At 70.2% G+C, this 55867-nt stretch carries 52 protein-coding genes and 1 riboswitch (1 of these 53 cut by a window edge); of the genes, 34 read left to right on the top strand and 18 right to left on the bottom strand.

Going from position 1 to position 55867, the window contains the following annotated elements; translation table 11 throughout:
- Positions 1-1298: the 5' portion of an MATE family efflux transporter gene (locus RAC69_RS04365; protein ID WP_375085379.1), read on the bottom strand. 22 nt of this gene lie to the left of the window's left edge; 1298 of the gene's 1320 nt are visible here — the first part of the coding sequence; its start codon is at positions 1296-1298; its stop codon lies beyond the left edge, outside the window.
- A 102-nt stretch (positions 1299-1400) separates the two neighbouring features.
- Here RAC69_RS04365 and RAC69_RS04360 point away from each other — a divergent pair, with 102 nt between their 5' ends.
- The 4 genes from RAC69_RS04360 to RAC69_RS04345 all read left to right on the top strand — a co-directional run bounded on the left by RAC69_RS04360 (position 1401) and on the right by RAC69_RS04345 (position 5542).
- Positions 1401-1970, top strand: coding sequence for a DUF1992 domain-containing protein (locus RAC69_RS04360; protein ID WP_375085378.1), 570 nt, complete (start codon positions 1401-1403; stop codon positions 1968-1970).
- A gap of 46 nt (positions 1971-2016) precedes the next feature.
- Entirely contained in the window at positions 2017-3981 is a 1965-nt protein-coding gene (locus RAC69_RS04355; protein ID WP_375085376.1) for a M13 family metallopeptidase, read from the top strand.
- Positions 3982-4169: 188 nt separating this feature from the next.
- Positions 4170-5093 (top strand): serine hydrolase, encoded by a 924-nt coding sequence (locus tag RAC69_RS04350; protein ID WP_341933192.1) that lies wholly within the window; start codon positions 4170-4172, stop codon positions 5091-5093.
- 53 nt (positions 5094-5146) lie between these two features.
- Positions 5147-5542 (top strand): hypothetical protein, encoded by a 396-nt coding sequence (locus RAC69_RS04345; protein WP_375085375.1) that lies wholly within the window; start codon positions 5147-5149, stop codon positions 5540-5542.
- A gap of 46 nt (positions 5543-5588) precedes the next feature.
- Here RAC69_RS04345 and RAC69_RS04340 read toward each other — a convergent pair whose 3' ends face one another.
- Entirely contained in the window at positions 5589-7031 is a 1443-nt protein-coding gene (locus tag RAC69_RS04340) for an MFS transporter (protein ID WP_375085374.1), read from the bottom strand.
- Between the two features lie 57 nt (positions 7032-7088).
- Entirely contained in the window at positions 7089-8552 is a 1464-nt protein-coding gene (locus RAC69_RS04335) for a peptide MFS transporter (protein ID WP_375085373.1), read from the bottom strand.
- A 93-nt stretch (positions 8553-8645) separates the two neighbouring features.
- On the opposite strand from RAC69_RS04335, the gene RAC69_RS04330 reads away from it, so the two are divergent.
- Together RAC69_RS04330 and RAC69_RS04325 are read left to right on the top strand one after the other, a co-directional pair.
- Entirely contained in the window at positions 8646-9338 is a 693-nt protein-coding gene (locus tag RAC69_RS04330) for a GNAT family N-acetyltransferase (RefSeq protein ID WP_375085372.1), read from the top strand.
- A gap of 77 nt (positions 9339-9415) precedes the next feature.
- Entirely contained in the window at positions 9416-10801 is a 1386-nt protein-coding gene (locus tag RAC69_RS04325) for a glycine--tRNA ligase (RefSeq protein WP_341933197.1), read from the top strand.
- 143 nt (positions 10802-10944) lie between these two features.
- Here RAC69_RS04325 and RAC69_RS04320 read toward each other — a convergent pair whose 3' ends face one another.
- Together RAC69_RS04320 and RAC69_RS04315 are read right to left on the bottom strand one after the other, a co-directional pair.
- Positions 10945-11520 (bottom strand): HhH-GPD-type base excision DNA repair protein, encoded by a 576-nt coding sequence (locus RAC69_RS04320; RefSeq protein ID WP_375085371.1) that lies wholly within the window; start codon positions 11518-11520, stop codon positions 10945-10947.
- 222 nt (positions 11521-11742) lie between these two features.
- Positions 11743-13050, bottom strand: a complete 1308-nt coding sequence (locus RAC69_RS04315) for a glutamyl-tRNA reductase (RefSeq protein ID WP_375085369.1) — start codon at positions 13048-13050, stop codon at positions 11743-11745.
- 62 nt (positions 13051-13112) lie between these two features.
- On the opposite strand from RAC69_RS04315, the gene hemE reads away from it, so the two are divergent.
- Positions 13113-14135, top strand: coding sequence for a uroporphyrinogen decarboxylase (gene hemE, locus RAC69_RS04310; protein ID WP_375085367.1), 1023 nt, complete (start codon positions 13113-13115; stop codon positions 14133-14135).
- 45 nt (positions 14136-14180) lie between these two features.
- Here the strand turns inward: hemE and RAC69_RS04305 are convergent, their stop codons facing one another.
- On the bottom strand, positions 14181-15089 hold the full coding sequence (locus RAC69_RS04305) for an NAD(P)H-binding protein (protein WP_375085365.1): 909 nt from the start codon (positions 15087-15089) through the stop codon (positions 14181-14183).
- 66 nt (positions 15090-15155) lie between these two features.
- Here RAC69_RS04305 and RAC69_RS04300 point away from each other — a divergent pair, with 66 nt between their 5' ends.
- From RAC69_RS04300 to hemL, 10 genes are all read left to right on the top strand, one after another.
- A complete protein-coding gene (locus tag RAC69_RS04300) occupies positions 15156-15494 on the top strand; it encodes a metalloregulator ArsR/SmtB family transcription factor (RefSeq protein ID WP_375085363.1) in 339 nt (112 codons plus the stop codon).
- A 53-nt stretch (positions 15495-15547) separates the two neighbouring features.
- Positions 15548-17062, top strand: a complete 1515-nt coding sequence (locus tag RAC69_RS04295) for a protoporphyrinogen/coproporphyrinogen oxidase (protein WP_375085362.1) — start codon at positions 15548-15550, stop codon at positions 17060-17062.
- Between the two features lie 178 nt (positions 17063-17240).
- Positions 17241-17651, top strand: a complete 411-nt coding sequence (locus tag RAC69_RS04290) for a hypothetical protein (protein WP_375085361.1) — start codon at positions 17241-17243, stop codon at positions 17649-17651.
- 1 nt (position 17652) lies between these two features.
- Positions 17653-18060, top strand: a complete 408-nt coding sequence (locus RAC69_RS04285) for a phage holin family protein (protein ID WP_341933207.1) — start codon at positions 17653-17655, stop codon at positions 18058-18060.
- Positions 18047-18352: a hypothetical protein gene (locus tag RAC69_RS04280; protein WP_375085359.1), complete on the top strand. Its 306-nt coding sequence runs from the start codon at positions 18047-18049 to the stop codon at positions 18350-18352. Before RAC69_RS04285 ends, RAC69_RS04280 begins: the two co-directional genes overlap by 14 nt.
- Before the next feature lie 100 nt (positions 18353-18452).
- Positions 18453-19130: a hydrogen peroxide-dependent heme synthase gene (gene hemQ, locus RAC69_RS04275; protein ID WP_341933209.1), complete on the top strand. Its 678-nt coding sequence runs from the start codon at positions 18453-18455 to the stop codon at positions 19128-19130.
- A 25-nt stretch (positions 19131-19155) separates the two neighbouring features.
- The gene (gene hemC, locus RAC69_RS04270; protein ID WP_375085800.1) at positions 19156-20151 is read left to right on the top strand and encodes a hydroxymethylbilane synthase; all 996 of its coding nucleotides are present in this window, start codon (positions 19156-19158) and stop codon (positions 20149-20151) included.
- On the top strand, positions 20148-20939 hold the full coding sequence (locus RAC69_RS04265; protein WP_341933211.1) for a uroporphyrinogen-III synthase: 792 nt from the start codon (positions 20148-20150) through the stop codon (positions 20937-20939). Before hemC ends, RAC69_RS04265 begins: the two co-directional genes overlap by 4 nt.
- A complete protein-coding gene (hemB, locus tag RAC69_RS04260) occupies positions 20936-21913 on the top strand; it encodes a porphobilinogen synthase (protein WP_375085357.1) in 978 nt (325 codons plus the stop codon). The genes RAC69_RS04265 and hemB overlap by 4 nt, the downstream gene beginning before the upstream one ends.
- A gap of 72 nt (positions 21914-21985) precedes the next feature.
- The gene (gene hemL / locus RAC69_RS04255; RefSeq protein ID WP_375085355.1) at positions 21986-23314 is read left to right on the top strand and encodes a glutamate-1-semialdehyde 2,1-aminomutase; all 1329 of its coding nucleotides are present in this window, start codon (positions 21986-21988) and stop codon (positions 23312-23314) included.
- A 17-nt stretch (positions 23315-23331) separates the two neighbouring features.
- Here hemL and RAC69_RS04250 read toward each other — a convergent pair whose 3' ends face one another.
- On the bottom strand, positions 23332-24729 hold the full coding sequence (locus RAC69_RS04250; protein WP_375085353.1) for a DUF222 domain-containing protein: 1398 nt from the start codon (positions 24727-24729) through the stop codon (positions 23332-23334).
- A 145-nt stretch (positions 24730-24874) separates the two neighbouring features.
- On the opposite strand from RAC69_RS04250, the gene RAC69_RS04245 reads away from it, so the two are divergent.
- Positions 24875-25324 (top strand): hypothetical protein, encoded by a 450-nt coding sequence (locus RAC69_RS04245; protein ID WP_341933215.1) that lies wholly within the window; start codon positions 24875-24877, stop codon positions 25322-25324.
- A 73-nt stretch (positions 25325-25397) separates the two neighbouring features.
- Here RAC69_RS04245 and RAC69_RS04240 read toward each other — a convergent pair whose 3' ends face one another.
- Positions 25398-27110, bottom strand: coding sequence for an ATP-binding cassette domain-containing protein (locus RAC69_RS04240; protein WP_375085351.1), 1713 nt, complete (start codon positions 27108-27110; stop codon positions 25398-25400).
- A gap of 121 nt (positions 27111-27231) precedes the next feature.
- Here RAC69_RS04240 and RAC69_RS04235 point away from each other — a divergent pair, with 121 nt between their 5' ends.
- From RAC69_RS04235 to RAC69_RS04225, 3 genes are all read left to right on the top strand, one after another.
- A complete protein-coding gene (locus RAC69_RS04235) occupies positions 27232-28293 on the top strand; it encodes an enoyl-CoA hydratase/isomerase family protein (RefSeq protein ID WP_375085349.1) in 1062 nt (353 codons plus the stop codon).
- Positions 28294-28492: 199 nt separating this feature from the next.
- Complete coding sequence (locus RAC69_RS04230; RefSeq protein ID WP_341933218.1) at positions 28493-30220, top strand: ABC transporter ATP-binding protein; 1728 nt, start codon at positions 28493-28495, stop codon at positions 30218-30220.
- Positions 30217-32448, top strand: a complete 2232-nt coding sequence (locus RAC69_RS04225) for an ABC transporter ATP-binding protein (RefSeq protein WP_375085346.1) — start codon at positions 30217-30219, stop codon at positions 32446-32448. The genes RAC69_RS04230 and RAC69_RS04225 overlap by 4 nt, the downstream gene beginning before the upstream one ends.
- Positions 32449-32631: 183 nt before the next feature.
- Here the strand turns inward: RAC69_RS04225 and RAC69_RS04220 are convergent, their stop codons facing one another.
- On the bottom strand, positions 32632-34152 hold the full coding sequence (locus RAC69_RS04220; RefSeq protein ID WP_375085344.1) for a D-alanyl-D-alanine carboxypeptidase family protein: 1521 nt from the start codon (positions 34150-34152) through the stop codon (positions 32632-32634).
- Between the two features lie 85 nt (positions 34153-34237).
- Positions 34238-34347, top strand: a riboswitch (TPP riboswitch).
- On the opposite strand from RAC69_RS04220, the gene RAC69_RS04215 reads away from it, so the two are divergent.
- The 5 genes from RAC69_RS04215 (at position 34341) to RAC69_RS04195 (ending at position 39907) form a co-directional block, all read left to right on the top strand.
- The gene (locus RAC69_RS04215; RefSeq protein WP_375085343.1) at positions 34341-34997 is read left to right on the top strand and encodes an ECF transporter S component; all 657 of its coding nucleotides are present in this window, start codon (positions 34341-34343) and stop codon (positions 34995-34997) included. (Overlaps the previous riboswitch by 7 nt.)
- Positions 34994-36454, top strand: a complete 1461-nt coding sequence (locus RAC69_RS04210) for an ABC transporter ATP-binding protein (protein ID WP_375085341.1) — start codon at positions 34994-34996, stop codon at positions 36452-36454. The genes RAC69_RS04215 and RAC69_RS04210 overlap by 4 nt, the downstream gene beginning before the upstream one ends.
- Positions 36451-37248 (top strand): energy-coupling factor transporter transmembrane component T family protein, encoded by a 798-nt coding sequence (locus tag RAC69_RS04205; protein WP_375085340.1) that lies wholly within the window; start codon positions 36451-36453, stop codon positions 37246-37248. The genes RAC69_RS04210 and RAC69_RS04205 overlap by 4 nt, the downstream gene beginning before the upstream one ends.
- A 210-nt stretch (positions 37249-37458) precedes the next feature.
- A complete protein-coding gene (locus RAC69_RS04200) occupies positions 37459-38499 on the top strand; it encodes a TerC family protein (protein WP_341933224.1) in 1041 nt (346 codons plus the stop codon).
- 94 nt (positions 38500-38593) lie between these two features.
- Entirely contained in the window at positions 38594-39907 is a 1314-nt protein-coding gene (locus RAC69_RS04195; protein WP_375085338.1) for a hemolysin family protein, read from the top strand.
- Between the two features lie 26 nt (positions 39908-39933).
- Here RAC69_RS04195 and RAC69_RS04190 read toward each other — a convergent pair whose 3' ends face one another.
- Positions 39934-40659, bottom strand: a complete 726-nt coding sequence (locus RAC69_RS04190; RefSeq protein ID WP_375085336.1) for a phosphotransferase — start codon at positions 40657-40659, stop codon at positions 39934-39936.
- 150 nt (positions 40660-40809) lie between these two features.
- On the opposite strand from RAC69_RS04190, the gene RAC69_RS04185 reads away from it, so the two are divergent.
- Both RAC69_RS04185 and RAC69_RS04180 read left to right on the top strand, forming a co-directional pair.
- Positions 40810-41571, top strand: a complete 762-nt coding sequence (locus RAC69_RS04185) for an SDR family NAD(P)-dependent oxidoreductase (protein WP_375085334.1) — start codon at positions 40810-40812, stop codon at positions 41569-41571.
- An 88-nt stretch (positions 41572-41659) separates the two neighbouring features.
- The gene (locus RAC69_RS04180) at positions 41660-42493 is read left to right on the top strand and encodes an SDR family oxidoreductase (protein ID WP_375085332.1); all 834 of its coding nucleotides are present in this window, start codon (positions 41660-41662) and stop codon (positions 42491-42493) included.
- Between the two features lie 33 nt (positions 42494-42526).
- Here RAC69_RS04180 and RAC69_RS04175 read toward each other — a convergent pair whose 3' ends face one another.
- Genes RAC69_RS04175 through RAC69_RS04165 form a run of 3 tightly spaced genes read right to left on the bottom strand, consistent with a single transcriptional unit; the run spans position 42527 to position 44491 of the window.
- Entirely contained in the window at positions 42527-43276 is a 750-nt protein-coding gene (locus tag RAC69_RS04175) for a sulfite exporter TauE/SafE family protein (protein WP_375085330.1), read from the bottom strand.
- Positions 43277-43301: 25 nt separating this feature from the next.
- Entirely contained in the window at positions 43302-43940 is a 639-nt protein-coding gene (locus RAC69_RS04170; RefSeq protein ID WP_375085328.1) for a bifunctional 4-hydroxy-2-oxoglutarate aldolase/2-dehydro-3-deoxy-phosphogluconate aldolase, read from the bottom strand.
- A gap of 53 nt (positions 43941-43993) precedes the next feature.
- Positions 43994-44491 (bottom strand): hypothetical protein, encoded by a 498-nt coding sequence (locus RAC69_RS04165; protein ID WP_375085327.1) that lies wholly within the window; start codon positions 44489-44491, stop codon positions 43994-43996.
- An 80-nt stretch (positions 44492-44571) separates the two neighbouring features.
- Here RAC69_RS04165 and rlmN point away from each other — a divergent pair, with 80 nt between their 5' ends.
- A complete protein-coding gene (gene rlmN / locus RAC69_RS04160) occupies positions 44572-45864 on the top strand; it encodes a 23S rRNA (adenine(2503)-C(2))-methyltransferase RlmN (protein ID WP_375085325.1) in 1293 nt (430 codons plus the stop codon).
- Here rlmN and RAC69_RS04155 read toward each other — a convergent pair.
- Positions 45813-46451 (bottom strand): NAD(P)H-dependent oxidoreductase, encoded by a 639-nt coding sequence (locus RAC69_RS04155; protein WP_375085324.1) that lies wholly within the window; start codon positions 46449-46451, stop codon positions 45813-45815. The genes rlmN and RAC69_RS04155 overlap by 52 nt on opposite strands.
- 55 nt (positions 46452-46506) lie before the next feature.
- Between RAC69_RS04155 and RAC69_RS04150 the strand changes: the two genes are divergently transcribed.
- The 4 genes from RAC69_RS04150 to RAC69_RS04135 all read left to right on the top strand — a co-directional run bounded on the left by RAC69_RS04150 (position 46507) and on the right by RAC69_RS04135 (position 50409).
- Positions 46507-47085, top strand: coding sequence for a TetR/AcrR family transcriptional regulator (locus RAC69_RS04150; RefSeq protein ID WP_375085323.1), 579 nt, complete (start codon positions 46507-46509; stop codon positions 47083-47085).
- 75 nt (positions 47086-47160) lie between these two features.
- The gene (locus RAC69_RS04145; RefSeq protein ID WP_375085321.1) at positions 47161-48768 is read left to right on the top strand and encodes a DUF4407 domain-containing protein; all 1608 of its coding nucleotides are present in this window, start codon (positions 47161-47163) and stop codon (positions 48766-48768) included.
- Positions 48769-48843: 75 nt separating this feature from the next.
- The gene (locus RAC69_RS04140) at positions 48844-49341 is read left to right on the top strand and encodes a hypothetical protein (RefSeq protein ID WP_375085319.1); all 498 of its coding nucleotides are present in this window, start codon (positions 48844-48846) and stop codon (positions 49339-49341) included.
- A gap of 54 nt (positions 49342-49395) precedes the next feature.
- Positions 49396-50409 (top strand): aldo/keto reductase family protein, encoded by a 1014-nt coding sequence (locus RAC69_RS04135; protein WP_341933235.1) that lies wholly within the window; start codon positions 49396-49398, stop codon positions 50407-50409.
- Positions 50410-50520: 111 nt separating this feature from the next.
- Here the strand turns inward: RAC69_RS04135 and RAC69_RS04130 are convergent, their stop codons facing one another.
- From RAC69_RS04130 to RAC69_RS04115, 4 genes are read right to left on the bottom strand one after another with little or no spacing between them, the layout of a single operon-like run.
- Positions 50521-51438, bottom strand: a complete 918-nt coding sequence (locus RAC69_RS04130) for a carbohydrate ABC transporter permease (RefSeq protein ID WP_375085318.1) — start codon at positions 51436-51438, stop codon at positions 50521-50523.
- Positions 51435-52382, bottom strand: coding sequence for a sugar ABC transporter permease (locus RAC69_RS04125; RefSeq protein WP_341933237.1), 948 nt, complete (start codon positions 52380-52382; stop codon positions 51435-51437). Before RAC69_RS04125 ends, RAC69_RS04130 begins: the two co-directional genes overlap by 4 nt.
- Positions 52383-52385: 3 nt before the next feature.
- A complete protein-coding gene (locus RAC69_RS04120) occupies positions 52386-53699 on the bottom strand; it encodes an ABC transporter substrate-binding protein (RefSeq protein ID WP_375085317.1) in 1314 nt (437 codons plus the stop codon).
- A gap of 55 nt (positions 53700-53754) precedes the next feature.
- Entirely contained in the window at positions 53755-54990 is a 1236-nt protein-coding gene (locus tag RAC69_RS04115; RefSeq protein ID WP_375085315.1) for an aminotransferase class V-fold PLP-dependent enzyme, read from the bottom strand.
- Positions 54991-55157: 167 nt separating this feature from the next.
- Between RAC69_RS04115 and RAC69_RS04110 the strand changes: the two genes are divergently transcribed.
- Positions 55158-55850 (top strand): FadR/GntR family transcriptional regulator, encoded by a 693-nt coding sequence (locus tag RAC69_RS04110; RefSeq protein WP_375085313.1) that lies wholly within the window; start codon positions 55158-55160, stop codon positions 55848-55850.
- Positions 55851-55867 lie beyond the last annotated feature (17 nt).

Raw genomic sequence — 55867 nt, 5'->3', positions numbered from 1 at the left:
CGGCCCGAGCGCACGCGCCATTCGAGAGTCGCGAGGCGGGCGAGCAGGTACACGCCGAAGAACGCGACGGCCAGCCAGATCAACCCGGCAGTGCCGTCGACGCCGGTCGCGGCGATGATCCAGAGGGCAGGGAGGAAGGGGACGAGATTGAGCCCGCCGGCCACCGCGAGGTACCGGGCGTCGTCCGCCCCCATCAGCACGCCGTCGAGAACGAACACCACGCCGGCGATCGGCTGCGCCACCGCGAGCACGAGGAGTGCGGGCTGCACGAGTGCCGCGATCTCCGCATCACCCGTGAACACGATGCCCAGAACGCCGGACAGGGCTGCGATGACACCGCCGACGATCACGCCGAACCACACACCCCATGCGACCGTGCGCTGCAGGACGCGGTGCACCTGCTGCTCATCGCCGGCGCCCAGCTCCTTGCCGATGAGCGCCTGTGCGGCGATGGCCAGGGCGTCGAGGGCGAACGCGGCTGCGGAGAAGATCGTGAACACGATCTGCCAGCCCGCGAGCTCTGACGTGCCGATCCCGGTCGCCACGGCGACCGTCGCGAGCAGCGCGACGCGCAGGCTCACGGTGCGCAGGAACAGCCAGCCGCCCGAGCGCGCCGTGCGTCCGAGACCCTCGCGCTGCACGCGCAGCGACGCCCGGTGCTTCGCGGCCAGTCGTCGGACGACCAGCACGTACGCGCCGACCATGCCCCACTGCGCCACGACGGTGCCGGCGGCCGACCCGGCGATGCCCCAGCCCAGACCGTAGATGAACACGATGTTGAGCAGGGCGTTGGCGCCGAAGCCGAGACCGGCGATCCACAGCGGCGTCACCGTGTCCTGCATCCCGCGCAGCAGACCGGTCGCGGCGAACACCATCAGCATCGCCGGGAGACCCCACATCGACACGACGAGGTAGGCGTTGGCCTGCTCAGACACGGCCTCGCTCGCGCCGAACAGCGACACGAGCCACGGCGAGGAGGCAGCTCCCGCCGCAGCGAGCACCGCGCCCAGGGCGAGCGCGAGCCACATGCCGTTCACACCGACCGACACGGCGTCGCCCGGGCGCCCTGCGCCGAAGTGACGGGCGACGGCAGGGGTCGTGGAGTAGGCGAGGAAGACCATGAGACCGACGATCGTCTGCAGCACGGCCCCGGCGATACCGAGGCCGGCGAGCGGTGTCGTGCCGAGGTGGCCGACGAGCGCGGCGTCGACGATGAGGAAGGCGGGCTCGGCGATCAGCGCCCCGAGCGCCGGAACCGCGAGCCGCAGGATCTCGCGGTTGAGGGTGCGCCCGGTCATCCTCCGAGCCTATGGGGTGCCACCGACGCCCGCCCCGTGCGCGTGCGCGTGCGCGTGCTTCGCGTTCTAGGGTGGAGAGGACCGGAGGCACGGAGGTGCGCCATGACGGATCCACGAGAGGCCGCAGCGAGGTACCGCGCGCAGAGGCAGGCCGACGAAAGGGACGAGGAGTCCCGCGTCGCCACGACTCCCGGCGCCGCCGCGGCTGTCGACCGGGCGGCCTTCATCGAGTCGGCGATCCAGGTCGCGATCCGCCGCGGCGACTTCGACGACCTGCCCGGTGCGGGCAAGCCGATCGAGGGGCTGGGAGCGCACCACGACCCGGACTGGTGGATCCGGCGCAAGATCGAGACCGAGAACCTCACGGGGCTCGGCCCGCCCGCGATCATGCTCCGCACCGAGGATCGCGAGCTCGACGCGCAGCTCGACCTGCTCGGGCGGGAAGACGACGTGCGCTCCGTCCTCGACGACTTCAACCGGCGCGTGATCGAGGCTCGACGCCAGCTGCAGGGCGGGCCGCCCGTCGTCACGGCGACGCGCGACGTCGATGCCGAGGTGCAGGCGTGGCGCGAGCGACGGGCCGCGCGCTCCGCCGCGGCATCCGCTCCGGCATCCGACGAGCCGCGTCGGCGGCGTTTCCGCCGTCGTCGCCGAGCCCAGCGGCCCGAGTGAGCGACGCGTCCGCCGCCGATGTCGGAGGCCCGCATAGGCTGGTCGCATGACCGACGTGCTCCCCTCTGGCCTTGAGACCTCCGAGTTCAGCTCCGACACCCGTCCGCAGGACGATCTGTACCGCCACGTCAACGGAGCGTGGCTCGCGCGCACCGAGATCCCCGGCGACAAGGCGCGGTGGGGCTCGTTCCACCTCCTCGCCGAGCAGGCCGAGAAAGACGTGCGCACCATCATCGAGGAGTCGCAGGATGCCGAGGACGGCACGCTCGCCCGCAAGATTGGCGATCTCTTCGCGAGCTTCATGGACACCGAGCGCATCGCCGCGGCCGGTGTCTCGCCGCTGGCCGACACTCTCGCCGAGATCGACGCGATCGATGACGTCGCGGCATTCCTCCGCACAGTCGGCGCGTACGACCGCGACGGTCGCGCCCACCTGATCGGCCTCTACATCGAGCCCGATCCGGGCAACCCCGAGCGGTACGTGCCGTTCCTCGTGCAGTCCGGTCTCTCGCTTCCCGACGAGAGCTACTACCGGCTCGACACCTTCGAGGGCACGCGTGCGGCCTACCGGGCCCACCTCGAGCGCCTGCTCGCCCTGGCCGGGGTCGCGGACGCCGCGACGCAGGCGGACCGCTCCATCGCCCTCGAGGGCGAGCTCGCCGCACACCACTGGGACAACGTCCGAAGCCGTGACGCGGTCGCGACCTACAACCTCAAGACCTGGGACGAGATCCAGGCGCTCGTCGGAGTGGACCTGACGCCCTGGCGCGAGGCCGTCGCCCCGAACAACGACGGCGCCTTCGCCGAGGCCGTCGTCTACCAGCCCAGCTTCCTCGAGGGGCTCGGCACCCTGCTCGCCGCCGACCGCCTCGACGACTGGAAGGCCTGGCTGCGCGCGCAGGTCGTGCACGCCGCCGCCCCCTACCTGACCGACGAGATCGTGCAGGAGAACTTCTCCTTCTACGGCACCGAGCTCACCGGCGTCCCCACGATCCGCGAGCGGTGGAAGCGCGGTGTCTCGGTCACCGAGGGAGCGCTGGGCGAGGCCATCGGCAAGGTCTACGTCGAACGGCACTACCCGCCGACGGCGAAGGCCGCGATGGACGAGCTCGTCGCGAACCTCATCGAGGCGTACCGGCAGAGCATCACCGACCTCGAGTGGATGACGGCCGAGACGCGCGAGCGCGCTCTCGCGAAGCTCGACGCCTTCACGCCGAAGATCGGTCACCCCGAGGTCTGGCGCGACTACTCGACGCTCACGATCGACCGCGACGACCTGTTCGGCAACGTCCGTCGCGCGGCGATCTTCGAGCACGACCGCAACGTCGACAAGGTCGGCAAGCCCATCGATCGGACGGAGTGGTACATGCCTCCGCAGATGGTCAACGCGTACTACAACCCGCTCATGAACGAGATCGTGTTCCCGGCGGCGATCCTGCAGTACCCGTTCTTCGACGCCTCGCGCGACGCTGCCGCGAACTACGGCGGGATCGGCGCCGTGATCGGACACGAGATCGGCCACGGCTTCGACGACCAGGGCAGCCGCTACGGCGGCGACGGCAAGCTCGAGGACTGGTGGACGGATGCCGATCGCGCGGCGTTCGAGGAGCGCACCGCGGCGCTGATCTCGCAGTACGACGAGCTGGTGCCCGAAGGGCTCGATGCGGAGCACCACGTGAACGGGGCCCTGACCATCGGCGAGAACATCGGCGACCTCGGCGGTCTCGGCATCGCGCTGAAGGCCTACGAGCTGTCGCTGGGCGGTGGAGAGGCGCCGGTCATCGACGGCCTCACCGGGGTGCAGCGACTGCTGCTCTCGTGGGCGCAGGTGTGGCAGCAGAAGAGCCGCGAGGCCGAGACGCTGCGCCTGCTCACGATCGACCCGCACTCGCCCAACGAGTTCCGCTGCAACCAGATCGTCCGGAACATCGACGCCTTCTACGAGGCGTTCGGCGTGACGGGGAGCGATGCGCTGTGGCTGCCCGAGGACTCTCGCGTCACCATCTGGTGATCGCCGGGTCGCGCCGCTCCGCGCGACCCGCACACCCGTCGGGGGTGCCCTGCCGTCCGGTATGTGACGTTCTGGTGACCGATCATCGTCGTCTGTAGGGCATCCTCACCCCCGGGGGTTACGATATCCGTGCCGTGGGCCGCGAGCCTCGGCATCCCGCCAATCCGACCCCCCTGTAAGGATCACGCGTGGGCGCTCCCGAGCCTCTCGATGGGCCTCCTCTGGCCTCGCTGCGCCGCTCCCAGCGAGCGGGACGCCGCCTGCCGCGGCGCGCTGCCGAGGGGCGTCGTTCGTTCACGTCGACGCTCCGAGCACTGGAGCAGCTCGCGGATGCGGGAGCGCAGGTCTCGGTGCACGTCGTCGATCTCGACAGCCACGTGCACGTGCTGGCCGGCGACGACCACGTCACGATGCCGGTCGCGGGTCTCGGCGTCGTCCCGCTGCTGATCGAGGTCGCGGCGGCGTTCGAGTCGGGCGCGCTCGATCCGCTCGAGATCGTCGACCGGTCAGCCGTCGACTCGGTCTCGACCTCGGGCGTGTGGCGTCATCTGCACGCCCCCGCGCTGCCGCTCGAAGACCTCGCGGTGCTCGCGGCGACGGCCGGCGACCCCATCGCCGTCAACGCCCTGCTCACCCGCGTCGGCCACGACCGCGTGCGGCAGCGCATCGAAGACCTCGGCCTGCGTCGCACCGCGCTTCTCGACCGGTTCCGCGACGAACGCGGCCCCGACGACGCCCCGCAGGTCGCCGTCGGCTCGGCCAGGGAGTTCGCGGGCCTCTTCTCCGCTCTCGTCAACTCGCAGGTGGTCGGGGCGCCGGTGAGCGCTCAGGTGTCGGAGTGGCTCAGCCTCAACCAGGACCTGAGCCTGGTCGCGGCCGCCACCGGCCTCGACCCGTTCGCCCACGACCACGACGCGCACGGCCTGCTGTTCATCAACAAGACCGGCCGGGACCGTGGTGTGCGTGCCGAGGCCGGTGTGCTCGCCGGTCCGCGCGCGGGTGTCGCCTACTCCTTGATCGTGTGCTTCGACGACCTCTCGATCACACATCGACTTCGGGCGCACGACGCGTTCCGCGTGCTCGGGGTCGAGCTGATGGAGTACACGCACTAGCCCCCCGCCGGCACGACCGGCGCCCGGCGACACCGGCTCGCTAGCATCGAAGGATGCCGCGCACCGACTGGACCCCGCATCGCCGAGACGATGGCGAGCTGCTGGGCTGGATCCACCCCTCCGGCGACGACTGGGTCGCCGTCGACGTGCTCGGTCGGGTGTGCTCCGACCCGACCGACTGGCTCGACGCCGAGGCCGCTCTCGACGACCGGGGGATCGCCTGGCTCGCCGATCCCTGGGTGCTCGACGACGAGGCGGGCGGACCGCTGCGGGTGCGCATCCTCGAGGTCACGCCAGACGACGAGGCCGCACCCGGTCGCATCGTGGTCAAGATCGACGACTTCGGCGACGTGAACCGTCCCCCGGCGCAGCAGTACGTGCTGCCGTGGCCGATCCCGACGCGTCTGCGCCCGCCGCGCCCCGGTGACCCCGACCCGCGCGTGCTCTGACGCGAACGCTGCGACGCGCAGCGCGACTCCGTCCGCCCTCGGGCACTCAGCCCGGGAGCGAGGGATGCTGCTCGCTCGCGCGCTGCCGCGGGATGAACAGCGACAGGACGACCGCGACGAGCCCGGCGGCGATCGCGAGCCAGAAGCACACGTCGAACGCCGCCCTGGTCGGCACCGCGACCCCGCCGACGTCGACGCTCATCGCCGCGAGCACGCCGCCCATGACCGCGGAGGCGCTCGACGTGCCGACCGAGCGGAAGAGCGCGTTGAGACCGTTCGAGGCTCCGGTCTCGTTCGCGGGCACAGAGCGCATGATGATCATCGGCATCGCGGCGAACGTGAAGCCGATTCCCACGCCGATGAGCAGGTTGGCGGCGAGGATGTGCCACACCTCGCTCGACCACAGCAGCACGAACACGTAGGCGAGCACGATCGCCACCGCCCCGACCGTGAAGAGCGGCCGGGGTCCGACGGTGCGCTCGAGCCATCCGGAGAGCGGAGAGATGACCATCATCACGAGTCCGGCCGGCATGATGACGAGCGCCGCAGACACCATGTCGAGACCGAAGCCCGACCCCGTCGCGACGGGCATCTCGAGGAGCTGCGGGAACGTGACGTTCGAGGCGAACAGCGCGAAGCCCATGCCGATCGCGGCGATGTTCGTGAACAGCACGGCGGGACGGGCGGCCACGCGCAGGTCGAGCAGCGGGTCATCGGTGCGCAGCTGGTACCAGCCCCAGATCAGCAGCACGGCGACACCGCCGATGATGCTCGCGAGAGTCAGCGGGGCGGTCCAGCCCCACTCGGCACCACGGGAGACGAACAGCAGGATGCCGGTGAGGCCGCTCGCGAGCCCGATGGCGCCGAGCACATCGAGGCGGCCGGGGAAGCGCAGCACATCCTCCGGGACGACGAGCAGCACGAGTACGAGGCCGATGACGCCGAGGCCGGCGGCGAGCCAGAACAGCCAGTGCCAGTCGGCGTTCTCAGCGAGCAGCGCCGCCACCGGCATCCCGATCGCGCCCCCGACGCCCATCGTCGCGCTCATCAGTGCGACGGCCGTGCCGAGGCGTTCCGAGGGCAGCACGTCGCGCATGATCGCGATGCCGAGCGGGACGACGCCGGTGACGGCGCCCTGCAGCGCGCGGCCGATGATGACGCCGACGATCGAGCCCGACAGGGCGGCGATCAGCGAACCCACGATGAGCAGGCCGAGAAGCACGATCACGACACGGCGCTTGCCGTACATGTCGCCGAGCCGACCGGAGATCGGCGTCGCGACCGCGGCGACGAGGAGGGTGATCGTGACCACCCACGTGGTGTCCTCACGGGAGGCGTTCAGCAGCCGGGGGAGCTCCGCTTGCAGAGGCACCACGAGCGTGAACATGAACGACGAGCAGAGGCCCGCGAAGGCGAGCACCGCGACGATCGCCCAGCGCGGGACCTTCCGGGAGAGTCTTCTGCGCGCGCGATCATCGGTCTCTCCCATCCCCTCAGGCTATCGGCGGTGTCGGACTCCGGGGCCCGATCGCCCCCCCGGATCCCGTCAGCTGACACCCTTCATGAGCCTGAGCACCGGCTTGACCGACAGCAGCAGTCCTGCGCCGACGGCGATGGCGATCAGGCCGAGGATCGAGAAGTAGGGTACCTCGTTCTTCGGGTCGTAGAACCGCACGAGCCACCCCGAGATCGCTGTGCCGAGCGCGACCGAGAGGAAGAACAGCGCCACCATCTGCGTGTGGAAGACCTTCGGTGCGAGCTTGGTCGTCACCGAGAGGCCGACCGGGGAGATGAGCAGTTCGGCGATCGTGAAGACGAGCAGGATGCCGACGATGGCGAGCAACGGGGTGGAGTTCGCGCTGCCGTTCGCGAAGATCAGGAACAGCAGGAACGCGGCGCCCATGATCATCGCGCCGAAGGCGAACTTGACCGGCGTCGACGGCTGACGCCTCCCGAGCCTCGTCCAGATCGCCGCGAAGACGCCCGACAGGATGATGATGAAGACCGGGTTGATGGACTGCACCCAGGACACGGGCATCTCGAAGCCGAACAGGTTCCGGTCGAGGCGCTCGTCGGAGTACACCGTGAGCACCGTGAACTGCTGCTGGTACAGCGACCAGAACGCGACGCTGGTGATGAACAGCGGCAGGAACGCCCACACGCGTGACCGCTCGGTCGCATCGATGCGGCGGCTGCCGAGGATGACGGCGAAGTAGGCGATCGCGGCGACGACCGTGCCGATGATGACGATCGTCGAGAGGTTGTCGGCCTTGATGACTCCGAGCAGCACGAGCACGGCGATCACGACGACCGCGGCCGCGGCGACGACTGCCACGAGCGGGTACCGCGAGCGGGGCAGCGGATTGGGCACGCGCCGCGCCTCGTCGGGCAGCGCCTTGCGACCGAAGGAGTACTGCACGAGCCCGAGCGTCATGCCGATCGCGGCGAGGCCGAACCCGAAGTGGAAGCCGAGGGTCGACTGCAGGATGCCGGTGAGGATCGGCCCGAGGAACGCACCGAGGTTGATGCCGAGGTAGAAGAGCGAGAACCCGGCGTCGCGGCGTGTGTCGTCTGCACTGTAGAGCGTGCCGACCACCGAGGTCGCGTTGGCCTTGAGCCCGCCGGACCCGAGGGCGACGAGCACCAGTCCGACGCCGACGCCGAGGAACCCCGGCAGCAGGGCGAGGGCGACATGACCGGCGACGATCACGATCGCGCTGAGGAACAGCACACGCTCCGAGCCCAGCATCCGGTCGGCGATCCACGCGCCGAGGATTGTCGACAGGTAGACGGAGCCGCCGTAGGCGCCGACGATGCCGCCCGCGACGGCCTGCGAGAGCCCGAGCCCGCCCTCGGTGACCGAGAAGTACAGGTAGATGAGCAGGATGCCCTGCATGCCGTAGAAGCTGAAACGCTCCCACATCTCCACGCCGAAGACGTGGACGAGCGCCCACGGCTGGCCGAAGAACCGGGTGTCGGACGCCGTCGTCGCCGTGTCGCGTGTTGCCATTCCCCCACGGTACGCCCGCCGCCGAGGCCGCGGCAGAGGTATCCCCGGGGGGTCGGATTCCGCTATCGCGGGCGAGAGGGGCAGACTGGGGGCGTGCGAACCATCCGTGACCTCGACACCGTTGAACTGATCATCGACGCGCAGAGCCTGCTGGATTCCATCCGCGGGCCCGAGCGCGTCATCGACGCCGGGACGCTGCGCGCCCTGCAGCAGTCGGGCAACTACGTCGTCGGGCTCTTCGACGGCGAGGGCGGGGAGGAGCGGATGGTCGGAGCGTCGATCGCGTTCTTCGGCGCCCCGGCTCGTCGTGCGATGCACTCGCACATCACGGCTCTCCTGCCCGAGTACCGCGGGCGCGGGTGGGGTCGCGAGCTCAAGGAGCACCAGCGCCAGTGGGCGTTCTCCCGCGACGTCGGCCGCATCACGTGGACGTACGACCCGCTCGTCGCCCGCAACGCGCACTTCTTCCTCTCGGTGCTCGGGGCCCGGGTCACCGGCTACTCGGTCAACCGCTACGGCATCTTCGGCGGAGGGGATGCCGGAGACGAGAGCGACCGTCTCGACGTCGAGTGGGCGCTCGCCGACATCGCCAAACCGCCGGCATCCGATCTCGTGGTCGAGACGCTCGAGATCCCGACCGACATCGAGGCGATGCGGGAGTCCGACCCCGCCGCAGCGCACGAATGGCGCACGCGCCTGCGCGCGCAGATGGAGGGACTGCTCGGGAGCGGCCTGCAGATCGCCGGTTTCGACGTCGAGCGCGGGTACCTGTTCACGCGGGCATAATCCGGCGCGGATAAGATTGACGTGCCCGGATTCCCGGGTTTCTCCGCTTCCCGCCGCATCCGACCATTGGAGCCACCGTGGCCGAACAGTCCCGTCTCGACAAGGTCATCGCCCTTGCCCGCCACCGCGGGTTCGTCTTCCAGGCGGGTGAGATCTACGGCGGCTCGCGGTCGGCGTGGGACTACGGACCCCTCGGCACGGAGCTCAAGGAGAACATCCGCCGGCAGTGGTGGCAGACGTTCGTGCGCGGCCGCGGCGACATGGTGGGCCTCGACTCCAGCATCATCCTGCCCAAGCGGGTGTGGGAGGCGTCCGGTCACGTCGCGACCTTCAGCGACCCGCTCGTCGAGTGCCTGAGCTGCCACAAGCGGTTCCGCGCCGACAACCTCATCGAGGACTTCGAGGCACGCAAGGGCCGCAAGGCCGAGAACGGCCTCGCCGACGTGCCGTGCCCGAACTGCGGCACCAAGGGCCAGTACACCGAGCCCAAGGACTTCTCCGGACTCGTGAAGACGTACCTCGGTGTCGTCGACGACGAGTCCGGCCTGTACTACCTGCGCCCGGAGACCGCGCAGGGCATCTTCGTGAACTTCTCGAACGTGCTCACCGCGAGCCGCAAGAAGCCGCCGTTCGGCATCGGGCAGGTCGGCAAGGCGTTCCGCAACGAGATCACGCCGGGCAACTTCATCTTCCGCACGCGCGAGTTCGAGCAGATGGAGATCGAGTTCTTCACCCCTCCGGCCGAGGCGCCGCAGTGGTTCGACCACTGGGTCGAGGCGTGCTGGAACTGGTTCATCGACCTCGGCATCGACCCCGAGAACATGCGCCAGTTCGATGTGCCGGAGGAGGACCGCGCGCACTACTCGGCCGGGACGATCGACGTCGAGTACCGCTTCGGCTTCCAGGGCAAGGAGTGGGGCGAGCTCATGGGCGTCGCCAACCGCACCGACTACGACCTGTCGAGCCACAGCGAGGCGTCGGGCCAGAGCCTGACGTACTTCGACCAGGCGTCGGGCGAGCGCTACACCCCGTACGTGATCGAGCCGTCGTTCGGCCTGACCCGCGCCATGATGGCCTTCCTCGTCGACGCGTACGTCGAGGAGCAGGTGCCGAACGCCAAGGGCGGTACCGATGTGCGAACGGTGCTGAAGCTCGACCCGCGCCTCGCCCCCGTCAAGGCGGCCGTGCTGCCGCTGAGCCGCAACGAGCGCCTGTCGCCGCTCGCGCGCGAGGTCGCCGACACACTGCGCGGCTCGTGGGCCGTCGACTTCGACGACGCCGGTGCCATCGGCCGTCGCTACCGCCGGCAGGACGAGATCGGCACGCCGTTCTGCGTCACGATCGATTTCGATTCGCTCGACGACAGGGCCGTCACGGTGCGTGACCGCGACACCATGGCTCAGGAGCGCGTCGGCATCGACGAGCTGCACGACTACCTGGCTGCGCGCCTCAAGGGCGCCTGACCTCGGCGCGATGCGCGGCCGTCGCGCAGCTCCCGGCGACGGCCCGCGCATAGCGCTCCGATCGTGTACGGGCCGAGATCAGCGAGGGGCGGCCGCGTGCGTCGAGCGTGCGATCAACCCGGCGACGTCGTCTCCGGTCGGTCTCACCCCTTGGCCGCCTTGGAGGCGGCCTTCATCGCCTTCTTGTGCTCGCGCACCTTCGTCAGCGACTCGGGCGAGACGATGTCGGCGACGCTGCGGAACGATCCGTCCTCCCCGTACGCGCCGGCGGCTTCGCGCCAGCCCGCGCCGGTGAAGCCGTACTGCTTCCCGAGGAGAGCGAGGAAGATCTTGGCCTTCTGCTCGCCGAAACCCGGAAGCGCTTTGAGGCGCCGCAAGACCTCGGCTCCGTCAGGATCCCCATGCGTCCACAGGCCGGCTGCATCGCCGCCCCAGTTGTCGACGATGTCCTGACAGAGGGTCTGCACACGCGCGGCCATCGAACCGGGGAACCGATGCACCGCAGGACTCGTCCTGAAGGCCTCGAGGAACTCGTCGGGATCCATGCGCGCGATCGAGGCGGCGTCCGCAGCGCCGGTGCGCTGCTCGATCTTCAGCGGGCCGGCGAAAGCTGTCTCCATCGGCACCTGCTGGTCGAGCAACATCCCGACGAGCAGAGCGAGGGGGTTGTCGGTGAGGAGAGCGTCGGCGGCGGTGTCTCCGGTGATGTGAAGGGCCATGCCTCCAGTGTGGCAGGGTGATCCGAAGCTCGCCGAGTCGATCGCTCAGAGTCGCTGCAGTCGGGGAGGGGCGCCTCGGGGCGAGCGATCGCCACCTTCACCGGATCGACCGCGCTTGTCAGGGGAACGAGGATATGAAGCATCCGGGAGGCGAGACCGGAAACGGCCCGCGAACGCGCTGGCTGTGGAGAAACCGCGAAAGCGGAGTCTGTGCAGAGGAGGTCAGGCCGTTGCGACGTCGTCGTCCATCGACGAGTGGGCGGGCTGCACCGGCTCGATGCCGTACAGCGTCGTGAGCGCGGCGGCGAAGTCGTCTGCCCGACCGGAGGCCGCGAGCTCGTGCGCGCGGGCGGTGGGGGTGTGCAGCAGCACGCCGGTGAGATGGCGCAGAGCCTGCTCGACCTTGCCGTCCTCATCGCCGCGCGCACGGGCGCGCTCGATCTCCGAGTCCAGGAGCGAGAAGATGTGCGACCGCAGGGCGATGACCGACGGCGTCACGCTCTGCCGACTCCCGACGACGTGGAAGGTGTCGGCGGCTTCGCGCACGACGGTGCGCGCGGCATCCGTCGCCTGGAGCTCTTCCAGCGGTGCGTGCAGACTGATGGTCTCGAGGTCGAGCAGCGCGACACCCTCGAGAGAGGCGACGGCGGGGTCGACGTTGCGCGGCATGCCGAGGTCGATCACGAGCTGGCTGTGCGCGCCGACGGGGCATCCGTGGGGCGCTGCACCGGCCGGCGCCTGCAGGTGCGCGGGGGTGAGCACGGGCTCGGTCGCGGTCGTGCAGGTGATGAGCAGGTTCGAATGCGCGGCGGTGCGCGCGTAGTCGGCCGCGGGGACGGCGCGGATGCCGTGCTTCGCGGCGAACTTCTCCGCCCGGCCGGAGGGCGAGTAGACGGAGATGTCTACGGCGCCGCGCTCGCGCAGCGTGGCGAGGGTCACGGCAGCGTAGGCGCCGGTCCCGACGAGCAGCACGCGCTCGGCCGACCAGTCTGCGATACGACTGTCGGCCAGTTCGAGAGCAAGGCGCACGAGCGATCGGCCGGCGCGCCCGAGCGCGGTGACGTTCTTGACCTTGCGCTGCGCTTGGCTCGCACGCTGGAAGAGGCGCTCGAGTTCGGGGGAGGTGGTTCCCTCCTTGCGGGCGGCCTTGAGTGCGCGGCGCACCTGGCCGGCGATCTCGCCTTCGCCCGACACGACGGATTCGAGGCCGGAGGCGACGGAGAAGAGGTGCTCGGCCACGTGGCGACCGGAGTGCACCTCATAAGCGCCGTCGAGTTCGGCGGTGCTGATGCCGGTGGCGGATTCGACCGCTTCGAGCACGGCCTCGACGCCGATGGCGCCCGCAGCGGTGACGGGCTCATCCATCTCCACGTACGCCTCGAACCGGTTGCACGTCGCGAGGACGACCGCACCCTGCACGCACGACGCAGTGTCCACCACGGTGGAGGCGACGTCGTCGGGGGTGCGGCTCAGGCGTTCGAGCAGTTCGAAGGAGGCGGTCTTGTGACTCGCCGTGACACACAGCAGCACCCGACAAGTCTACCCCTCCTCGCGCACAGGTCGGCCTCCGCGAGGGATGGGAGGATGGACGCATGGCCCTCTCCGACGCTCCGCTGGTGCGCGCCCTCACCGGCCCCCGCCCCGATCGCACCCCTGTCTGGTTCATGCGGCAGGCGGGCCGATCGCTGCCCGAGTACCGCGAGCTGCGGGTGGGGACGCGGATGCTCGACGCGTGCCTCACTCCCGAGCTCGCCGCCGAGATCACGCTGCAGCCCGTGCGCAGGCACGGCGTCGACGCGGCCGTGTTCTTCAGCGACATCGTCATCCCGCTGCGCCTCGCCGGTGTGGACGTCGAGATCGAGCCAGGACGCGGCCCGGTCTTCGCGAACCCCGTGCGCACGGTCGAGGACGTCGATCGCATCACGGCCATCGACCCGGCGTCCCTCGACGGCGAGGCCGTCGCCGAGGCGGTCCGCATCGTCACGGCCGAGCTCGGCGAGACGCCGGTGATCGGATTCGCGGGGGCTCCCTTCACCCTCGCCGCCTACCTCGTCGAGGGCGGTCCGTCGAAGGAGCACCTGCGCGCCAGGGCGATGATGCACGCCGATCCCGACGCCTGGAACCGCCTCGCGGGCTGGCTGGCCCTGGTGTCCCGCCGGTTCCTCGAGATCCAGCGCGACGCGGGGGCCTCCGTCGTCCAGCTCTTCGATTCGTGGGCCGGCTCATTGAGCCGCGCGGACTACCTCGCCTTCGTGGCCCCGCACTCGCGCACGGCGCTGGAGGGCATCGGCATCCCGACCATCCACTTCGGGGTCGGCACCGGACCGTTCCTCGCGGACATGCGCCTCGACGGGATCGCCGACGGCGTCGGCGTGGACTGGCGGGTGCCGCTCGACGAAGCGGCGGCGCTCGTCGGGCCCGAGACCTCGCTGCAGGGAAACATCGACCCGGCGCTGCTCTCGGCGCCGTGGCCGGTGCTCGAGGGGCACGTTCGCGATGTCGTCGAGCGCGGTCGTGCGGCGCGCGGTCACATCCTCAATCTCGGACACGGCGTCCCGCCCGAGACCGACCCCGATCAGCTCACCCGCGTCGTGGAGCTCGTCCACTCCCTCTGAGGCCGCGCCGCTCGCGGCGGGGGCGTGGAACAGCACGGCGCCCGGTCAGGCGCCGTGCGCGCGGGAGCCGCGCACTCGTCGAACGAGTCGCAGATCGTCGAGCGTGAAGCGTCCGGCGGGCATCGCGGCGCGGATCCGCTCGTCCGTGAAGGAGCGAGAGGGGCGGATGCCGTGCGGCGGCTCAGGTGCGGGCGGTGCCGCCTCGCTCACTCCTTCCGTCAGCATCCGCGCCTGAGCCTTGGCGACGAGGGGCACGACCATCACCCATTCGGTGAGCTGCGCGAGGATGCGGATCATCCACGGCGGTACGGGTACGTACGCGGGGCGCCGCCCGGCAAAGCGGGCGATGCGACGGATGGCCTCGCCGAGCGTCACCTCGTCGGCGCCCATGACCGCCACGGTCGGCTCTGAGATGCGGCCTTCGACGGCGGCTGTGAGCACGTCGACGGCGTCGTCGAGCGGCACGGGGCGCGCCGTGCGCTCCCGGAAACCGACCGTCCAGAACAGCGGCAGGCTCCGCACGGCCCGGGTGACGTGATCGACCATGTGGTCGCCGGGCCCGTAGATCATCCCTAACTTGAGGATCGTGTGCGGAATGCCGGAGGCGCGGACGATCTCCTCCGCCGCCCATTTCGTCTCGTGGTATCCGGAGCCGCAGTCGGGGCGCGCGCGGAGGAAGCTCACCATGACGATCCTGCGCACCCCTGCCCGTCGCGCCGCCTCGACGACGGCGCGCGTGCCCTCGACATGCACGCGGCGGAAGGTCTGGTCGCCGATCTCGCGGTTGATGCCGGCGCAGTGGGCGACGACCTCGCACCCCGCGAACGCGGCGGTGAGCGCCTCGACATCGTCGATCTCCACTCCGGTGCGACGTGACAGGGCGACCGCGTCCGGCAGTCGTTCGGCGAGGTGGCGACCGAGGAATCCGGTGCCTCCGGTGATGGCGACTCGCATCTTGCACTCCTTCGCTCATTAGCTCTTGGGCTAAACAGTATCTAGCAGAGGTGCTATATTGCAAACATGACAGATAGCGCGTCCGACATCTTCGCCGCGCTGGCCCACCCCACGCGCAGGCAGATCCTGCAGGACCTCAAAGAGGGCGAGCTGGCGGCGGGCGAGATCGCGTCGCGGTTCTCGTCAAGCGGTCCCACGATCTCGCGGCACCTGTCCGTGCTCCGACAGGCCGGCCTCGTCACCGAGCGGCGCGAAGCGAACCGCATCCTCTACTCCCTGGTCGGCGAACGGCTCGCTCTGTCGGTCGGCGACTTCCTCTCCACGGTCTGCCCTGAGCAGATCGTGCTGCGCGAGATCCGTAAGCGCGGATCGGGGCGCGATGAGGTCGCACCGGCCGAGGCGTGAATCCACGGCCCTCCCGGACGGTCCGCTCAGGGGGCGGTGCGAGGATTGAGGGCATGAGCCACGAGCCAGCCCCCTCGGATCAGACGCCCCGCCCCGACCCCGCGGAACTGGCAGAACGCGCATCGCACCGCCATGTCGTCGTGATCGGCGGGGGAGTCGGCGGACTCATCGCGGCCCGTGAGTGCGTCAAGGTCGGCATGCGCGTCACGGTGTTGGAAGCGGCGGATGCCGTCGGCGGCGCGATCCGCCGGACCGAACTCGACGGCGTGGTGCTGGATGCGGGCGCCGAGAGCTACGCCACGCGAGGCGGGCACGTGCGGGCTCTCGTCACGGAGCTCGGCCTGGCCGACCGGATCGTGAGGCCCGCCGCGGGAGGGGCCTGGGTCTCCGGCATCCCGGGTGTGGGCGCGGCGCCGCTGCCGGCGGGCGGCATCCTCGGCATCCCGAGCAACCCCTTCCAGGAGGACGTGCGTCGAGTGATCGGATGGTCGGGCGTGTGGCGCGCGTATCTCGACCGCGTGCGCCCTCCGCTGACGATCGGGCACAGCCACAGTCTCGGCAAGCTGGTCGCGTCGCGCATGGGCGCCAAGGTGCGGGATCGTCTCGTCGCACCCGTCACGACGGGCGTGTACTCGGCGTCGCCGGATGACGTTGACGTCGACGTCGCAGCGCCGGGGCTGAACGCGGCCCTCACGAGCGTCGGCTCTCTGTCGGGCGCCGTGCAGGCGCTCCGCGACGAGGGCGCGGCGAAGGCCGCGAAGGCGCAGACTCCCGGCGCGGCGGTCGAGGGGCTCGTCGGCGGCATGTCGGTGCTGTCCGACGCACTCGTCGCAGACATCGAGAAGCTCGGCGGGGTCGTGCGCACCGGCATCCGTGTCACCGATGTCTCGCGTGACGGCGACGTCTGGACGGTGCGGACCGATGCCGATGCCGATGCCGATGAGGAGGCCGATCTCGCCGAGCTCACCGCCGACGGCGTCGTCGTCGCGACCTCCGAGTCCGTGGCCCGCGAGCTGCTCGTCGCTGCCGCACCCGCGCTCGCCGCGACCGAGACCGCGACCGCTCCCGAGATCGAGATCGTGACCCTGCTGCTTCGGGCGTCGTCGCTCAGCGGCGCCCCTCGGGGCACCGGGGTCCTGACGGTGCCGGGCAGCCACACCGCGAAGGCGCTCACCCATTCGACGGCGAAGTGGGAGTGGGTGCGTGAGGCCGCCGGAGACCGGCACGTCGTGCGGGTGTCGTTCGGCGCTCAGGGGGAGCCGGCCGCGACGTCGACCCTCGACGACGACGGGGCCGCGCGGTTGGCGCTCCGTGAGGCGGCCGCGCTGCTCGGTCTCCCCCTCCGGGACGGGGATCTCGTGGCCGCGCATCGGTCGCGCTTCGTGCAGTCGCAGCCCGCCTCGATCATCGGGTCGGCGGAACGCCGTGACGCTGCGCGCACCGCTGTGCAGGCCGTCCCCGGACTCGCTGCCGTCGGCGCCTGGCTCGCCGGCACCGGACTGGCCCAGGTGGTGCCGGATGCCGTCGACGAGGCCGACCGCCTCCGCCGGGCGCTGCTCTGGGACTGAGCCGACGCGCCGCGGACCAGCGAGCGCGGCGCACGTGACCGCTTCGCGCCCATCTGTCAACCCTCCCCCTGATAGATGCCGAAAACGGCATACGGCGTTACGCTGGACACCTGTCAGGCGGCGCCGAGCCGTCGGTTCGCCCATCGGCGTTCACACCGGAACAACGTGAGGAGACCCCATGAAGGGGAAGATCGGACTCGTCGTAGGACTCGGCGTGGGATACGTGCTCGGAACACGCGCAGGACGCGAGCGCTATGAGCAGATCAAGACGCAGTGGCTCAAGGTCTGGAACCTCGACCCGGTGCAGGAGCAGGTCGAGAAGGCGAAGGGATTCATCGGCGACAAGGCTGCTGCGGTCCCCGGCGCGATCTGGACCGGCGTGCAGAAGGTCGTGAAGTCGGCGAGCGGCAACGGTACCCCCGGCCAGCGCCTCGATTCCGCGGTCGCCGCGGGTCGCAAGGCGGCGGAGGACGTGGTCGACGCGACCGAGGATGCCGTGGACGAGGCCAAGGCGAACGCCGAGAAGCCCGCTGCGAAGAAGCCTGCCGCCAAGAAGCCGGCGTCGTCGTCTGTGAAGACCGGGAGCTGACATGGCTCGCGGATACCGCGATCGCGCCGAGGACAGCCTGCTGTCGCTGATCGGCGATCTGCCCGAACTCATCGGCAACCTCGTCAAGGCCGAGATCGACGCGGCCAAGGTGTGGATCTCGAAGACGGCGAAGGACGCCGGGATCGGCTCCGTCTGGTTCCTCGTCGCGCTGTTCTTCCTGTTCTGGGCCGTGCCGGTGATCCTCGTGTTCGCGATCGCGGGGTTGTCGTCGTGGTGGCCGGTGTGGCTCTCGGCGCTGGCCGTGCTCGGCATCCTGATCCTCGCCGTGCTGTTCTTCGCGCTGCTCGGCATCCTGAAGTTCCGCAAGGTGCTCCGTCGCCAGAATCCCGCCCAGGCGGTCGGCGATGACATCCGAATCGTGAAGGAAGCCGGCGATGACGAACTCTGAGATCTCGCGGCGCCGCACGGCGCCGACCATGGACACGCTGCCGAAGACCGCCGTTCCCGCAGGGATCGTCGACGCCCGGGAGTCGGCGCGGGCCGAGCTGAAGGCCGCCCTCGCCGCGATCGAGGTCAAGGCCAACTTCCCGCGTCGCATCGACAAGGCGTCGAAGCGCGCCGTGGCGAAGGCGCGCGTGTTCGCCGACCGGAACCCCGTGGCGGCGGTCGCGGCCGCGGTCGCGGTGGCCGCCGTCGTCGGGGGAGCCGTCTGGGTCATCGCCAGGGCCGTCTCGCGCTGACACGCCCCGTCGCCCCTGCGTGGAGGACGCGGTAGGACGAGACCCGCAGAGCGACACCGGGGGTTCGCCACCACTCCGCAAAAGGGGGCAGACTGGATCCATGTCCGTTGAGCACGAAGAGAACCCGTCCGGCTTCACTCTGTGGGCCGTGTGGCGACGCAATCCTGACGCCCCGGTGACCGAGGCCGACTCCACCGAACTCGAGACGATCGTCTCGTACATCGAGGATTCCGGCGTCACCGTGCGCGGTTTCTACGACGTCTCCGGGCTCAAGGCGGACGCCGATCTCATGGTCTGGCTGCACGGCGACACCGCCGAGGAGCTGCAGCGGGCGCTGCGCCGTCTGCGCCGCACGGAGCTGCTGCGCACGCTGCTGCCGGTCTGGAACGTCATGGGCGTGCACCGCGACGCCGAGTTCAATCGCTCTCACGTCCCGGGTTTCCTGCGCGGCGTCGAGCCGAAGGACTGGCTGTGCCTGTACCCGTTCGTGCGGACCCCGGAGTGGTACCTCGCGCCCGAGGGGGAGCGTCGCGCGATGCTCGCCGACCACGGACGCAAGGGGGCCGCGTTCACCGGTGTGATCGCGAACACGGTCGCCGCGTTCGCGCTCGGCGACTACGAGTGGATCCTCCCGATGGAGGCCGACGACGTGACCGACCTCGTCGACATGATGCGCGACCTGCGGTACACCGACGCGCGCCTGTTCGTGAAGGAGGAGGTGCCCTTCTACACCGGCCGCCGTCTGCGCTTCGACGAGATCGCGGACGTGCTGCAGTAGGTCTCCCATGAGCACTTCGTCTTCGCTGTCCTCCCCGATCCGGCTGGGCACCCGTCGCAGCGCGCTCGCGCAGGCGCAGTCCGGTCATGTCGCCGCCGCCCTCGAGAAGGTGTCGGGTCGCCGCGTCGAGCTCGTGCCGATCACGAGCGAGGGCGACACGAACCGCGCCTCGCTGTCGGAGATCGGCGGCCAGGGCATCTTCGCGACTCGACTGCGCGAGGCGCTGTTCGCCGGTGAGTGCGACGTCCTCGTGCACTCGCTCAAGGATCTGCCGACGGCGATCCCCGACGGGTTGACGATTGCGGCGACCCCGCCGCGCGTCGACGCCCGTGACGTCGCGATCACGCGGGCTGGCACACCGCTGCACGAGCTGCGCACCGGCAGCACGGTCGGTACCGGCTCGCCGCGGCGTATCGCGCAGGTGCGCAGGCGTGCACCGCACGCGCAGGTCGTCGACATCCGCGGCAACGTCGACTCGCGTCTGCAGCGCGTGGCCTCGGGAGAACTGGATGCCGTGATCCTGGCGGCTGCGGGGCTCTCGCGCCTCGGCAGCGACTCCCCGCTGCGCCGCGAGGAGCTCGGACTGGCCGAGTGGCCGACGGCGCCAGGGCAAGGAGCGCTCGGCGTCGAGACGCTGGCGGATGCACCCGCTGAGCTGCTGGAGACGCTCGCGGCGCTCGACGATCACGACACCCGACTTGCGGTGACGGTCGAGCGTGCCGTTCTCGAGGGTCTGGACGCCGGATGCCAGGCGCCGATGGCCGCGCACGCCGTTCTTTCGGGCGATGAGATCCGCGTCAGGACGGTCGTGTACGCCCCCGAGGGCGGGCGTCGGATCGGGCTCGACGTCACCGAGGTGCTGAACGGGGAGTATATTCGTCGGAACGGCAGTGGCAATGATGCGGATGCTGCCGATGGTGCAGACCCGATGCACGCAGCGCGCGAGCTCGGGTTGACTCTTGCCCGTCGGCTGCTCGAACAGGGGGCGGCTGACCTCGTCTCCCGAGAGCATTCTTCATGACTGATTCGAAGCAGGACCGACCGCTGAGCGGGTGGCGCATTCTCGTGCCCCGCGGCGGACCGTGGGGCGATGGCGTCGCCGCGAGTCTGCGAGCCCAGGGGGCGGTTCCCGTGGTGGCGCCCCTCATCAACTTCGCGCCGACGACCGACCAGGCGGCGCTCGATGTCGCGCTGGCGCAGCTCGCCGACGGCGTGTACGACTGGCTGACCGTGACGAGTGCGACGACCGTCGACGTGATGTTCGCTCATCGCGCCGTCGTGCCCCGCAGCACGAAGATCGCGGCGGTGGGCGAGACGACCGCAGCCGCGTTGCAGGCCGTCGGGTACGAGGTCGCCCTCGTGCCCGAGCAGGACAACTCCGCCGAGGGGATGGCGGAGCAGCTCATCGCTCTCGAGACCGAGCCCCGGCGCATCCTCGCCCTGCGGAGTGAGATCGCGAAGCCCGTGCTGAGCGTGCTGCTGCAGGAGGCAGGGCATGACGTCGACAGCGTCGTCGCGTACCGCACGGTGGGGGTGCCGGTCACGGATCGCATCAAGCGCGACGTCGAGAACGGGCGCATCAACGCGATCCTCATCACGAGCGGGTCGGTCGCCGCGCAGGTGCGCGAGCAGTTCCCGGAGATCCCCGACGACACTCTCCTCGCGGCGATCGGACCCCGCACCGCGCGCGATGCCGACAAGGCGGGTCTGCCGATCACGGTCATCGCCGATCGGCAGACGGTGGATGCCCTGATCGAAGCCGTGTCGAGCTTCACGCTTCCGCACGCGGCGGACGAGCTGGCGCCATGAGTTTTCCCGATGTGAGGATGCGTCGGCTGCGTCAATCGCCGGCGATGCGCGGTCTCGTTCGGGAGACCTCCGTGGAGCCGCGCCAGCTCGTGCTGCCGCTGTTCGTGCGGGAGGGGCTGACCGAGCCGCAGCCGATCGGTTCCATGCCCGGTGTCGCCCAACACTCGCTCGACTCGCTCCGCGCGGTCGCGACGGAGGCGGCGGAGGCCGGTGTCGGCGGCGTCATGCTGTTCGGCGTGCCGGCGGTCCGCGATGCCCGGGGCTCGGGAGCGGACGACCCGAAGGGCATTCTCAACGTGGCCACGGAGGCGCTGGCCGCCGAGGTGGGCGACGCGCTGGTCGTGCAGACCGATCTCTGCCTGGACGAGTTCACCGATCACGGCCACTGCGGTGTGCTGGCAGCGGACGGCTCCGTCGACAACGACGCGACCCTGGAGCGGTACACGTCGATGGCCCTGTCGCAGGCGCGAGCCGGTTCGCAGCTGCTCGGCCTGTCGGGGATGATGGACGGCCAGGTCGCGGTGATCCGTCGCGCTCTCGACGCGGAGGGGTTCACCGACACTCTGCTGCTGGCGTACGCCGCGAAGTACGCGAGCGCGTTCTACGGCCCGTTCCGCGAGGCCGTGGACTCGCAGCTGCGGGGAGACCGGCGCACGTACCAGCTCGATCCCGGCAACCGTCGCGAGGGCGTGCGCGAGGCCGTCGTGGACGAGCAGGAGGGTGCCGACATCGTCATGGTGAAGCCGGCCATGGCCTTCCTCGATGTGCTGCGCGAGGTCCGCGATACCGTGGATGTCCCCGTGTGGGCGTACCAGGTGTCGGGCGAGTACGCGATGATCGAGGCCGCCGCGGCGAACGGCTGGATCGATCGTCGTGCGTCGATCCTCGAGTCGCTGCTGTCGATCCGTCGGGCGGGCGCGGATGCCGTGCTGACGTACTGGGCGACCGAGGCGGCTCGCTGGCTGCGCAGCTGAGTCCGGCGCCCAGCCGCGCGGGCTAGCCTGGAGGATGCCGGTATCCGCCGTGCGACGCCTGAGGAGTGTGCTGTGACCGACCGCAATGACGACCTGTTCTCCGCTGCCCGTGCGGTGATCCCCGGCGGCGTGAACTCGCCGGTGCGGGCGTACGGTTCGGTGGGCGGGACGCCGCGGTTCCTGGCGTCGGCGCGCGGTGCTCGCGTGACGGATGCCGCCGGTGCGGAGTACGTCGACCTCGTGGCGTCGTGGGGCCCCGCACTCCTCGGGCACGCCCACCCGGAGGTCGTCGCGGCCGTGCAGGAGGCCGCGAATCGGGGTCTGTCCTTCGGTGCTCCGACGGAGGGCGAGGTGGAGCTCGCGGAGCTGATCGCCGACCGTGTGCGCGTGGGCGACGCGGCACCGGTCGAGCGGGTGCGCCTCGTATCGACGGGCACCGAGGCGACGATGACGGCGATTCGACTGGCGCGGGGTGCGACCGGCCGGGACCTGCTCGTGAAGTTCGCCGGCCACTATCACGGGCATTCCGACGGACTGCTCGCGGCCGCGGGCTCGGGCGTCGCAACGCTCGCGCTCCCTGGCTCTGCGGGTGTGCCGGCTCCGATCGCCGCCCAGACGCTCGTGATCGACTACAACGACCGCGCGGCGCTGGAGGCGGTCTTCGCCGAGCACGGAGATCGGATCGCCGCCGTCATCGTCGAGGCTGCCGCCGCGAATATGGGAGTCGTGACCCCGGAGCCGGGGTTCAACCGCTTCCTCGCCGACATCGCGCACCAGCACGGCGCGCTGCTGATCCTCGACGAGGTGCTCACCGGGTTCCGGGTGCACCCGGCGGGGTACTGGGGCCTGCAGGCGGAGGCGGGCGAGGATTATCGGCCCGACATCATCACGTTCGGCAAGGTCGTCGGAGGCGGAATGCCCCTCGCCGCCCTCGGCGGACGGGCCGAGGTCATGGACATGCTCGCCCCGGTCGGTCCGGTCTACCAGGCCGGGACGCTCTCCGGGAACCCGCTGTCGGTGGCCGCGGGTCTCGCGACTCTGCGGCTCGCCACCCCCGACGTCTACGCGACAGTGGATGCCGCGGCGTCGCGCATCGCCAGCGCACTCGATGCGGCGCTGACGGATGCCGGTGTCACGCACGCGATCTCCCACGCCGGCAGCCTGTTCAGCGCGTCGTTCCGTGACGGTGCTCCCCGCGACTACGCGCAGGCTCAGGCGCAGGAGTCCTTCCGGTACGCTCCGTTCTTCCACAGCATGCGCGAACAGGGTGTCGCGCTGCCTCCGAGCGTCTTCGAGGCCTGGTTCCTCACAGCTGCTCATGGCGAGGACGAGCTGCAGCGTATCGAGGCGGCGCTTCCTGCTGCCGCCTCGGCTGCTGCTCGCGCCCTCGCGGCGAGCTGACACCCCGACGCGAGCCATCACACGAAGATCACTCGTCGTTGCGGCGAATCCCGGTAGCTCCGGCCCGATGGACTGAGCCAGTCGATTGTGCCGTCCGGCAGCTGTCGCGCCGACCACCGATGGTCGTCGGCGATGTCCGGATGCTTGAGCGCATGGTGTCCGCGGCAGAGGTGAGCGAGATTGTGGACGTCGGTGCGCCCGCCCTTCGCGTGGTCGTGGGTGTGATCGGCCTCGCATCGGTGCACCGGCATTCTGCATCCGGGAAAGCGGCAGTGCTGATCCCGCGCCCTGAGGAAACGTCGCATCGGCTCGGTCGGTGTGTACGTGTCGGTCTCGGTGACCAACCCGCTCGCGTCGAGGAACAGGCGCGACCATCCGAGGTTCCGCCCGGCGAGATCACGGGCGTGGTCGGGGTGGAGCGGTCCGTATCCGTCGAGTTCGGCGGGCCGCTCGTCGAACCCGGCGAGCGTCGTCGCCGCGATCGTGACCTGGATGCGCCCGCGGATGTTGTCGAGCCCGGGGCCGTTCGCCGGACTGGGGTCGGCTGCGAGCAGCAGGTCAGTCAATAGGTCGGCGCGCACCTGGTCGATCGTGCGCGAGTCCGCGGGGACGGCTTCGGCGTCGCTCGAGGCAGTGAGGCGCCCGGGGTCGGTCGTGAACGTGACGTCGGCGAAGATCGCCGTCCGATCGAGCGAATCGAGGCGGGGCTCGATGCCCTGATCGCCCTCCGAGGCGCACGCCTCCGGAGTCTGCCGCGCTGCCACCACTCCGCGGGCGAGCTGTGTGAGCCGGTCCATGATCGCGGCGGCGAGGTGCTCGGGCAGCACGACGGTGAGCAGCGCCAGCCCGTCGTCCACCGAGCGCATCGTCACGGCGCGCTCAGACCGCGCGCGCTCGTGCCGCTCGACCACCGTGTCGCCTGCCAGGGCCGCGGCGAGGCGCTTCACGTGAGCGGCGGTGCGGGCCGGCGTCTCTGCTTCCGCCACGACGCGCGCGGCCGTGTCGAAGGTGGCGAGTGCCGCGGCATCCGCTCGGCCGTTGTTGATCGCTTCGCGTACGATGCCACCCGCTCGGACGATCTCGCGCACATGCCCCGCGGTGATCGCTCCCTCCCGGAACGCGGCGAGCACCTCGGGATGACCCCGCTCGAGGAAGGCGGCATCGGTGAACGCGTACTCCATCGTGCTGTGCGCCACGCGACCCGCGGCGGCGTACTCCGCGACCATCGACCGGTGGATCGCGTCGCGGTGGAAGGGGTGCTCCTCGGCATCCTGTTGATCGACCCGCATCCTCTCTGCGAGAAGGTGCGACGCGTGCGCTTCGAGCGTCGCGATCCGGCGGCGGGTCTCCGTCCACGCGTCGAGAAGCGTAGCGCGCTGCTCGATGTCGGTCTCGACGACGGAGGTGGAAGCCATGCTTCGAGTTTAGTATATTTGTTCGAATCTCGAGGAGAACATCGGAATGGAGCGACGAGTATATGACGGTCGTACACAACGGATCGTTGCGGTCCTGTGAAGAAGACGCAGACAACTGGCAGGACGCCGCTGGCAGACTGGACGCATGGTGACGTTGCTGCTGGACCAGACGCAACTCGAGATCGTGCTCTCGCCGATCGAGCGTGCCGCGAGCTTCCACCGGGACAACCTGCGGATCGAGCGCGAGACCATCACCAAGGTGCAGCTCACCGACGACGCGTGGACCTGGCTGCGCGGCGTGCCGAACCCCGGAACGCACATCCCGGGTATCCTCGCGGCCGGGACCTGGAAGGCCGCGGGAAGCACCGATTTCGTGCTGATCCGTCGGCATCGACCGAGCGTGGTGATCGACCTCGACGGTGACGAGCAGTTCCGGCGCCTGATCCTCACGACCCGCCACGGGCTCTCGCTCACGCAGGCGCTGCGACTCCCTGTCTCGGAGGAACCCGCCGACGTCGAGGAGATCGTCGCCACCGCGCCGACGCCGGTGTCGAAGGCGCGCAAGCGTCCCGTCATCCGCCCCAGGCCCGCCTGAATCCCTCGGACACAGGAATGCCTCCCCGCTGATCGGCGGGGAGGCATTCGACTGTCGGGAGGGCGCGGAGCGCTCAGTCGTGACGGTGCTCGTGGTGCTCACCCTCGTGGTGCTCGTGCTCGTGGTACCCGCCCTCGTGGTGCTCACCCTCGTGGTGCTCGTGCTCGCCCCCGGCCTGCGCCTCCGCACCCTCGCCGGGCGCAGACGCGGGAACCTGGTCGATCACCCCGGTGCTGGCGACAGACCACTGGGTGTCGCCCTCGCCGGTTCGGTCGTGCTCGTCAGCATCGGGCGCGTCGCCGTGGGGGTAGTCTCGCGGCTCGTCCTCGTAATAGGCGCGTGCTGCGGCGGCCAGCATCGAGCTGACCGCGGCGGAGCGAGGATCCTCGTCGCCCTGTTCCCGGGGCTGGTCGCCCTCGTCCGCGGGCTCGTCGCCGTGTTCCTCGGGCTGGTCGCCCTGCTCGCCCGACTCGGATGCAGCGGTGTCGCCCGTTGCGTCCGTCTCGCCGAGGCTGTCGAACACATCCACGCCTGAGTCGTGTGATTCCTCCGCGGCGTCGCTGTCCTCCGGCTCATCCGTCTCGGCCTGCGTCGATCCGGCGCCGAACAGGATGTCGTCGAAAGACGGCCCGCCCTCGACGGGCGCTTCCGCGGGCGCCGCGGCCGTCGCGTCGGTCTCCGCCGCGGTGTCCGCGTCGGCCCCGGCGTTCGACGGGGCCTCGACGGCAGCCTCGGCGCCGGGTGCTTCGTCCGGCTCGGCGGCAGCGTCAGCATCCGGTTCGGCGACAGCGTCAGCATCCGGTTCAGCGACAGCGTCGGCAACCGGCGCAGCGTCGGCCTCGGCATCCGCCGCGACGTACTCGGATGCCGCGGCGACCGCGCGCGGCTCGAGTGTGCCGCCGCGGACGAGCTCGATGAAGACGTCCTCGAGCGTGGGGCCGCGCTGCACGAGCGTGGTGAGCGCGATGCCGGCCGCGGCGGCGATGGCGCCGACCCTCGCCGCGTCCCCTCCGCGGACGCGGAGTCCGGAGCGCAGCACCTCGATCTGGAACCCGGCCTCGGCCAGGGCGCTGCGCAGGGCTGCACGGTCCGCCGCGTCGACCACGACCGATCCGGCGGTGGGGTCGGCGAGCTTCTCGATGCCGCTCGACAGCATCAGCTGCCCCTTCGAGAGCACGAGCACGTTGTCGGCGACCTGCTCGACCTCGCTGAGCACGTGCGACGACACCAGCACGGTCCGTCCCTCGTCGGCGAGGCGACGCATGAGCAGGCGCATCCACCGGATGCCCTCGGGGTCGAGCCCGTTGGCCGGCTCGTCGAACACGAGGGCGCCGGGGTCGCCGAGCAGGGCGTGCGCGACGCTGAGGCGCTGCCTCATGCCGAGCGAGAAGCTGCCGACGCGTCCCTCGGCCTCGTGCTCCAGGCCGACGAGCGAGAGCACCTCGTCGACGCGCGAGAGCGGGATGCCGTTGGCCTTGGCGGCGATCGTCAGGTGGCGGGTCGCACTGCGACGGGGCCGGTAGACCGTCTCCTCGAGCACGGAGCCGATCGTGCGCAGAGGGTGGCGCAGCTCGGAATGGGCGACGCCGCCGATCGTGGCGGTTCCGCTGGTGGCGCGCACCTGTCCGAGCAGGATGCGCAGTGTCGTGGTCTTCCCGGCGCCGTTCGGGCCGAGGAAGGCGGTGACGGCTCCCGGCTCGACCCGTGCGGAGAAGTCGGACACCGCCGTCACGTCATTGAAGCGCTTCGTCACGCGCGTGAACTCGAGCACCTGTCCGTCGGGCATCCGCGACCTCTCGTTGCAATGGGCAGTTCCGTCTATCCTGCCGGAAAAGCCGTCCGATCGCGTATTTACCCCACGGACGGGTGCGAGGGCAAGCATGAATCCAGCGGGTAGCCTGGCACGCGTGACCGATTCCACCACCGCGCCCCGGGTCCTCGTCCGCACGGAGGGGGCGCTGGGACGGCTCACTCTCAACCGCCCCGAGGCGATCAACGCCCTCGACCCCGGCATGATCGACCTGCTCACCGAGGCGCTCGAGGCCTGGCGTCACGACAGCGACGTGCAGATCGTGATGATCGACGGGGCAGGGGAGCGCGGGATGTGCGCCGGGGGCGATGTGCGCGCCCTGTATTCGCAGATCGTGGCGGGCGATACCGACGTCACTGCGGAGTTCTTCCGCGCGGAGTACGCGCTCGACGCCCTCATCGCGGAGTACCCGAAGCCCGTCGTGACGATCGCCGACGGCATCACGATGGGCGGCGGGATCGGCCTCTCCGGCCACGCGGCGATCCGCATCGTGACGGAGCGCTCGAAGCTGGCGATGCCGGAGACGCGCATCGGCTTCACGCCCGACGTCGGCGGCACCTGGCTGCTCGGCCTCATGCCGGGCCGGCTCGGCGAGTACTTCGGTCTGACCGGTTCGACGATGGATGCCGCGGACGCGGTGCTGCTCGGGTTCGCCGACCACGTGGTGCCCTCCGACCGGCTCGACGCTCTGCGCGAGGCCCTCGCCTACCGCGCCGACCCGACCGGCCCCTCCGAGATCGTGCTGCTGTTCGACGAGACGCCCGAACCCTCGACGGTGCCGGCGTCGCGCGTGTGGATCGACGAGGCCTTCTCGGCCGACACGGTCGCAGAGATCGTCGAGCGGCTGCGGGCGCGCGAGGAGCAGGATGCCGCGGCCACGGCCGACCTGCTCGAGAGTCTCGCGCCGACCGCCCTGGCCGTGACGCTCGACGCCGTCCGCGAGGCGCGGGCGATGAGCAGCCTGAGGGACGCCCTCGCCGGGGAGTACCGCCGCGTGATGTGGTTCGTGATGCAGCATCCGGATCTCGTCGAGGGCATCAGGGCGCAGCTCGTCGACAAGGATCGCACCCCGAAGTGGCAGCCCTCGTCGATCGCGGAGCTCCCCGAGGATGCCGGGGCCGATGCGCGTGCATACACCCCGGAGCGCGCACTCTTCTGAGGGTGAGGCGGGGCCGCGTCTTGTTCGCCGCGGTCCAACTACTCGGGGCCTTCGATCGGCCGGTTCGCTGTGAGCGAAGGTCATCCCCGCGGGGGATACGAATGTCGGCGGTTCGTGGCACTCTTGCATGTGCGCGATCGTCGGCCCGCGTCCGCCTGCCGGGAGATCCGCCGCGTCACCCTTCATAGAAAGTCCGCCTGTGCTGGGAAAAATTCTCGTCCGCTATCTGTCCCGCTATAAGTGGCTGCTGCTCGTGGTGCTGGTCTTCCAGTTCGCGAGCGCGCTGGCCACGCTCTATCTGCCCCGTCTGAACGAAGACATCATCAACAAGGGTGTCGCGCTCTCCGACACGGGGTACATCTGGCGCACCGGCCTGTTCATGCTCGCGGTGTCGCTCGGTCAGATCGTCGCGTCGATCATCGCGACCTACTTCGCGGCCCGTGCCGCCATGGGGGCCGGTCGCGACATCCGCGCCGACGTCTTCGGCCGCGTCAGCGGCTTCTCGGAGCGCGAGGTGTCGCAGTTCGGCGCCGGCTCGCTCATCACGCGCAACACGAACGACGTGCAGCAGGTGCAGATGCTCGCGATGATGGGCGCCACGATGCTCGTCACCGCGCCGCTGCTCGCGATCGGCGGCATCATCTTCGCGATCCAGACCAATGTGGGTCTGAGCTGGCTGATCGCCGTCTCGGTGCCGCTGCTCCTCATCGTCGCCGGGCTCGTCGTGAGCCGCATGGTCCCGCTGTTCCGCAGCTACCAGGGCAAGCTCGACGCGGTGAACCGGGTGATGCGCGAGCAGCTGACCGGGGTGCGCGTCGTGCGCGCCTTCGTGCGCGAGCGCATCGAGGAGGGCCGCTTCCGCGAGGCGAACACCGACATCATGGTGGTCGGTCGCAGGGTCGGCTCGCTGTTCGTGCTGCTGTTCCCGCTGTTCATGCTGATCCTCAACGTCACCGTCGTCGCCGTCATCTGGTTCGGCGGCATCGAGGTCAACGCGGGCACGGCGCAGGTCGGCACGATCTTCGCCTTCATGCAGTACATCGGGCAGATCATGGGCGGCGTCATCATGGCCAGCTTCATGGCGATCATGATCCCGCGCGCCGCCGTCTCGGCGGAGCGCATCGGCGAGGTGCTCGAGACCGAATCGAGCATGACCCGGCCGGACGCCGGGGTCACGGAATTCCCCGACCCGGGCGCCGTCTCGTTCGACGACGTCTCCTTCACGTATCCGGGCGCGGACGCCCCGGTGCTCTCGGGGATCAGCTTCGGCGCACGACCGGGCGAGACCGTCGCGATCGTCGGTTCGACGGGTGCGGGCAAGACGACTCTCGTGTCGCTCATCCCGCGCCTCTTCGACGTCTCCGGCGGAGCCATGCTCGTGGGCGGGACCGACGTGCGCGAGGCCGACGTCGAGTCGCTGTGGGCATCGATCGGACTCGTGCCGCAGCGCCCGTTCCTCTTCACCGGCACCGTCGCGTCGAACCTCCGGTACGGCCGCGAGGATGCCACCGACGAAGATCTCTGGCACGCACTGGAGATCGCGCAGGGCCGCGATTTCGTGGAGGACATGCCCGACGGGCTCGAGTCCCGCATCGCGCAGGGCGGCACCAACGTCTCGGGCGGTCAGCGTCAGCGCCTCGCCATCGCCCGTGCGATCGTGCGCCAGCCGCAGATCCTCGTGTTCGACGACTCGTTCTCCGCGCTCGACCTCACCACCGACGCGCGGCTGCGGCAGGCGCTCTGGCGGGAGCTGCCGAACGTGACGAAGATCGTCGTGGCGCAGCGCGTCTCGACCATCACCGATGCCGACCGCATCGTCGTGCTCGAGGGCGGCACCATGGTCGGGGTCGGCACGCACGAGGAGCTGCTCGAGACGAGCACCACCTATCGAGAGATCGTCGAATCGCAGCTGGGGGTGGACGCATGAGCGACCAGAAGCCGCAGAGGGCACGGCGCCAGCGCGGGGGCGCGCCAACAGCCCCCGTCGTCGAGCGCGAGCTCTCCGACGAGGAGAAGTACGAGGCGGAACTCGCCGAGAAGGCGAGGCAGGACGGCGGCGGCTGGGACAGCGTCGCGCCCGGGAAGGCCGACAACTTCGGTCGGAGCTTCAGCCGGATGATCGGCCTGCTCAAGCCGTCGGCCGTATGGTTCGTGTTCGTGTCGATCCTCGGCGCCATCGGCGTGGTTCTCACGGTCGCAGCGCCGAAGGTGCTCGCGGAGGCGACGAACCTCATCTACACGGGCTTCATCGCCAACCAGCTGGGACAGTCGCAGGGCGACCTCCCCGGTTTCCCCGCGGGGACGCCGAAGGCCGAGGTCGTGGAGCAGCTGCGCGCCGCCGGTCAGGACGACTACGCGAACCAGGTGTCGGCACTCCACGATTTCCAGGTCGGATCCGGCATCGACTTCGACGCGCTGCGCTGGATCATCGCCGCCGTGCTGGCGATCTACATCGTGGCGGCGTTCCTCAGCTGGGTCCAGGGCTACGTCATCAACGTGATCATGGTCCGCACCATGTGGCGGCTGCGCGAGCGCGTCGAGGCGAAGATCAACCGACTGCCGCTGTCGTACTTCGACAAGGTGCAGCGCGGCGACCTGATCTCGCGCGTGACGAACGACATCGACAACATCACCCAGACCATGCAGCAGTCGCTGTCCGGTGCGCTCACCGCGGTGCTGACCGTGGTCGGCGTGCTCGTGCTGATGTTCTCGATCTCCTGGCAGCTCGCGCTCGTCGCCCTCGTGGCACTGCCTCTCATGGGCGTGATCTTCGGCGTGATCGGCCCGCGTTCGCAGAAGGCCTTCGGCACCCAGTGGCGCAAGGTCGGTCGTCTCAACGCGCGCGTCGAGGAGTCGTTCTCGGGGCACGCTCTCGTCAAGGTCTTCGGCCGGGAACAGGACGCGCTGCAGAAGTTCAAGGACGAGAACGAGGAGCTGTTCCAGGCGAGCTTCAAGGCCCAGTTCCTGTCCGGCATCATCATGCCGGCCATGACGTTCGTCGGCAGCCTCACGTATGTCGGGATCGCGGTGCTCGGCGGCCTCATGGTCGCGAGCGGTCAGCTCCGCATCGGCGACGTCCAGGCGTTCATCCAGTACTCGCAGCAGTTCACTCAGCCGCTCTCCGAGCTCGGCGGCATGGCCGCGGTCGTGCAGTCCGGCACCGCGTCGGCCGAGCGGGTGTTCGAGCTGCTCGACGCCGACGAACAGGAGGCGGATGCGAAGGACGCGCCACCGCTCGAGGAGGGCACGGGCGTCATCGAGTTCGAGAACGTGCAGTTCTCCTACACGCCGGAACGTCCGCTCATCACCGACCTGTCCTTCCGGGTCGAGCCGGGGCAGACGGTCGCGATCGTCGGTCCGACCGGAGCCGGGAAGACCACGCTCGTGAACCTCATCATGCGGTTCTACGAGCTCAGCGGCGGTCGGATCACGCTCGACGGCCAGGACATCTCGGAGATCACCCGCGACGAACTGCGGTCGCGCACCGGCATGGTGCTCCAGGACCCGTGGCTGTTCGCCGGCACCATCCGCGAGAACATCCGATACGGTCGCTCCACGGCGACCGACGAGGACGTGCTCGAGGCCGCGAAGGCGACCTACGTCGACCGGTTCGTCCACGCTCTCCCCGAGGGGTACGACACCGTGCTCGACGAGGACGCCTCGAACGTCTCCGCCGGTGAGCGTCAGCTGATCACGATCGCCCGCGCATTCGTCGCCCAGCCGTCGATCCTCATCCTCGACGAAGCCACGTCCGCGGTCGACACCCGCACCGAGCTGCTGCTGCAGAACGCGATGGCGGCACTGCGTCAGGGGCGCACGTCGTTCGTGATCGCGCACCGGCTGTCGACGATCCGCGACGCCGACCTCATCCTCGTGATGGAGCATGGCGACATCGTCGAGAAGGGCACGCACGACGAGCTCATCGCCGCGCAGGGCGCCTACTGGCGTCTGTATCAGTCGCAGTTCGAGCAGGCGGCGACCGACATCGACGCCGAAGACGCTCTCACCGGCTCGACGCCCGTGGTCGTCAGCGGCGAAGCCGAGGAGATCGCCGCCGCGCAGGTGGGCGCCTCGGTGGGAGCGCAGCAACCCGTCGCCGAGGCTGCGGCAGCCAAGGCGGTCGTCGAGCGCCCGGACGGCGAGTCACCGGCCTGACTCCGTTCTCACGGGAGCTGACTCCGTACAGACGAGAGCGCCGTGTCCCTTCGGGGCGCGGCGCTCTCGTCTGTGCGGGTGGTCACCAGGCCGCTCGCGCGCCCCGCTGAGTCGACACCGACCTCGCAGTTCCCGTGGAACTCCCGCAGCGGGTGCCAAGGGAACGGGCGCGCGGCCGGCCCGTCAGCGCTGCGCTTCGCTGATGCCGAACAGCTCGAAGGGGTGCGTGAGCCGCCACCACGGATCCGGTCCCTCGACATCGGCGTCGAGGGCGAGCGGCGTGACGACCGAGTCGAGCGGACCCGCCACCAGCAGCGTCCCGACCTCGTCGCCGTCGTCGCGGTGGTCGCCGAGATCGAACGTGGGGGTGCTCTGCGCTCCCGCGCCGTTCCACAGCACGACGTCGGAGTCCGCAGCGGTGACGATGTCGATCGTCGTGCCCCACAGCGTCGTGACGGTGCCGACGACCGTCCCCCTGGGGACGGCGGGCTCCTGCGCGGTCAGCGCGGCCTCGACCTGCGCGAAGAGCGCCCGCGTCTCCGACAGGCGCTGCTCGTCGTCGGCCTGTCCGAGCACCGCGGCGTACAGGTGCACCGTCGTGTCGTCGACCGTGATGTCCTTGGCCGTCAGCAGGTTCCAGCTCTCACCGAGGGTTCCCGTCTTCACGCCGACGACGCCGGCATCCGCGAGCATCCCGTTCGTGTTCACGACCGTGCCCGCTCCGGGCAGGTCGACCGAGGTCGTGCTGACGATGCTCGCGAACACCGGGTTCTGCATCGCGCGCTCCGCGAGGGCGACGAGCGCCTCGGGCGTCGCGGTGTTGCGGTCGTCGAAGCCCGAGGGGGTCACGACGGTGATGCCGTCGAGGCCGCGGTCGCGCAGCCACACCTGCGCGGCGGAGGCGAAGGCGGCCTCCGTCCCCCAGATCTCGCGGGCCAGCCGGTCGATGTAGTTGTTGGCCGACCCCATGAGCGTGCCCTGCAGCAGCTGATACTCGGTGAGCGTGCCGCCGACGGGCACGTCGAGCGACGACTGGTCGGAGCGTCGATACTGCCAGTAGGCGAGGTTGTCGGCGCGCGTGAACGCGAACTCCGGACCCTGTTCTCCGGGCTGCAGCGGCATCCTGTCGAGCACCATGAGGCTCGACACGACCTTGGTCACGCTCGCGATCGCTGCAGGGTCCAGCGTCGACGCCGTCGTGTTGATGCCGCCGACTCCCACGGCGGCGCTTCCCTGCGCTGGCCAGAGGATGCCGGCGGCCGGCGCGGCCGTCGACGCGAACTCCGCGGTCTGCACCGTGGGCGGGATCTCGTGCAGAGGCCAGAGCATCGTGGCTCCCGCATACGTGCCGACGAGCCCGACGAGCACGCCGATCGGCACGAGCACGCCGGCCGAGGCGGCCCGGGAACGGAGTCGGGCCCCGCGCATGATCGTGCTGGCGGGGTCAGGATCGTCATCCCCGCTGAGCGAAGGGACCGCGGTCGACTCCTCCACGGCTGTCGCGTCGACCCAGGTGAGCGCGGTGGCGCCCGTGCCGTCCTCGGCCCAGCGCGCTTCGGGGGTGCCATCGACCTCTCGCATGCCGAGTTCGTCCAGGCCGTCGCGCTCTGCCGGAGGGGCGGGGCGCGTCAACGCAGGGGTCGCGTCGCTCGTGGTCGCGGACGGTGCGACGGAGGTGGCCTCGGCGGAGTCTGGAGCGGTCACCCCCTCACGGTAACCGAATCGCCGCCGAGATCCGTGGTGCGTCGGGCGGAGGCGACACAAGTGTCGGGTGACTGGGTAAGATCGTCAGCACAACCACGGGAGTCCGGCGAGCCGGGCTGAGAGGGAGCGAATCGCGCTTCGACCGTCGAACCTGATCTGGGTCATGCCAGCGCAGGGAGGAGCATTCAATGAGCACATCCACGTCCGGATCCACCACCGGATCCGTCACCGCCACCGCATCCCCGAAGGGGCTCGGCCGCCCGGAGCTCTGGCGCTGGCGGGTCGTCGACATCGTCGTCGCCAGTGTCATCGCCGTCGCCTGCGCGCTGATCTTCCTGCTGTGGAACGTGGGATACGAGGTCCCCAGCAGCCTCCTGAAGCCGCTGCTGCCCGGCGTGCAGGGCCTGCTCGCCGGCCCATGGCTGATCGCCGGCGTCCTCGGCGGGCTCATCATCCGCAAGCCGGGCGCAGCCCTGTACACCGAGCTCGTCGCCGCCGTCATCTCCGCTCTCGTCGGCAACGCGTGGGGCCCGCTCACGATCGTCTCCGGCATCGTGCAGGGTCTGGGTGCCGAGCTGGTCCTCCTCGTCTTCCTCTACGGTGTGTGGCGTCTGCCGGTCGCGATGCTCGCCGGGGCCGGTGCAGGTCTGGCGTGCGGCATCAACGACCGCATCCTCTGGTACGCGGGTGCCGACACCCTGTTCACGGTCGTGTACATCGTCTCGACGACGATCTCGGGCGCGGTCATCGCCGGCCTCGGCGGCTGGCTGATCGCACGCGGGCTGGCCGCCACGGGGGCACTCGGCCGGTTCGCCGCCGGCCGCGAGGTCACCGCACGAGTGTGACGGCCGCCGTGCAGCCCGCCGCGCTCGAGGCGCGCGGCTGGGGGTGGCGGTACGCCACGCGCCGTCGGTGGGCGGTCCGCGACGTCGAGCTGCGCATCGAGCCGGGGGAGCGGGTGCTGCTGCTCGGCGCCTCCGGCTCGGGCAAGTCCACCCTGCTGCAGGGATTCGGCGGCGTGCTGGGCGGAGCCGACGAGGGTGAGACCCTCGGGCAGCTCCTCGTCGACGGGCAGGCCCCCGTGGATGCGCGCGGACGCGTCGGCATGGTGCTGCAGGACCCCGACACACAGACGATCCTGGCGCGGGTCGGCGACGACGTCGCGTTCGGCTGCGAGAACCTCGGCGTCCCGAGGGACGAGATCTGGGCCCGCGTGCGCGAGGCGCTGGATGCTGTGCAGCTCGACGTCGCGCTCGACCGCTCGACGGCGGCACTGTCCGGCGGACAGAAGCAGCGCCTCGCGCTGGCCGGCGTGCTGGCCATGCGCCCCGGTGCGATCCTCCTGGACGAGCCGACCGCGAACCTCGACCCGGCGGGTGTGGGCGAGGTGCGGGATGCCGTCGGCGCAGCGCTCGACCGCACCGGGGCGACGCTCGTGGTGATCGAGCACCGCATCGACGTGTGGCTGCCCCTCGTGACCAGGGTGATCGTACTCGGCGCGGACGACGACAGCACGGTGGTGCTGGCCGACGGCACGCCCGAGGCCGTGCTGGGTGCCCGCGGCGCTGAGCTCGCGGCATCGGGCGTCTGGGTCCCCGGCCACCCGCCTGCTCTTCCTCCTGCGCCGCGCACGGAGCCGGGGGAGCCTCTGATCGAGACTCGGGCGCTGCGGGTCTCGCGTCGCCGGGGACTGCCGGTCGCCGGCCCGTTCGACTTCGCGGTGCACGCGGGCGAGGTGCTGGGCATCACCGGGCCGAACGGTGCGGGCAAGTCGACGCTGGGACTCACGCTCGCCGGGCTGATTCCCGCCGAGGAGGGAGCAGTGCGTGCGACGGCGTCGCTCGCCGCGGGCGAGACGCCCGATCCTCTCGCCTGGTCGTCGCGGGCGCTGCTGACGCGCATCGCGACGGTGCTGCAGACGCCGGAGCATCAGCTGCTCGCCAAGACGGTTCGCGAGGAGCTCGCGGTCGGCCCCCGCGCCCTGCGGCTCGCGCCCGACGAGACCGCGTCCCGCACCGACGACCTGCTCGACCGCCTGCGGCTCCGCGCCCTCGCGGACGCCAACCCGTACACGCTGTCCGGCGGCGAGAAGCGGCGGCTGACGGTGGCGGCGGCGATCGCCACCCGGCCGCGCATGCTCGTGCTCGACGAGCCCACCTTCGGACAGGATGCCGTGACGTGGGCCGAGCTGGTGGGCCTCATGGCCGCTCTCCGCGACGAGGGCACCGCGATCGTCGCGATCAGTCATGACAAGGCCGTGCTCAGTGCTCTCCACGCCGGACGGATCGAGGTCGGACGATGATCGACCCGCTGACCGCCCGCGTCGACCGCACAGGGCCCATCGCTCCCCGCTCCGCGCTCGCCAAGCTCGCCGCCGCGCTGCTGATCGCTCTGCCGCTCGTGCTGACGATCGACGTCGTCTCGGCATCCGTCGCCCTGGTGCTCGAGATCCCCGTGCTGCTGCTCGCGGGGCTGAGGCCGCGGGAGTACTGGCTGCGCACCGCCGTGCTCTGGATCGCCGCACCGCTCAGCGCGGTCACGATCGCCCTCTACGGCGCGACGAGCGGCACGGTTCACGTCGAATGGTTCGTGATGAGGGTCAGCGACGGGTCGCTCGCGCTCGCCGCCGCCACCGCGGTTCGTGTGCTGGCGATCGGCCTCCCGGCTGTCGTGCTGTTCGTCACGGTCGATCCGACCGATCTCGCCGACGACCTCGCGCAGCGCCTGCGCCTGCCCGCCCGCTTCGTCGTGGGCGCGCTCGCCGGAATGCGGATGCTGGGACTCCTGGCCGACGACTGGCGTGCCCTGGCGCTGGCGAGGCGCGCGCGGGGGGTCGCCGACGAGGGCAGGGTGCGCCGGGCGCTCGGCATGGCGTTCGCCCTGTTCGTGCTGGCGATCCGTCGCGGCTCGTCACTGGCCACGGCCATGGAGGCGCGCGGGTTCGGCGGCTCCGGTGCCCGGTCGTGGGCGCGTCCGTCGCGGTGGGACCGCAGGGACACGGCGCTCGTCGTCGTGGCGGCGGTCATCCCGGTCGCCGCGATCGCGGTCGCCGTGGTCACGGGCGCGTGGAACTTCATCCTCGGTCCGACCGCCTGACGACTCCCACGCCGCGCGGAATCTCGATATTCAGCTTTTTCATAGCCCCGGTGCCCGCGGGTTCGCTACCATCGACGTAACCCAAGGGGAGTACTCCGACACGGGTGGCTCGTCATTACGGATGTCCCTGCATCCCGGGTCCCCGGTCCTCGTTCGAGGATGGAGAAGACCTTGGCGTAGACCCTGTCGCGCCAGTTCTCGGAGACCCTTGTGAACATCACCCCCCTCGTCTGGATCATCACGATCCTCGTAACGATCGCCTTCTTCGTGTACGAGTTCTTCGCGCACGTCCGCAAGCCGCACGAGCCCACCGTCGGCGAGTCCGCCCGCTGGTCGGCCTTCTACATCGGCCTCGCCCTGCTGTTCGGCGTCGGCATCGGAGTGGTTTCCGGGTGGGAGTTCGGCGGAGAGTACTTCGCCGGCTACCTGACCGAGAAGGCGCTGTCGATCGACAACCTGTTCGTCTTCCTCATCGTGATGGCCGGTTTCGCGGTGCCGCGCATCTATCAGCAGAAGGTGCTGATGATCGGCATCGTGATCGCGCTCATCATGCGCGGCGCGTTCATCGCCCTGGGCGCCACGCTCATCGAGAACTTCTCCTGGATCTTCTACCTGTTCGGCGCCCTGCTGCTCGTGCTCGCGTACCGCCAGGCGTTCGCGGGCGGCGACCACAACCCCGCCGACGGACGCTTCATGCGGTTCGTCCGCCGCATCCTCCCCGTCAGCGACGAGTACGCCGGAGACCGCCTCACCGTCGTCAAGGCGGGTCGCCGCTTCGTGACGCCGATGTTCCTCGTCATCATCGCGATCGGCTTCGTCGACCTGATCTTCGCCGTCGACTCGATCCCCGCGATCTACGGCCTCACCGAGGAGGCGTACATCGTCTTCACGGCCAACGCCTTCGCCCTGATGGGCCTGCGTCAGCTGTACTTCCTCATCGGCGGTCTGCTCGAGCGCCTCGTGTACCTGGCTCAGGGACTCGCCGTCATCCTCGCCTTCATCGGCGTCAAGCTCGTGCTCCACGCGATGCACGTCAACGAGCTGCCGTTCATCAACGGCGGCGAGCCGATGCTGTGGGCCCCCGAGATCCCGATCTGGTTCTCGCTCGTCTTCATCGGCGCGACGATCGCCGTGGCCACCGTCGCGAGCCTCGCCAAGACCCGACGCGACGACCGTCGCGCCGCCCTCGACTCCTCCTCCGCAGGCACTCCCGCCGACACCACCCCTCGCACAGACAAGGACCCCTCGTGAACCAGTCGCGCCGCTCCGACGCGTCCGCAGACCCTGACAGACCCGGTGCCCGAATGACCTCGGGCACCACCTCGCCGCAGGAGGCGACCCGATGATGGGCGACCTGCTGTGGAACATCGCACTCGTCTTCGTCTTCGTCCTCGTCGGTGGCGTGTTCGCCGCGACGGAGATGGCCCTCGTCACGCTGCGGGAGAGCCAGATCAACGCGATCGCCGCCCGCGGGCGCCGCGGCGCGAAGGTCGCGGGCCTCGCCCGCAACCCGAACACGTTCCTCTCGGCCGTGCAGATCGGCGTCACGGTGGCCGGCTTCGCATCGGCCGCTTACGGTGCGACCTCGATCGCGCCGTCGGTCGCGCCGCTCCTGCAGTCGCTCGGCCTCGACGAGCAGCTGTCGTTCACGCTCGCGACCGTCATCCTGACCCTGCTGATCGCGTACCTGTCGCTCGTCCTCGGCGAGCTCGTGCCGAAGCGCCTGGCGATCCAGCGCAACGCGCAGTTCGCCTACGCCGTGGCTCCGGTGCTCGACGGCTTCGCGACCGTGATGCGCCCGGTGATCTGGCTGCTCTCGGTCTCGACCAACGCGCTCGTGCGTCTGCTCGGCGGTGATCCGCACAAGACCGCCGACGAGCTGAGCGAGGAGGAGCTGCGCGACATCGTCGCGACGCACCAGAGCCTCCCCGACGACGAGCGCCGCATCCTCGACGACGTGCTGTCGCTGCGCGACCGCCAGGTCAGCGAGGTCATGCGCCCGAGGCCCGAGGTCGTCGCGCTCGACGGCACGGCCACGATCGCCGAATCGATGGCGCAGGTCACGGAGCTGCCGTTCTCGCGGTACCCCGTGGTCGACGCCTCGATCGACGACATCGTCGGCTTCGTGCACGTGCGCGACCTGTTCGAGGCCGCGGTGGCCGATCCGTCACGGACGGTCGACAGTCTCGCGCGTCCCGTCGAATACCTGCCGTCCACCGCGCGGGTGCTGCCGACGCTCACCCGGCTGCGTGCGGCCGGCCACCACATCGCCGTCGTCGTCGACGAGTACGGCGGCACCGACGGCATCGTCACTCTCGAGGACCTCGTGGAGGAGGTCGTCGGCGAGATCTTCGACGAGTACGACACCGAGGACCGCATCCCCGCCGCCGGCGGGTCGCTCGACGGCCGCCTCAATCTCGGCGACTTCGCCGAGATCACCGGGATCGCGCTGCCGCGCGGGGCGTCGGACACGGTCGCGGGCTTCGTGACAGAGATGCTCGGCCGCCTCGCGGTGGTGGGCGACTCGGTCGAGGTGCCCGGCGCGACGATCCGCGTGACCGCGGTGGACCGCCGACGCATCTCGGAGATCCGGGTGGTGCTGCACGACGAGTCCGGCTCGTCGGACAGCACGGATGCCGCCGAGGGCGCCCCGGCCTGACATACCGCGCGACCGCTGCCGGCGGCTCAGGTCTCGTTCCAGAGCCGCCGGTAGTAGTCGATCCTCGCGCGGTCGGGTGCGACGCCGTACGCCTCGATGAGGGCGTCCTCCCACCCGCGCCCGTAGTTCCACTCGGTGCTCATCGAGGCGACCGCGATGTCGGCCCAGCGGTCGGCGACGCCGAGCGCGGCGAGGTCGACATGGCCGAGTGGGCGGCCGTCGTCGTCGAGCAGCGTGTTCGGCACGCAGGCGTCGCCGTGGCACACCACGAGCATGTCGACCGGCGGCGGAACCCGCAGATCGTCAGGGGCGCGGATGCCGCGCTGCGCCGCGTTCGCGATGCGCGACGCCGGGTCCCACGACCACGGGCACTCGGCGGCCGGCAGGGCGTCGTGCAGCGCGCGGAGCCCCGCGCCGACGGCTCGCACCGCCGTGGCAGGATCCGCGACCCATCGCGGGTCGACGGCGCTGCGGCCGGGCAGCGCCGTCGTCACGAGCCACTCGTGCGCGGCATCCTGACCCTGGTCCAGGACCTCGGGGACCGTCGTCCAGCGGCGAGCCCACCGCATCCGCTCCGCCTCGTCGCGCATGTTCGCCTCGGCGTCGTGCGGGCCCCACTTGATGTAGCGGCCGTCGTCGGTGCGGAAGGTCACGCCGCCGAGGGAGTTCCGCCACACGGGCGTGAGCGCGGCGCCGCCCGCGAGCGAGCGGACGATCTCGGGCACCGGCAGCGCCGCCTCGGGGATGCTCATGCGTCCATCCTCGCGTCTGCGCCCGCGGCTCTGATCCGCCGCGCCGGGTGTCGTAGGCTCGGAGCGATCGCCGGGACGACGCGGCGATCGGGATGACACTCGGAATCAGTTAGGCTGGCACCGAGTCGCACACGTTCGAAGGGGAACCGCATGCAGATCCAGGGATCCAGCGCTCTCGTCACCGGCGGCGCGTCGGGCCTCGGCCTCGCCACCGCGCGGGCGCTCGCCGCCGACGGGGCCGTCGTCACGATCCTCGACCTCCCGTCGTCCGCCGGCGCGGAGATCGCCCACGAGCTCGGGGGCGTGTTCAGCCCCGGCGACGTGACGAACGCCGAGGATGCCGCAGCAGCCGCCCGTGCCGCACAGGACGCCGCTCCGCTGCGCATCGTCGTGAACTGCGCGGGTATCGCGCCCCCGGCCAAGGTGCTCGACCGCGAGGGCAACCCGGCGGTGCTCGCCGACTTCGAACGCATCGTGCGCATCAACCTCGTCGGCACGTTCAACGTGCTGTCCCAGGCCGCAGCCGTCATCGCGAAGAACGACCCCGTCGAGGGCGGTGACCGCGGCGTGGTCGTGAACACCGCGAGCGTCGCCGCGTTCGACGGCCAGATCGGGCAGCCCGCCTACTCGGCGTCGAAGGGCGGCGTCCACGCCATGACCCTCCCCGTCGCGCGCGAGCTCGCCCGCTACGGCATCCGCGTGTGCACGATCGCACCCGGCATCATGGAGACCCCGATGCTGATGGGACTGCCGCAGGAGGCCCAGGACTCGCTCGGCACCCAGGTGCCGTATCCGTCGAGGCTCGGCCGGCCCGACGAGTACGCATCGCTCGTGCGCCAGATCGTCGAGAACGGCTACCTCAACGGCGAGACGATCCGCCTCGACGGCGCGATCCGCATGGCGCCGAAGTGAGCACCCTGCCGGCTTTCGAATCGCGCGCTTTGCACGAATCGGGGCGGCAGAACTGCAATTCACGCGATTCGAAACGGAAAGGTGGGCGATGAGCGCACTGGCAGGCAAGACCATCCTCATGTCGGGCGGCAGCCGCGGCATCGGCCTCGCGATCGCCCTGCGTGCCGCGGCCGACGGCGCGAACATCGCGATGCTCGCGAAGACCGACTCCCCGCATCCGAAGCTCGAGGGCACGGTGCACACCGCGGCGGAGCAGATCCGCGCGGCGGGCGGGCAGGCGCTGCCGATCGTCGGCGACGTCCGTGACGACGACGACATCACCGAGGCCGTGCTGAAGACCCAGGGCGAGTTCGGCGGCATCGACATCGTCGTCAACAACGCCAGCGTCATCGACCTCTCTCGGTCGCTGGAGCTCGGGGCCAAGAAGTACGACCTCATGCAGGACGTGAACGTGCGCGGCACCTTCATGCTGTCGCGCGCCGCGATCCCCATGCTCAAGGATGCCGAGAACCCGCACATCCTGTCGCTGTCGCCGCCCCTCAACCCGACGCCGAAGTGGCTCGGCGCGCACACCGGCTACACGCTCGCGAAGTTCGGCATGACCATGGTCACGCTGGGTCTCGCGGCGGAGTTCGCCCGCGACGGCATCGCCGCCAACACCCTCTGGCCGCGCACGACCATCGCGACAGCGGCCGTGCAGAACCTGCTCGGCGGAGACAAGGTCATGGCCGCGAGCCGCACCGCCGAGATCTATGCCGACGCCGCCTACTCGGTGCTGACCAAGCCCGCCGGCGGGTACACGGGGCAGACGCTCATCGTGGAGGATGTGCTCGAGGCCGACGGCGTCACCGACTTCTCACGGTACGCGGCGGTGCCGGGCACCCCCGACGACCGCCTCTTCCCCGACATCTTCCTGGACTGACGAGGGGGACGGGTGGCGCTTCTCCGATCGCCGTCAGAACAGCAGGTAGACCGCGCCGACCACGGTGAGGACGATGACGATCCGGTCGAACAGCACCTGGTTCAGCCGCCGCGCGACGACGAGTCCGAGCAGCGCGCCGATGACGACGAGCGGTGCGAGGGCGGCATCCATCAGCAGCACCGGCGGATGGAAGAGGCCGAGTCCGGCCAGGAACGGCACTTTCGTGACGTTGATGATCGCGAAGAACCAGGCCGATGTGCCGAGGAACACCTGCACCGGTGTGCGGGTCGCGAGGAAGTACATCGACATCACGGGTCCGCCGGCGTTCGCGACCATGGTCGTGAAACCGCCGAGCGTTCCGTAGGTGCCGGCGAGCAGGATGCCGCCGCGCGGCGTCTCCTGCACCTCCCGCCGACTCTGTCGCCACCGCCGCCACAGCGTCACCGCGATCATGAGCAGCAGGATCACGCCGATCGCCCGGCGCACGATGCCGTCGCCCGCGATCGCGAGGAAGGCGAAACCGACGAGGAGACCTGCCACGACCGCCGGCGCGAGGCGCAGCAGCGTCGGCCAGTGCGCGTGGCGGCGATACGCGGCGATCGCGAAGACATCGCCGACCATGAGCAGCAGGAGCATCGCCGCCGTGGAGGTGCGGGCGGGAAGCACGGTCGCGAAGAGCGCGATGGCGAGGATGTTCGCGCCGGGGAGCGCTGTCTTGGAGATGCCGATCGTGACGGCGGCGAGGCTGAGCGCAGCCCACGCCCAGGAGTCGAGCGCGGGCACGGTCAGACTCCGACCGTCACGCGCGTCAGCTGCGGGAAGCGGCGAGGGCGGCGGCGAAGCGCGCTGCGCGCTGCTCGAGGTCGTCCCAGTCGGAGTTCTTGATCGAGGCGCCGTTCGCGAGGTCGCCTCCGGCTCCGACGGCGACGGCCCCTGCCCCGAACCAGTCGGCGAGGTTGTCGGGCGTGACGCCGCCGGTCGGCATCAGCGGCGCATCGGGGAACGGCCCGCGCAGCGCGCCGAGGTACGAGGGGCCGCCGAGCGAGGCGGGGAAGATCTTCACCACGTCGACGCCGAGCTCGAGAGCGCCCATGACCTCGGTCGGGGTCATGGCTCCCGTCATGACGACGCGACCGGTGTCGAGCATGGTGCGGGTGAGCGCCGGCAGGGTGCCGGGGCTGACGAGGAATTCGGCGCCGGCGTCGGCCGCGGCCGTCGCCTGCTCGGTGGTGGTCACGGTGCCTGCTCCGACGTAGGCGGCGTCGCTGTGGCGCGCGATGAGCTCGCGGATGACGGCGGGAGCATCGGGGGTCGAGAACGTGACCTCGATGCCGGTCACCCCGCCGCGGATGATCGCCTCGGACGCCTCGAGAGCGAGCTCGGGGGAGGGTGCGCGGAGGACGGCGAGGACGCCGGTGGCGCGGGCGCGGTCGAGACGGTCGGGCATCGAGGCTCCTTCAGTGGGGGGATGCGTCCATTCTCTCGGACGCGCACCTGTAGCTACAAGCTGTGCGACGGCCAGACGTCGATCGCGTCCTTCGACTGCTTGAGCCCGAGCCCGGAGTGCTCGCGCAGCAGCTTGATCGCGGCGATCGCCTGCTCGGCCGCGACCAGGCGATCGATCTCGGCCGCGACGGAGGCCGGGAGAGACGAGCGGAGCGCCGCGGCATCCGTCGGCGACGATGCCGTGAGCGGGATCGCCGTCGTCGCCGGCGCGGAACCCACCACCCAGCGATCGATGCGGTTCTTCGCCTCGCGCAGGCTCACGTCGGTGTGGTCTCGATAGACCTTGATCGCCTGGATCTTCTGCTCGGCGGCGACGAGCCGGTCGATCTCGGCCACGACATCCGGCGGCAGGGTGACGGCGGGGCCCGGGTGGCCGGCCGGCGAACCGGGCGTCGCGGGAGCCTGCGGGCGCATCGCCCGGAACGACCGCGACAGCAGGGCGACCACGATCAGGGCGGCGATGACGATTCCGATGATCCACACGAGGTCCATGGTGGCCAGTCTAGGCAGGGCCGCCGACGCCGGCCCGACCGCCCAGGCCGCTCCCACCCGGCCCCCGGTACCCTGGAGACATGACCGAGAATCCCCGCACGCGCGAGACGCGCGCTCAGGCAGCGCCCGCGTCGTCCCGTTCGGGGACCGCGATCCGTTCGACCGGCGGCACCCAGGTGCGCCCGGCGACCGAGGGCTGGACCCAGCAGAAGGATGCCGAGGGTCGGCCGCTCCTGCAGTTCGCGAGCCCGAAGCGCGGCAAGCCGCCCGTGCACCTGGCCGACCTCACTCCGGCCGAGCGCGTCGAGAAGGTCACCGAGCTCGGGCTGCCGGGCTTCCGGGCGAAGCAGCTCGCGACCCACTACTTCCGCCACTACACGTCGGACCCGGCGGAGATGACCGACCTTCCCGCCGGAATCCGCGACGACCTCGTGGCCGGCATGCTGCCCCCGCTCATGACCGAGGTGCGCCGTCTCGAGACCGACCGCGGCGACACGATCAAATTCCTCTGGCGTCTGCACGACGGCGCTCTCGTCGAGTCGGTGCTCATGCGCTACCCCGGCCGCATCACGCTGTGCGTGTCGTCGCAGGCCGGATGCGGCATGAACTGCCCGTTCTGCGCGACCGGCCAGGCCGGCCTCACGCGCAACATGTCGACCGCCGAGATCATCGAGCAGATCGTGCGGGCCAACCGGGCGATCGCGAACGGCGAGCTGGGCGGCAAGAAGGCCGACGACCACTCGATGGAACGCGTCTCCAACATCGTCTTCATGGGCATGGGCGAGCCGCTCGCGAACTACAAGCGGGTCATGGACGCCGTCCGCACCATGGTCGCCCCGCAGCCCGACGGCCTCGGTATGAGCGCGCGCGGCATCACCGTCTCGACCGTCGGTCTCGTGCCGGCGATCAAGAAGCTCGCCGACGAGAACATCCCGGTGACGTTCGCCCTGTCGCTGCACGCGCCGGACGACCACCTTCGCGACGAGCTCATCCCGGTGAACTCGCGCTGGAAGGTCGACGAGGCACTCGACGCCGCCTACGGCTACTACGCCAAGACCGGCCGCCGCGTCTCGATCGAGTACGCGCTCATCAAGGACATGAACGACCACGCGTGGCGCGCCGACCTCCTCGCCGAGAAGCTCAATGCGCGCGGGCGGGGCTGGGTGCACGTGAACCCGATCCCGCTCAACCCGACGCCCGGCTCGATCTGGACGTCGTCGGACCGTGACGTCACCGACGAGTTCGTGCGCCGACTCAACGACGCCGGTATCCCGACGACCCTCCGCGACACCCGCGGCAAGGAGATCGACGGCGCCTGCGGTCAGCTCGTCGCGACCACGGAGGATGAAGCGGCCTCGGCCGCGATGGCCTGACCCGCCTGTGAGCGACCGGCGTCGCGGATGCCGTCGCGGCGGCCGTGCTGTTCCACGCGCGCGATCCACGATGCGATGCGCTCCGGGCTCGCCGTCTTGACGCCGAGCATCCGGTGCGTGGGCACCGCGCGGATGCCGCAGAGGCGGAGTGTGTTGCGGGCGACCTGCCTCTGCGCCGGCAGCCCCGTGAACGGCACCGCGTACCAGGGGGTGTCGGCGAGCAGGAGCAGCCGGCCGTGACGGCCGGGGAGCAGCCCCTCGGGAAGGCCGAGCTTCGTGTAGCGATACTCCTGCTGCGGCAGCAGCGCGCGGTCGAAGAAGCCCTTGAGCACGGCGGGGACGGAGCCCCACCACAGCGGAGTCGCCACGATCACGGACGCGGCCTCGCTCAGCATCCGCTTGGCATCCGCCAGGTCGGGCTCGAGCTCCATGCGTTCGCGGTAGCCGAAGCGCAACGACGGGTCGAAGGCGAGGTCGCGAACCGCGAGGACGCGGGCGTCGCCGTGAGCCGCGGCGTAGCGCCGGGCCAGCTCGGCGGTCAGCGAGCGGGCGTCTGGGTGACCGTCGAGGACGAGGGCGGTGGTCATGGCTGCTCCAATGTTGACACTGTCAATAAGGTGGACACTGTCAAGATGGGGAACAATGTTGCTCGTGTCAAGTTCTCGTTCCGGCTATCACCACGGCGACCTCGCCCACGCCCTCGAGGCGGCGGCGATGCAGCTGCTCGCCGACCGCCCGGCGCAGGACATCAGCCTGCGCGAGGTCGCCCGCGCCGCCGACGTGAGCCACAACGCGCCGTACCACCACTTCTCCGACCGCCGCGGTCTGCTCAAGGTGCTCGCCGAGCGCAGCATGGCCGACCTCGTCGAGGCCGTGCGCGTCGCGATCGCGAACGCACCGGACGCGATCTCGGCGGTGATCGAGGGCGGGGGTGCCTACATCCGCTACGCGGTCGAGAATCCGCACGGCTTCGACGTCATCTACGATCCGACCGTCTGCATCCCCGGCGAGCCGAGCGCGACCATGGCGCCACTGATCGCCGAACTCGAGGGACAGCTGTCGCGCGCCGCGGCCGCGGCCGGGCTGGACACCGCGGAGGATGTCGTCGGAGTGTGGGGTCTCGTGCACGGTCTCGGCACCCTCTGCGCTGCCGGGCACTTCCCTCTCGACGTCGCGCTCGCCGGGTACGAGCACACGCTGCGCCGTATGCTGCCGGCGTGAAAACCGCCGGACCTCGCGGCGGAGATTCAGGTCCCGTCCACGTGTTCCACAGGCGGCATTTCGTAGATTGTCGGGATGCCCTATTCCGCTCACCGTCCAGGACGGTTCGATTCGCAGGGCCGGATCATCCTCGACAGCGACCCGAACGCTGACACGGACGACCTGGACTTCCTGCGCGCCTACGAGCCGACCGGTGCCGACGACCGCGCCGAAGCGCAGCCGACCGTGCCGATCGACGCCGCCGCGGTGACGCCGGAGGACGAGACGGATGCCGCGGCATCCGCCTCTCGCGAGCCGAAGCCGCGGCGGAAGCCCCGCGAGCGGAAGCCCCGGGTGCCCGGGTCCCGGTTGCGGACGCTCGCGATCCTCGGCGGCGCCGAGGGGGAGATCCTCGACCGCGTCCCCGGCGAGACGCCGCGCTTCGTGCAGATGTTCTTCGTGCTCGCGGGGACCGCCCTCGTCTCGGCGATCTCGATGCTCTTCGCCCTCACCACCGGGGTGCAGGCGGCGATCTGGCTGGCCGTGCCGCTGGCGATCGTGTGGGCACTCATCATCTTCAACCTCGACCGCTTCCTCACCTCGACCATGACATCGACCCGCAACGTGTGGCGCCTGATCGGCCTCGCCATCCCGCGGGTCATCATGGCCGCGATCATCGGCTTCGTGGTCGCCGAGCCGCTCGTGCTGCAGATCTTCCACAACGACATCTCGCGCGAGGTCGCCGCCACCAACATCACGCAGGCGCAGTCCGACCAGGAGGCCCTCGAGACGGGGCCCGAGAAGAAGGCCCTCGACGCGGCATCCGACCGTGTGGCCGAGCTCGAGAACCAAGCCGCGACGGGCATCGTGGCCGGAACCGAGTCGTCGTCGGCGACCGAGTCCGCCGCGCAGGCCACGGTCGACGACCTCACCGCGAAGATGACCGCGCAGCAGGCCGTGATCGACCAGGCGCGCGTGCTCTACCAGTGCGAGCTGACCGGCGAGGGCGCGGGCTCCGTGCCGGGCTGCACCGGTGTGAACGGCGAGGGCGCGAGCTCGGACGCCGCGCAGGCGCAGCTCGCCGAGGCACAGCAGACCTACGACGCGCTCGCCGCGCAGCTGCGCACCGCGAACGAGGAGCTCGCCGCCGCCGGCACCGCCGCGAAGGAGAACACCTCGACCTCGGAGACGCAGAACCGCCAGCAGGCGCAGGACCAGCTCCCGGCCGCCCGCGACACCTACGAGTCGGCGCTCGCGGCGTACAACGCGCGGGCCGAGTCCGTGGCCTCCGGCAACGCGGGAGCCACCGGACTGCTCAGCCAGATCAGCGGCCTCAACCGGCTCAGCGAGAAGGAGCCCGCGATCCTCTGGGCCCACATCCTCATCGCGGCGCTCTTCTTCATGATCGAGCTGCTGCCCGTGCTCGTGAAGGTGCTCACGTCGTACGGCGACCCTTCGCTGTACGAGCGGGCGCTGGCGATCCGCAAGCAGGTCGCCCTCGACAAGGTCACTGCCGAAGGCTTCCGCGACCGGGCCGCGATCGTGAACGAGCAGTCGAACGGCATCCAGGCCGAGGCGGATGCGGCGGCTCCGCAGACCCGTGCAGAGCGGCGCGAGGCGGAGCAGGAGCGAGAGCGCGCCGATCAGCGCGCGCAAGCTCAGACGCTGGAGGAGCAGGAGCGGATGCTGCAGTCGCAGGGCTGACCGGCCCGGTCCGTCGAGGCCGTATGAAGGCGTCGAGTTCGGGATGCTCTCAGCGAGCGCTCCTACGGTGAGGACATGACGTCGCGTCGCTCCCGCATCCTGGTATCCGTCGTCGGCGTCCTCCTCGTGATGCTCTATGCGGGGCTGGCTGCGGTGCAGATCCTCGTGCTGAACCCGATCGCCGCCGCGCCCGGTCTGACACTCGACGACATTCGAGCAGACATGCGCAGCGCCAACGAGAGTCTGGGCGCCGAGATGGTGTTCCTGGTCTTGGGGATCGGAGTCGCGCTCGCGGTCGCCGTCGCGATCATCGTCATCGCGAGGTCGGCGCCGCCCCGGCTCGCCGCGATGCTCTTCCTCTCGATCCTCACGATGGGCGTGCCCGCCTATTTCGTGGCATCCTTCACCGCGGGGATGGGGCTCGCCGACACCTACGGAATCGGTGGCGGCGACCATTCGCCGTGGTCTCGCGTCCTCTACGTCGCGAGCCTCGCCTCGTTCGTCGCCGTCGTCACGATCGCGGTGCAGTCCGCGCGGGGCGGCCGGCAGTCGCCCGATATCGCGCCGGCGTGATCCGGGATGCCGCAACCGGCCCAGCATGCCGGTGTGCGCGAGTAGCGTTGGCTCATGGTCAACTATCGCTACCTCGGAAACAGCGGCCTCAAGGTCTCGGAGATCACCTACGGCAACTGGGTCACCCACGCATCGCAGGTCGAAGACGACGCGGCCGTCAAGACGGTGCACGCCGCCCTCGACGCCGGGATCACCACGTTCGACACCGCCGACGCGTACGCCAACACCGCGGCCGAGGTCATCCTCGGCAAGGCGCTCGAGGGTCAGCGCCGCGAGGGTCTCGAGATCTTCACGAAGGTGTATTTCCCGACCGGCGCGAAGGGCCCGAACGACACCGGCCTCAGCCGCAAGCACATCATGGACTCGATCAACGGATCGCTGAAGCGCCTCGGCACCGACTACGTCGACCTGTACCAGGCGCATCGCTTCGACTACGAGACCCCGCTCGAGGAGACGTTCCAGGCGTTCGCCGACATCGTCCGTCAGGGCAAGGCGCTCTACATCGGCGTCTCGGAGTGGACCGCCGAGCAGCTGCGCGAGGGTCACGCGCTCGCGAAGCAGCTCGGCATCCAGCTCATCTCGAACCAGCCCCAGTACTCCATGCTGTGGCGTGTCATCGAGGGCAAGGTCGTTCCCGCGTCGGAGGAGCTCGGCATCTCGCAGATCGTCTGGTCGCCGATGGCGCAGGGCGTGCTCAGCGGAAAGTACCTGCCCGGGCAGCCCGTGCCCGAGGGGTCGCGCGCGACCGACCCGCACAGCGGCGCCGACTTCATCAAGAGCTTCCTCAAGGACGACATCCTCGAGGCGGTGCAGAAGCTCAAGCCGATCGCCGAGCAGGCCGGTCTCACCATGCCGCAGCTCGCGATCGCGTGGGTGCTGCAGAACCCGAACGTCGCCGCCGCCCTGGTCGGAGCCTCGCGTCCGGAGCAGCTCGCCGACACGGTCAAGGCGTCCGGTGTGAAGCTCGACGCCGACACGCTGTCCGCGATCGACGAGGCCCTCGGCGACACGGTGAACCGCGACGCCGAGCGCACGTACGAGACGTCGCCGAAGACCCGCCTCGTCTGAGCACGGTTCTTTCCGCGCCGACGCCCCGGCTGCGCGCCGACGCCCCGCCTGGATCACGAATCTCAGGCGGGGCGTCGGCGAGCGGACGGGGCGTCGGCGAATGAGGGGCGGCTACTCCTTCACGGCACCCGCGGTGAGACCCTGCACGATCCAGCGGCTGGCGAGGGCGAACATCGCCATCGTCGGCAGGATCGTCAGCACGGCGGCGGCGCTCATCGAGCCCCAGTCGATGTTGAACGTCGAGATGAAGCCGTTCAGCGCCGACGGCACGGTGCGATTCTCGTCGGTGTTCATGAGCACCACCGACAGGAACAGCTCGTTCCAGCAGTTCACGAAGTTGAAGATGAACGCCGCGATGATGCCGGGCGTCATCACGGGGACGAGCACGCGGAACAGGGCGCCGAAGCGCGAGCATCCGTCGATCATCGCCGCCTCCTCCAGCGCGTCCGGCACGTTCTCGAAGAACCCGCGGAGCATGACGGTGGAGAACGGGATGCAGATCGCGATGTACACGAGGATGAGGCCGGGCTTGGAGTCGACCAGGCCCAGGTCGGTCATCATCGAGTACAGCGGTCCCAGCGCGATGAATGCGGGGATCATCTGCGTGAGCAGGAACGCCACGAGCACGGTGCCCTTGCCGCGGAACTCGAACCGCGCGATCACGTACGCGCTGAGCAGCGCGATCAGCGTCGCGACGGCGCCGGCGATCACGGCGACGATCGCCGAGTTCGCGAGGAACACCCCGAACGAGCTCTGCTGGAACAGGCTCACGTAGTTGTCGAGCGAGGGCTCGCTCGGCCAGTACTCGATCGGGAACCGGTTGATCGTGCCCGGCGACTTGAACGACGTCAGGGCGATCCAGTACAGCGGGAACAGCGTGATGAGCAGCCACAGTCCGAGACCGACGACGCGTACGACGCCGCCGACCGTGATGCGCCGCTGCGTCGTGCGCGGCGCCGTCGCGGCATCCGGCACCGTGATGCGGCGGGTCTCGGTGATGGTGGTTCCGGTGGGGGTGGTGATGGTCATCGCTGGGCCCTCCGCATCGCCATCAGGTAGAACGCGCAGAACACGAACAGGAAGGCGACGACGATGAGGCCGATCGCACTCGCGATGCCGTAGTTGCCCTGCTGCGTGTAGTTGATCATCCAGGTGGTGACGATGTGGGTCTGGTTCGCCGGTCCGCCGTTCGTCATCGCGTAGATGATGTCGGGGAAGTTGAAGATCCAGATCACGCGCAGCAGGATCGTCAGCAGCAGCGTCATGGAGATGTACGGGATGATGATCGAGAACAGCTGCCGGACCTTGCCCGCGCCGTCGAGGCTCGCGGCCTCGAGCATCTCGTCGGGGACCGACTGCAGCGCCGCGAGGATCATGATCGCGAAGAACGTGACGCCGTACCAGATGTTCGCCACGATGACCGCGAACATCGCGAGCTTCGGGTCGGCCAGCCACGGCAGCGGCGCGTCGATCAGGCCGGCCTTCATGAGCAGGTCGTTGACGACGCCGAACTCCGCGTTGAACATCCAGCGGAACAGCATCCCGATGAGGAAGCCCGAGACGGCCCACGGGAAGAAGACGAGGGCCTGGTAGAGCCCGCGGAATTTGAAGCGCTTGCGCAGGGCGAGCGCGATGAGGAACCCGATCACGAGCTGCGGCACGAGGGAGCCGACCACCCACAGCACCGAGTTCCACGCCACGACGGGGAAAGCCGGGTCCTGGAAGACGGTGACGAAGTTGTCGAAGCCGACCCAGGGCGTGGAGGTGAGGTCCCACAGGTTCCAGTCGTGGAAGGCCATGCGCGCACCCTGCAGCATCGGCCAGTACGTGAACCACACGACGAACACGATCGCCGGGGCCATGAAGGCCAGCAGGGTGAGAGCGTGACGCGCCTTGAACGGGCGCCGGCGCGAGCCGGGGGAGGCCCCGCCGGCGACGCCGGCGGAGCCTCTCTCACGAAGAGCGGATGCCACGGGTCAACCCTTCTCCGCGGCGTACTTCTCGGTCCAGAAGGTGTCCCACGACTCGAGCAGCTCGCTGGTCGACATGTTGCCGAGGAGGACGTTCTGCACATCCTGGTCGGACTTCTGGATCCACTCGGTCCACCAGCTGACGCCGCGCGGCTGACGCACGTTGACGTACGTCTCCGGGTCCTCCGTCATGGTGACGTAGCTCGTCCACGGGCCGGTCGAGTAGAACTCGTCGTCCGCCGCGTCGGCGATGATCGGCACGAGGCTGTTGGCCTGCGCGAACTCGGTCGCAGGCTCCGCCGACGAGAGGAACTCGACGAGCTTCACCGCGGCATCCTTGTTCTCGCTCTTCTCGGCGACGCCCCAGCCGGCGACGGCCAGCGGCTGCGCGGCCTTGCCCGAGGGGCCGACGAGCAGCGGAGCGGTGTCCCACTGGTCCTCGGTGAGCGAGGAGTCCTGCACGGTGGCGATGACCTCGGGGTCCTGCAGCAGGAACGCGGTCGTGCCGTTCGTGAAGCCGGCGACCATCTCGGGGTATCCCCACGACACGGCCGACGGCGGCGAGGCCTTCTTGAAGAGGTCGAAGTAGTCGTCGACGGCCTCCTGCGCTTCGGGCGCCGCGAAGATCGTCGAACCGTCCTCCATGAGGAACGCGTCCTCGGTGTCGAGGCCGTCGATCGTGTACGCCTCGATCGCGGCGACGACGTTGCTGTTGGCGTTCGCCCCGCCGCGGAAGGCGTAGCCGTAGATGTTGTTCGACGGGTCCTGGATCGCGCTGGCCTGCTCGAGCAGATCCTTCCAGCTGTGCGGCGGGCCGTCGAAGCCGGCCTCCTCGACGAGGTCGGTGCGGTAGAACAGCGACAGGCCGTAGAAGCCGTAGGGGACGAAGTAGCTCTTGCCGTCGGCCGCGACCGACGCCGACTGCGCGTTCTCGGTCAGGGCGTCCCAGCCGTCCCACTTCTCGAGGTCGGAGCCGAGGTCGTACAGCCAGCCGTTGTTCGCGAACGGGCCGACCGTGATGTCACGGACCTCGAGCACGTCGACGCCCTTGCCGGACTGCAGCATCTGCTGGATCTTCTGGTCGGCCTGCTCGGTGGGCGGCGAGACGAGCTTGACCTTGATGTCGGGGTTCTCCTGCTCGAACTGGTCGAGCAGCCCGCGGATGAGCTCGGTGCGGGCCGGGTTGGTCAGGCTCTCGACCATCTGCAGGGTGGTGGTGCCGTCGGACGACGAGCCCCCGCCGCCGGAGCAGCCGGTCAGCGCGAGGACGGCGACGGTGCCGAAACCCGCGGCGGCCGTCAAGATGCGGTTCTTCTTCACGAGGTGCCTCTCAATTTCTGGGTGTGGTGGGTCGGGTAGGGAAGGGATCGGGAAGTCAGGAGACGACGACGCGGTCGGCGGTGCGGATGCCGGCGCGGCTGAGGATCTGCGGGACGCAGCGGTCGACGAAGGCTGCGAAGTCGGCGGCCTCGGTGTAGAGGTGTGCCGACAGGCGGAAATAGCCGACGCCGCGGAAGCTCGTGAACGCGGTCTCCACGCCGACGGCGTCGAGCAGGTCCATGCGGAGGGCGTCGGCCTCCTCGCGGGAGGCGCCGAGGCCGAGCGGCAGACGCACGAGGCGCATCGACGGCACGGGGGAGGGAAGCGGGGTCAGCGGGTCCTCGTCGCCGTAGGGGCGCAGGGCCTCAGCGATCAACTCGGCACCGGCATCCGCGATCTGCGCCATCGCGACGCGCGCCGCGGCCCAGCCGAACTCGTCCTCGACGAAGTCGATCGCGGCAGGGGTGGCGAGGTAGGTGGTCGCATCGATCGTGCCCTGGGTGTCGAAGCGCTCGGGGTAGGGCTCGCGCGCGGCCCACGAGTCGATCAGCGGCCACAGCTCGTCGCGGTCGGGTGCGGTGGTGACGAGCAGCGCCGAGCCGCGCGGCGCGCAGGGCCACTTGTGCAGGTTTCCGAACCACCAGTCGCCGCCTGCGACGGCCGCGGCATCCGCGATGAGGCCGGGGGCGTGCGCGCCGTCGACCAGCGTGCGGACGCCGCTCTCGCCGGCGAGGTCTGCGATGCGGCGGGTCGGCAGCACGCGCGCCGTGGGCGACGTGATCTGGTCGACGACGATCAGCCGGGTGCGCGGGCTGAGGGCTGCGGCGAAGAGCTCGACGATCTCGTCGTCGGAGGCGAGGAGCGGCAGGGCGACGGCGCGGACGGTCGCGCCGAAGCGGCGCGCCAGGCGCTCGGCGCCCATGGTGATCGCGCCGTACCCCTGATCGGTCACGAGGATCTCGTCGCCGGCCTCGAGCTGCAGCGCGTTGTAGACGACGGTCGCGGCGGCCGAGGCGTTCGGCACGAAGACGCTGTCGTCGGGGCGAGCGCCGACGAACGGGGCCGTGCGCTCGCGCGCCTCGCGCACACGCTCGGAGATCCGCGGGAACCACTCCACCGGGCTGAGGTCGGCCCGGCGGCGCAGGGCGTCCTGATGCGCGACGACGGCGGACGGGACCGCACCGAATGACCCGTGATTGAGGTGGACGACCTCGGGGTCGAGGGGCCACGCCTCACGCGCACGGATGCCGGACTTCAGCGTGAGCGGTGCAGGGAACAACGGATCGGGCATCGGTCCTCATCGGTGAGTGGGGGGCGAGTTGTTGCACAACTTTGCCACACTGCTCCCGATAGCGCCACGAAAACGCGAAGATGAAACATAGTTGTCATACGAGTTTTCGCGGCCGGCACATTCCGACAGACTTCACGAGGGGCGGGGCGGTGTCAGAGAGGATGACGATGAGCGCACTGGACACAGCGCTGCACGGGCTGCGCGCCCTGATCGCCGACGGCGCGCTGCGCCCCGGAGACCGCCTCCCCAGCGAGGGCGAGCTGTGCGAACGGCTCGGCGTCTCCCGCGGGTCGCTGCGCGAAGCGATCAGGATGCTGGCCGCCCTCGGCGTGCTCGAGACGAGGCACGGCTCTGGCAGCTACGTCGGCGAGCTGCGTGCCGCCGACCTCATCGGCAGCCTCTCGCTGACCGTCGGGCTGCTGCCCATGGCCGGAGTGCTCGAACTCACCGAGCTCCGCCGCGTGCTCGAACCGCACGCGGCAGCGCTCGCCGCCGCCCGCATCGACGACGACACCGTGGCGGTGCTCGACGGCATCCTGTCCGAGATCGAGGCGAGCGACGACTTCGAGGAGCACTCGCGCCTCGATCACGCCTTCCACATGACGATCTCGAAGGTCGCGGGCAACGACGCTCTCACGAGTCTCATCGAGGTGCTGCGGTCGCGGTCGCGCGCCTATCGCATCCCGGATGCCGACGACGCGGCCGAGCTCAAACGGAACTCGGATGCCGGGCACCGCGCCATCCTGCGCGGACTCGCCGCCGCCGACCCGGTCGCGGCATCGACCGCGGCGTCGGCGCATGTCGCGGCGACGGAGTACTGGGTGCGGCTGTACACGGAGGACGCGGAGCCCTCCGCCTGACGTGCTGCCCGGCTGTT

Source organism: Microbacterium sp. LS_15 (genome assembly GCF_041954735.1).
GTDB lineage: Bacteria > Actinomycetota > Actinomycetes > Actinomycetales > Microbacteriaceae > Microbacterium.
This window is presented reverse-complemented; position numbering and strand designations above follow the sequence as displayed.

What these genes read in the sequence shown, in the direction of transcription:
- RAC69_RS04360 (WP_375085378.1), top strand. Translation starts at nt 1,401, where the DNA reads ATGACGGATCCACGAGAGGCCGCAGCGAGGTACCGCGCGCAGAGGCAG.
- RAC69_RS04355 (WP_375085376.1), top strand. Translation starts at nt 2,017, where the DNA reads ATGACCGACGTGCTCCCCTCTGGCCTTGAGACCTCCGAGTTCAGCTCC.
- RAC69_RS04345 (WP_375085375.1), top strand. Translation starts at nt 5,147, where the DNA reads ATGCCGCGCACCGACTGGACCCCGCATCGCCGAGACGATGGCGAGCTG.
- RAC69_RS04340 (WP_375085374.1), bottom strand. Translation starts at nt 7,031, where the DNA reads ATGGGAGAGACCGATGATCGCGCGCGCAGAAGACTCTCCCGGAAGGTC.
- RAC69_RS04335 (WP_375085373.1), bottom strand. Translation starts at nt 8,552, where the DNA reads ATGGCAACACGCGACACGGCGACGACGGCGTCCGACACCCGGTTCTTC.
- RAC69_RS04320 (WP_375085371.1), bottom strand. Translation starts at nt 11,520, where the DNA reads ATGGCCCTTCACATCACCGGAGACACCGCCGCCGACGCTCTCCTCACC.
- hemE (WP_375085367.1), top strand. Translation starts at nt 13,113, where the DNA reads ATGGCCCTCTCCGACGCTCCGCTGGTGCGCGCCCTCACCGGCCCCCGC.
- RAC69_RS04305 (WP_375085365.1), bottom strand. Translation starts at nt 15,089, where the DNA reads ATGCGAGTCGCCATCACCGGAGGCACCGGATTCCTCGGTCGCCACCTC.
- RAC69_RS04300 (WP_375085363.1), top strand. Translation starts at nt 15,156, where the DNA reads ATGACAGATAGCGCGTCCGACATCTTCGCCGCGCTGGCCCACCCCACG.
- RAC69_RS04295 (WP_375085362.1), top strand. Translation starts at nt 15,548, where the DNA reads ATGAGCCACGAGCCAGCCCCCTCGGATCAGACGCCCCGCCCCGACCCC.
- RAC69_RS04290 (WP_375085361.1), top strand. Translation starts at nt 17,241, where the DNA reads ATGAAGGGGAAGATCGGACTCGTCGTAGGACTCGGCGTGGGATACGTG.
- RAC69_RS04285 (WP_341933207.1), top strand. Translation starts at nt 17,653, where the DNA reads ATGGCTCGCGGATACCGCGATCGCGCCGAGGACAGCCTGCTGTCGCTG.
- RAC69_RS04280 (WP_375085359.1), top strand. Translation starts at nt 18,047, where the DNA reads ATGACGAACTCTGAGATCTCGCGGCGCCGCACGGCGCCGACCATGGAC.
- hemQ (WP_341933209.1), top strand. Translation starts at nt 18,453, where the DNA reads ATGTCCGTTGAGCACGAAGAGAACCCGTCCGGCTTCACTCTGTGGGCC.
- RAC69_RS04265 (WP_341933211.1), top strand. Translation starts at nt 20,148, where the DNA reads ATGACTGATTCGAAGCAGGACCGACCGCTGAGCGGGTGGCGCATTCTC.
- hemB (WP_375085357.1), top strand. Translation starts at nt 20,936, where the DNA reads ATGAGTTTTCCCGATGTGAGGATGCGTCGGCTGCGTCAATCGCCGGCG.
- RAC69_RS04250 (WP_375085353.1), bottom strand. Translation starts at nt 24,729, where the DNA reads ATGGCTTCCACCTCCGTCGTCGAGACCGACATCGAGCAGCGCGCTACG.
- RAC69_RS04245 (WP_341933215.1), top strand. Translation starts at nt 24,875, where the DNA reads ATGGTGACGTTGCTGCTGGACCAGACGCAACTCGAGATCGTGCTCTCG.
- RAC69_RS04240 (WP_375085351.1), bottom strand. Translation starts at nt 27,110, where the DNA reads ATGCCCGACGGACAGGTGCTCGAGTTCACGCGCGTGACGAAGCGCTTC.
- RAC69_RS04225 (WP_375085346.1), top strand. Translation starts at nt 30,217, where the DNA reads ATGAGCGACCAGAAGCCGCAGAGGGCACGGCGCCAGCGCGGGGGCGCG.
- RAC69_RS04215 (WP_375085343.1), top strand. Translation starts at nt 34,341, where the DNA reads ATGAGCACATCCACGTCCGGATCCACCACCGGATCCGTCACCGCCACC.
- RAC69_RS04205 (WP_375085340.1), top strand. Translation starts at nt 36,451, where the DNA reads ATGATCGACCCGCTGACCGCCCGCGTCGACCGCACAGGGCCCATCGCT.
- RAC69_RS04195 (WP_375085338.1), top strand. Translation starts at nt 38,594, where the DNA reads ATGGGCGACCTGCTGTGGAACATCGCACTCGTCTTCGTCTTCGTCCTC.
- RAC69_RS04190 (WP_375085336.1), bottom strand. Translation starts at nt 40,659, where the DNA reads ATGAGCATCCCCGAGGCGGCGCTGCCGGTGCCCGAGATCGTCCGCTCG.
- RAC69_RS04185 (WP_375085334.1), top strand. Translation starts at nt 40,810, where the DNA reads ATGCAGATCCAGGGATCCAGCGCTCTCGTCACCGGCGGCGCGTCGGGC.
- RAC69_RS04180 (WP_375085332.1), top strand. Translation starts at nt 41,660, where the DNA reads ATGAGCGCACTGGCAGGCAAGACCATCCTCATGTCGGGCGGCAGCCGC.
- RAC69_RS04170 (WP_375085328.1), bottom strand. Translation starts at nt 43,940, where the DNA reads ATGCCCGACCGTCTCGACCGCGCCCGCGCCACCGGCGTCCTCGCCGTC.
- RAC69_RS04165 (WP_375085327.1), bottom strand. Translation starts at nt 44,491, where the DNA reads ATGGACCTCGTGTGGATCATCGGAATCGTCATCGCCGCCCTGATCGTG.
- rlmN (WP_375085325.1), top strand. Translation starts at nt 44,572, where the DNA reads ATGACCGAGAATCCCCGCACGCGCGAGACGCGCGCTCAGGCAGCGCCC.
- RAC69_RS04155 (WP_375085324.1), bottom strand. Translation starts at nt 46,451, where the DNA reads ATGACCACCGCCCTCGTCCTCGACGGTCACCCAGACGCCCGCTCGCTG.
- RAC69_RS04150 (WP_375085323.1), top strand. Translation starts at nt 46,507, where the DNA reads ATGTTGCTCGTGTCAAGTTCTCGTTCCGGCTATCACCACGGCGACCTC.
- RAC69_RS04145 (WP_375085321.1), top strand. Translation starts at nt 47,161, where the DNA reads ATGCCCTATTCCGCTCACCGTCCAGGACGGTTCGATTCGCAGGGCCGG.
- RAC69_RS04140 (WP_375085319.1), top strand. Translation starts at nt 48,844, where the DNA reads ATGACGTCGCGTCGCTCCCGCATCCTGGTATCCGTCGTCGGCGTCCTC.
- RAC69_RS04135 (WP_341933235.1), top strand. Translation starts at nt 49,396, where the DNA reads ATGGTCAACTATCGCTACCTCGGAAACAGCGGCCTCAAGGTCTCGGAG.
- RAC69_RS04130 (WP_375085318.1), bottom strand. Translation starts at nt 51,438, where the DNA reads ATGACCATCACCACCCCCACCGGAACCACCATCACCGAGACCCGCCGC.
- RAC69_RS04115 (WP_375085315.1), bottom strand. Translation starts at nt 54,990, where the DNA reads ATGCCCGATCCGTTGTTCCCTGCACCGCTCACGCTGAAGTCCGGCATC.
- RAC69_RS04110 (WP_375085313.1), top strand. Translation starts at nt 55,158, where the DNA reads ATGAGCGCACTGGACACAGCGCTGCACGGGCTGCGCGCCCTGATCGCC.